Raw genomic sequence first — 57,671 nt, forward strand, 5'->3', positions numbered from 1 at the left:
ATGAACATTGAGATGCGAAGCCGTACACGTCATTCCTTAGAAGTGACGGCTTCGTATTTGCGCTTCGGCGCAAATGGAGCGAGTGGAGGGAATCGAACCCTCGTAACTGCCTTGGCAAGGCAGGGCATTACCACTATGCTACACTCGCTTTTTAAATCGAATAATTCCAGACCGCGAAACGCAATATATTAAGAAAAGACGCCTCGTTTGTCAATCAACCCGCCGGAACGCTCAATCTGGGCCAGGCTGAGCAACTCTTGCCGCAACAACCACTTATACGCTCGGGAGCCAGCCGAGTCAAATGCGGCTCCCGACGCGATCTTCTTTGCATCGCGACGGGACCGTACTCGACTGACCGAGTCGAGTGCGGCGAGAGGGACTTGAACCCCCACTCCTTTCGGAACAGGATCCTAAGTCCTGCGCGTCTGCCAGTTTCGCCACCGCCGCATGAATGGGTAAACAATACGGCCATCGTACGGGATCTTCCTTGCATCCCGGCGATGCCGCATTCAACCACCAGGCTGAATACGGCCATGCAACTGTTCGCAGCCGCATCGATCCATCAAAAAATATGCGCCCTGAAGGACTTGAACCTTCGACCCACTGATTAAGAGTCAGTTGCTCTACCAACTGAGCTAAGGGCGCGTAAATATTAAGGCATTTCCAAAATAACGGTGATGCTCTACCCCGCTCGGCCAAGGCCTCGGGGACGGCTCGCTTTGCTCGACCGCCAACTGAGCTAAGGGCGCGTAAATATTAAGGCATTTCCAAAATAACGGTGATGCTCTATCCCGCTCCGGCCTTGCGGCCTCCGGGGACGGCTCGCTTCGCTCGACCGCCAACTGAGCTAAGGGCGCGTAAAGACTTACATCACTTTATTTTTTCCGTGTGGCAAGTTTGCGGTCACGGATATAAACAGATGAGTTCAAGAAACACGCATTCTAGCGGAGATGCCCTTTCTTGACAAGGCTTTAGGCGCGCTTTTAGGAGGGTTTTTGCGGGGGAATCAGCCTTTATACATCTCGCGGATGCCTTTGGTCGTTTCCAGGAATTCTCCCCGGTCCACGTTAAAGGTCTTGCCGGTCAAAGGCAGCTTCTCGAAGGTCTGGTTCAGCTTTAAAAAACGTTCTTCGGTAATGGGATGGGTTTGGTAGTAATCAAAAAAATAAGGAAGCGCCTGCGGGTCCAGGCGGATGAATTTGTGCAGCAGGTCGATGTAGCCCTGCGGGTCGTAGCCGGCCGCCACCATGTAGCGCATGGCCAGTTCGTCCATTTTCTTCATCCGCTCATCCTCGCTGCCCGACTTATGCCCATCCGTTGCGGCGTGCAGGGCCACGACGCCCAGCACCGCCAGCATTCCGATCTGCCCGAACATCGGGCCGACCATGGCCACTCCGTTGGTGATGCCGTCGAAAGCTTTTTTCGAGCCGGAAACCCGCGGGTCCTGAAATTGCAGCAGGCTGATTTCCTGGGCCAGCACCGCGGCGAGTTCCGCCTCGTTGTCGAGAAGATTGATCAGGCCCGTCGTGACGTAGATGAAGCCGCCGGGAGCGGAGACCGCGTAAATGCGATCGTTGTACAGGATCGTGAATTGGTAGGGATTCTTGTCCGGGTCGCGGCCTTTTCCGAGAAGCGATTGCCCGATGTCATTGACATACGCGACGACGCGCGGGTCCGTGTAGAGGTAAAAAGAGGAAAGGACTTCGGAATTGATTTGTCGTCCGTTTTGGATTTCTTCTTTGCTGAAAGCCCGCACCGGAGGCGCGTCCGCCGCGGTTTCGGGACGCTTGGCGTGGCTGGCGCAGCCGGAAAAAAGGAGCGGCATCAGAAGCGCAAGACTGATGCCCGACCTTAAACTTTTCCGCACGCCGTCCTCCTTGGAAAGGATGCCGTATGATAGCACCTTTACCTTTCAGAAAAACGGTCATTTCCCGGAGGACTTGAGAAACTTCTAACTAACTGCGGAATAGAGGCTTAGGAAGGCTGCCGAAGCCCTTTGTTCAGGTCTTTGTCTTTGTAGTATTTCGTGCCCTTGGCCGTGAGCTCGAGAGCAAGGCCGTTGTCGGTCAGCTGGTACAGCCAGACTCCGGGAGAAACGGCAATGGCGCCCTGGTAAGCGCCGCCCACGTCTTTGATTTGCGCGGCGGCTGTCGCCTGCGCGCCGAGTGTCCAGCCGGAATTCACGAAGGAGTCAAAGGCGGTAAACGTGTCAAAGACCCAGATCAATCGGAATTGTTTGACGCCGATTCCGAGCCCCGCCTGAAGCTCAACCATTTTCATGAAGGTTTCGCGGCCGGTTTTGTTTTGAACGGCGATACCCGCGCCTTTGCCTCCGCCCGCGACGAGGATTTTCATGCCGAAGTTACTGAAGACCGCGTATCCCTGGGCGTTTTTGATGGCCTGCTGCGCACCCGGCTGCACCGCATAAAGCTCCGAAAGCGTTTTCTGGGCCATGGTGCGGATCTTCGTGCGCTGCTGATCATAAGGAGAGGCCCCGGCCTGCGCCACCCGCTGCCGGAGGTCGGACTCCGCGAAAGAAACGGGAACCCAGGAAATGCTGAGCATCGACACGATCAAGCCGAACAAAAAAATGCGCCTCATTTGCCCCCTCGCTTTTATTTAATAAAAAAATTTGCGAACACGGTTGATCCAACCGATGAAAACAGCCGCTTAAATCCCTGAGGTCAGATTACCCTGCGCTTTGCTTTCGGTAATGTCATCGATCGAAAGAAGGATGGAATCCTCCCCGTTGTCATCGGCTTCAATCTGACAGGCATTGAGAAGCATGGTCCTTCGTCCAATGCGCGGGAAATTGTGCTGGACCTCGTAATTGGAGATGACCTTTCTCTTGGGCAGGAGCTCTTCAAAAAATTTGCGCAGCGTGGGAATGTTCCATTGGCCGTTTCCCAAACTGAAAAGGAGACAATTAAGCGTGTCTTCCGGCTTGACCTGAAAGGTTTCATAAAAGGCTTTATTCGCGCTTTTGACTCTTAAGACAGCGTTGAGAATAAGCAAGGGATGGCGAACGGTTTGGAAAATGGTCTCGCGGTAATAGGCATACGTCTTGAGTCTGGTAATATCGGTAAACGTAACAATGGCCCCGTCGATTTTCTGGTCGCTCGTCTTGTAGGCGCGGATCTGAATTTTATACCACTGGGCTTTCTGGCTGCGGAGCTCCAGCTCTTTGACAGTATCGGCTCTCATCACTTCCAGCAGCATGGCCTCCAGGTCCTGCAGATCCATGTCCGACCTGATGTCGCTTAGGGGCCGTCCGATATCGTTGCGGATAAGCCTTAAAACCTTTTCCGCGGCGGGAGTAAACCGGCGAATCCTCAGATCGCGTCCCACCATAACGAGAGGCAGGCTGATGCTGTTCATGAGGTTGATATGGTCGTCATTCAGTTCCGTGAGCTGGAGGTTGCGGCTCTGGAGCTCGTCATTGAGCGTCGTGATCTCCTCGTTGGTCGCCTGAAGTTCTTCCTTGGCGGACTCCAGCTCCTCATTGGCGCTTTGGAATTCCTCATTCAGGCTCTGCAATTCTTCGTTGGTCGATAAAACTTCTTCGTTGGCCGCCTGCAATTCGTCGTACGCGGCTTCTTTATCATCAAGGAGGCCCTGCAAATGGAGCCTCGTCGATTCGAGTTCTTTTGCCAATTCTTTATCGGAAACGGGAGAGGCGGTTTCCGGTCCGCTCTGGGTTTCGGACTTAGGGAGCGCCGCTGAACCCGGTTGTTCAAAAACAATTAAAAAGAAGCGCTGGTTTTTTAGCGGGACTTTGAAGGGGCTTACCTTAATTGAGACATCGAGAGAGCCTTCGCTGTGGGAAGACATTCGTATGTTTTGAGTTTTACAGGAAGCGTTTGTCTCCGTGGCTTTCTGGATCGCATTGCGGATCTCGGCGGAAAGCCCTTCCTGGAGCATCTTGAAGAGATTGAGGCTTGCCGTCCCCGGTAAATGCTTGAGATAGCGGCTCGTGTCCCCGCGAAACTGGACGACTTCCATGGCTTCATTGATGACCACGCCGCAATGGTGAACCATTTTAAGCACCACGCGATCAGCCTCTTTTTGGATGTCCGCGATGCTCGGGGCGCCGCTCGGGACAGCGGGGCTCGCGGCGGCGGGAACTTCCTGCGACGAGGCTCGTGCCGGAAGCATCAGCGAGGGGGTTCTCAGAAACGATTTTTTTGAATAAATCTTGGCCTTCTTGTTGACGACGCTGAAGAGCTCCGGGAAAGCGACGATGTTTTCCGACTGCCCCAACAAAAGAAACCCGCCAGGATTCAAGGCATAATGAAGGATCGGCATGATCCTCTTTTGCACGGTCCCGTCTAAATAAATCAAAAGATTCCGGCAGCTGATGAGGTCGATTTTTGAAAAAGGCGGATCGGCGGTGATGTTATGTTTGGCGAAAACGCAAATTTCACGGAGCGATTTGTTGACTTGATAGCCCTTATCAATTTTCCTGAAAAACCTTTTAAGCCTTTCGGGCGAGACATCGTTAACAATGTTTTCCGGATAAATCCCAAGGCGTGCATGCTCGATGGAAGGGGCCATAATGTCCGTGGCAAAAATTTGAACCGGGGTGCTTGCTTTGTCTTCTTTTTCCAAAAACTCAAGCAGATTGATCGCAAGAGAATAGGCTTCCTCGCCCGTGGAACATCCCGTCGTCCATAGGCGGATGGGCTCGTTGGGAGACCGCGTTTTAATTAAAGAGGAGAACACATCGCGCCCCAGCGCTTCAAAGGTTTCGGGGTCCCTGAAAAACCGGGTGACGGTGATGAAAACTTCTTGCGACAGCGTCTGGATTTCTTTCGGGTGGTCCACGAGATAGCTGATATAACTTTTTAAACTATCGATCCGGTTCAGCATCATGCGCCGGAGAATGCGGCGCTTGAGGGTGGTGACTTTGTAATTCGTAAAATCAACTCCAGAAGCCTTGCGAAGCAGCATGAAAATTTGCCGGAGACTTTCCGCCTCGGGAATGAGTTCATCCGTTTTCGCTCCGGTATTGCTGTAAGGATGGCGGCTTATGTTGATAAGTTCCTGGGCCATCCTCTCCGGCGATAAAACGAAGTCCACGGCGCCCGTGGCAATGGCATTTTGGGGCATCTGATCGAATTTCGCAGTTTCGTCTTGCGCGAAAACGATCCCCCCATAGCCTTTGATCACCTTGATCCCGAGCGAGCCGTCGGAGGCCGTTCCCGAAAGAATAATGGCCATGGCCTTGTCCTTTTGGTATTCGGCGAGAGAACAGAGAAAAAAATCGATCGGCAGGTTTTGTTCATGCAATTCAGATTTCCTCTGCTGAAGGTGGAGGAATCCGTTTAGGATGCTCATGCACACGTTTGGAGGAATCACATAGACGCTGTTTGGAGCGACCTCCATTCCGTTGACGGCTTCCATGACGGGCATGGCACTTTTTTTGGAAAGGATGTCGCTCAACATGCTTTTATGCGTGGGAGACAAGTGCTGGACCAAAACAAAGGCCATTCCCGTATTCGCGGGCAGACTCTGCAAAAGCGCGGTGGCCGCCTCGAGCCCCCCGGCCGAAGCGCCGATGCCGACGATGGAAAAAGGAATTTTCGAAGCCTCTTCCTCGATGACGCCTGCTTGACTCATCACGTTTTGGGCTGCTGCGGGTTGCTTGGCTTTTGTTGAAGATTTAGGACTGGGGACTGAAAGGGCTGGGTCATTTCTACTTTTCATAAAATCTAAACATCGGTATAGCCTCAGGTCGCAGAAGGGATGGTTAGAAATTTCTGAAAGGACAAAAGTCTTTGCAGAAGGGACTAGCCATGGATCCAAGTTTTTCCATTATACTCCCCCCCCCATCTAAATGCGCCCTTTTCTCTAAAAAATTATTTTTCTTCGTCGGGGTTCGCCTGACAGAGCGGGCACCGCTCTTTTGTGCTCATTTCTGCTCCCTATTTCCCACTTACCTGCGAATCATGCTTGGCTCCAGGGCGCTCACCCCCTCTCGCGCCACCAAACGTGCGCTCCTTATTCGTCGCGCGGCGATTGCCCATGAGGGCGGCGCTCGCTCGCTTCGACCCCTGTAAAAAAAATTACGCCCGACAGGGGTCGGCCACTACGGCTCGCGGACGAGCCTGCGTCGCCTCCCCTCACTCACTGTCGCGCGGCCTTCGGCTAGCGCGCTCTTCCGGCCATAAGGCCGGCGTTCGTTCGCTTCAATTCTTGCCGGAAAATACGCCCGGCAGGAATTGAACCTGCAACCCTCAGTTCCGAAGACTGATGCTCTATCCAATTGAGCTACGGGCGCAAACAACCTTGCTTTTGATCAATCGAAGTTTGCGCTTCCCCGCGAGGCCTTCCTTGAGCCGAGACGGGGCCGTACCTGCGCAGCCGGCGCAGGTGCGGGCGCGCATCATTTCAACCGCTCGAACACCAGCGCCAGCGCACCGAGATCGCCGACGCTGCCTTTCAACTTCGAGCGCACGATCTTCACTTTTTTGACGGCTTCGGGCCAGGCGTGATGGCGGCAGCTCTGCATCATGATCTGCTCGAAGCGCCGCGGGGCCGAAGCCCAGACGCCGCCGCCCAGGATGACTTTTTCCGGATTGATGATGTTGAGGAGGTTCGCGATGCCGATGCCCAGGTAATAGCCGGCCTTCTCGAAGGATTTCACGGCCACGCTGTCTCTCTTCGTCGCGGCCTCGCCCACGTCGCGCCCCGTGAGAAAGCCCTGTTTGTCCATGCGCGCCGCGAGGATCGTCCTCTTGCCTTTGCGCACCTGCGATTCCGCGTGACGCGCAATGGCCGTCCCCGAGCTGTAAGCCTCGAGGCAGCCTTCGTTGCCGCAGCTGCACAGGTTGCCGTCCGGCACGATGATCATGTGGCCGATTTCCCCCGCCACGTAATTGGCACCTTCGAGCAGCTTGCCGAAGGTGTAGATGCCTCCGCCGATGCCTGTACTAACCGTCATATAAATGAAGTGCTGGCAGCCTTTGGCCTGCCCGAAAATCTTCTCCGCGACCGCGGCGGCGTTGGCGTCGTTGGCCATGAGGACCGGAAGTGAGAATTCTTTTTCGAGCAGGCGCGCGAGAGGAAGTCCCTTCCAGCCTTTCAGGTGCGGGGACCGCGGCACGATGCCGGTCCTGGAATCCACGGCGCCGGGAGCTCCGATGCCGATGCCCAGGACCTTATATTTTTTGGCCTTGGCCGTGTGAAGGATTTCGCGGATGGCTGCTTTCAACTCGGCGATGCAGGCCTTGGTTTCGGCTCCGGTGCGCGTGGGAATTCTGCGGTGCACGAGGATTTTCCCGGAGGGAGTTCCGAGAACCATGGAAATTTTGGTGCCGCCAATGTCGATGCCGATTGCGGTTTTCATTTGCCTAGGTCTCAGGGGGTTTGAATCATAATGTGGGCAGGGACGGAATTGAACCGCCGACACAGGGATTTTCAGTCCCTTGCTCTACCGACTGAGCTACCTGCCCTCATTATAAACTTTTGAAGCGAGGAGGATTCCTCACTCGCTGATAGGTAGGAAACCTTGTGAAATTATAGGGATGCGGGGATGAAAGTCAATGACTCAAACAGGCGGGTCAGGAGGGGCAGGACGCCCTGCCCCTCCCGTGTGTTTACATTTTGACTTCAACGAGCGGGCCCCCGCGGTCGGAGGCCAGTTCGAGCATTTCCGAGACTCTCAGCTTGAACAAGGCGCGCAAAATTTTGTTGCCGTTTTCGCGGCCGAGAAGAAGCGTGATCATCCGGATCTTCTGCGCATGGAATTCTTTATTCTCGTCCACTTTGATCTTGTAGTTGTTGATTTCCCCGTTCGGGAGGACTTCAAGGACGGTTTCGACGACCTTTCCGGCATCGTCGATGAGCCGGACCCCGATTTTAAGGGGCCCCGTTCCGCCCGCATTGTCCAGCAGGCTGCCGCCGAGGGCAAGCCCGACGGAACCGTCCGCTCCCGCGGAGATGAAACCATTGGGATCCGGACTGCCGAGCACGATCGTCCCCAGGGCCTTCGCGCTGCTCCGCAAATCAAAGCGGACGTCGAGCTCCTTGTTGCCCTGCGCGTCCTGCACTCGCGAAGGAGTCAGAAACGCGTTGTTGGAACGCTGCATGGAAACCGAAAGACGATTCAGGACCTGGACCGCGGTGCTTGAGGCCTTGCTGTTGCCGACGATGACCGGCGCCTGCAGGCGCGAACCGCCCAGCATGTATTTGATCGCGCCTTTGTTGTCCGCGGTCTTGTTGAGATTCCTGTCCATGTTGAATCCCCAGGCCACGATGGCCGAGGCGTCGAATCCCTCTTCCCCGTTTTTGCCCACGTTCAAGACGAAATTCTGCAGGTCGGTCCCGAGCTTCAGGACCTGCTTGCTCATCCTGCCGTTTTTATCTTGGAACCAAACTTCCATGAAAGAGCCGTTTCCGGCCGCGATCACGAAATCACGGTTGGAGAAATTCTGCGGTGCGGTGAATTTGAACATGGCGCCGACTTTCGCGCCGCCCGACGCCAGGTGGAAACGCATGGTGTCGTTTTCGAGCGTCACAAAGCCGGAATTCACGCCGAAAGATTCCTGCTTCATGTCGCCCAGGCTCGTCAATGCGGCGCTGTTATAAGCGCTGCCGTACGTGTAGGGATCCGCCGCGGCAAGAGCGGAAATCTGCGGCTTGATCCCGAACTGAATCGTGCATTGCCCGCGTTTGGCCGCGCCGTCTTTGTTCTTATGGCGAAAGACGATCGAGGTCACGGCGCTGATGTCGAAGCCGGGAATGCTGAATCCGCCGAGAGGAAGGTCGGTGAATTCCGCGCCCATGGCCACGCCGTTGACGGTGTACTCATGGCCGTCTTTGTCTTTCAAAATCAGGGTCACGTTTTTGAGCTCGCCTTTGTACTGGATGTTGTGCGGCTGGCTCAAATCCAGCGACTGCCCGGCGGGCATATCGATCTTCACGTCCGAATACGCGTTCGTCGCGGAAAGATCGGAAATGAAGGTGATCACGCGCTTGTTGTCTGAGGTGATGACGTCCTGGGTGATCCTGCCGTAGCCGATGGCTTTGCCCGCGTCGGACGACGTGCTGGAACCCGTGAAAGAAATTTCCGCGCCCGACGGCAAGCTCACCGGATCAGCCGGCACGTTGCGGTCGTACGGATTTTTCGGGAAGGGCGAGCCGATGTCGATTTGGACGTCGGCGCCTTTTCCGCTGAGCGTCACGATCGCGGAGGCCTGCATCACGGCTCCGTTGTCGGCGGAATACGTAAGCGCCAGGACATATTTTCCGGCAGTCCCGGCCGCGGTGCTCGGAACAAATTGAATGCTGAGGATCTTGATGTTCGGCGCCTTGAAAAAGCTGATGCCCGCATCCGCGGCCGCTTTCTCATAGGCCGCGAGGAGCTTGTCCTGCAGCAGATTGGGCACGTTGTGCAGCGCCATCCGGAACAGATCCCCGGACACTCTGCCGTCCCTCACCACGAAATCGCGGTGGGCCTTCACGAAATTGATGACAATGCCGCGTATGTCGCGGAGAGACGGCCCCATGGCGAGCATGTAATTGACGAACTGGAAGACGTTCATCAAATAATTGCCTTCGCCCGGATGGAATTCGCCGACCGTTTTGGCATCCAGTCCCGCGAGGACAAGATAACCTTCCGGCGGCAGCCATCTGCCGGAGCCCATTCTTTCCATTTCCGACATGAGGACGGCGGCAAGGTCTTTTACGGACACAACAAGCGTGGCGTCCGCTCCGGTTTCGATGCGCACCGACGACTGCATGATCTGCGTGTAGAGCGCGGTGAGCCGGCTCATCACGTCATGTTCCAGCGCAAGCCCCTGGTCCGAACCCGGGCCCTGGAACGGGAAAACAACGAGCCCGCCGTGTTCCGGCGTACGCGGCTGAAGGGCCTGGATTTTCGCGCGCAATTCTTCCAGGATCGCCCTTGCCTTGGCGGACAGGTCTTCGAGCAGCTTGTCCAGGGAATCAAACTGGCTTTCGGAAATCACGTCGCCGACCTGGACGGACTTGAAAAGGTCCTCGATCTGCTGACGGCTTGCGGCCAAAGCCTCGCGGATCTGAATTTCCGGATCCGGAGCGGCCTTGTCCTCCATGTTCGTGATCGAAGTATTGGGAGCCAAATTGACGATTCTCAATTTATAGCCCTGCGGCACCTCGATGACCGTTCCCGGTTCGAGCGTCGCCATGTCGACGTCCACGCTGTAGAGATCAATGGACATTCCGCCGTCAGGCGTAGGCGCGGACGGCGTCACGCGCACGGTGAACTGCCCCATCATCACGGGACGCGTGCAGCTCATGTTGGGTTCTTTCCAGCCGAAGCAGCCGTCTTCGACAAAGCTCACCAGGACATCTCCTGCGCCTTTCGCGTCGAACTCGTAATCGCGGCTGTCGTTCCTTACGTCCGCGTGATTGAAACGCAGCAGTTCGCTGCCCGCGAACGCCGCCCTTTCCTGATCCGTCGGATAGGAAACAACGGGAGGCTCGACGTTCCTGTCGACGGAAGCAAGGATGATCAAAGCATCCTGCACGTCGAAGACGCCGTCCTGATTCACGTCAAAATTCATCTTTAAAATTCCGGCGGCCGGATCCGCCGAAAGCAGGTGCTCTTTGAAAGGTTCTCCGTCGTTCAGCGTCGCGTCTTCGGCTGCGGCCCCGTCATCGATAATCAGCTCGGCTCCGGACACGGCCGCGTTTTCCGTGTTGGGAATAAACGGCAGCGTCCACCAGAGCATCTTGTTGTAAAGCCCCGACAGGGCCTGATTCAGATCCGCCTTGCTTACCACGCCGTCGTTGTCGAGATCCGAATTTGCGATGAGAACATCCGTCAGCGCATCCACGGAAAATTCGGCGTCAAAGGACGTGGTGACGTTTTCGCTGAAAGGCGCGGACGTCGAATAAGCCAGGAATTTAACGGCTCCCTGCTTGTCCGTTTTCACGCCGATGAGAGATTCGAAGCCGTCGAAGGTAATGGCCAAACCGCCGTTGGTGGTCTTTCCGAAAGCATCCATGGCGATGAAATACTGCCCGTCGCCGATGCGGCCTTCCTTGATCGCCAGGCGGACCGCGTCCAGCATGGCCTGATGCCGGGGATTCAAAACCCCGTTGCGGAATTCCAGCATCATGGATTCGCCGTTCGAGAGCTTCACTTCATAAAGATGGGTCTTCACGTACATCAGCTGCCGGAAAGCCGGAAGCGCGTCGCCGTGCCCCACAAACTCCGGATAAAGGCCTTCCTGGAAATCGATGGATTCCTTGGCTTCGCCGTGCTCGAGCACCAGGTCGCCGTAGCCGGCAAGAATCCCGGCTTCCGCCGCGGCCCATTCTTCGTCACGGGCTTTGATCTTGGCTTCGAGATCCGAGATCAGCCCCGGAAGTTCGTCATGGCGTTTCACGGCCGCGGCAATAAGATCCCGCAGCGCCTGTTCCATGTCACCCACGCCTCCGATCGCGTCTCCAGCCTTGTCCGCAAGAGCCTTTGCATCGTCGAGATTGCCCGCGTCCAGCGCCTTTTTCAGCGCTCCCGCGATCTCGTCGAGCCGGGCGATCAGCATTTCATAAGCCGGCATGGACTCGGGCCTCATGAGAAGCATTTCGGGATCCATCTTCCCATTCAAAATCTGGTTGAGCTTCTTGAGTCTCTCTTCGAGTTCCTTGTTCATGCCCCTGGACTTGATGAATTCCTCGCCCAGGCCGCGGAGCTCGGCGATGGCGGAATCAAGCGCCGCCACGATTTCCTTATAATTAGGATCTTCCGGCTTGATGTTCTCAAGCTTCGCCGCCTGCGCGAACAGGTCTTCCAGAGTGTGGAAAAGAATTTTCCGCTCCGTGCCGTCCGAGAGGTGGATCACCGCGATGCTGCCGCGCGAGAGCGTGACGTCCAGGCTGTCGATGACGCCGTCCTGATTGAGATCCGAAACCGCGGAGCTCGGGACCGGGATCGCTCCACGAATCGTCAGCGTTGAGAGTTCGCCATGCGCGCCGGTCCTGTTGATTTTCACGATCACGCCGCTGTTGGCGTCGGAATATTCAAACTTGTTGATGACCTGCAGGACGTTCTCTTCGCCCTTACCGTCTCCTTGGGTGTATTCATAAACTACGTCGATATTGCCGGGCGTGCCGCCGGCGTATTGGACATAGCGCATCGTGATGCCCTTTTCCGCGAGAGGATAGCGGATAAGGGGCCGCGAACCGCGGGGCGCGGGAGGATAAATCATGGTGTGCATGGTCGCGCACATGCCGTCCGCGTCGAAAGAGCATTGATAGTAGTCCATGCCGTTGTAATCGATTTCCTTGAAGACCTGGTCCGCGGCAAAACAGGCCGCGCCCTTGGGGCAATAGCGGCTGAACATGCTGACCCTGTCCACGGTGTTGTTGTTCCACATGTTCTGGTCGTAAGAAACCGAAATGTGGACGAGGTTGTGCGACTCACCCGTGATTTCCTGAATCGTGACCGGGCCCTCATAGAAAAGCTCCGCGGAAACGAGCATCAGGTGCTTCGGCTGGCGGCCAAAATACATCAGAGGAATCGCGTCGTCCTTCATTTCCACTTGTTCGCCGTCGGCCTGCGCCGTTTCGAACATGAGCGCGTCGGCTTCGTCAGACGGCGCCAGGGTGCTCATGCGCAGCTCCGAGCCCGGTTCGGCGGCGATCATGTCTTCCGATAAATCCACCGTGACCGGATCAAGCATGATGGGCATGAGACGTTTCGGTTCGACCGGATTCTCCTGGAACGTGAATTCCATGTCCGAGGGAATGACGAATTCGCCCAGTGGATCGATTTCCGCGGGCTGGATGTGCGTGCCTACCGCTTCACCGCTGAAATGGATGGACGCAATGCCTGCATCCATGTCGATCTTGATCGTCATGAGTCCTTTTTCGATCCAGGACTGAACTCTGTCGTTACCCAGGCCGTACGTGCTTCCCAGATCGGCCAGGACCGCTTCACGCACCGCGGTTTCCGGAATTTCCGTATCTTCGATAGGCTGGACGTCGTTGACTTCGTAGAAGAGGCCCATCATTTCGCTCATGTGGTTCAGAGAGCCGGTCGCCTTGTAGCGCTTGCCGTCGGCGTTGAACTCGATGTTGTACGTGACAAGCGAAGCGCAGAATTTGCCGGCTTCGCAGGGCGACATCGTGGAGACGCCGTCTTCGAACTTCTCGATCTTGATGTTCTTGAAGTCCACGTTCAGATTGAGAGCGAGCTCCGTGCGGAAATGATCCTGCAGCGAAAGCGGCGAGAAATTCCAATCCGCGAACTGCCGCATCACCGCGGTCTGCATGTCGTCCTGTGGGTGGAATTCGAAAGCCACGATGACTTCCTGGCCGGGAATGACTTCGCGCGCCTGGATGCCTTCGGCCTTGTCCGCGTTGAGGAGCAGCGGGCCGGGGGCCTGGATGTAACGCAGATTCGGATTCACGGTCACCGAAGCCAGGAAATGCCCGTTGAAATCCTGATAAATCGGATAAGGCCCCATGTTCGGGTCTTTGGGAAGCCCGTCTGAATTCTGAATCGCGACGGGAGGCAGGATCAAAGCGGCGCGCATCAGGTGGACATGCGCTTCTCCGGCAACAGCCTTGAAAACAAATTCCTTCACGTTGCCTTTAATCCTCATGCCCTGCAATTCCAAGGCATCGCCCACGGTGGCCTGGATCAAGTCGACCAGATCCTTGTCCATCTGACCGACGGGAATGAAATCCCTGTCCCTCACCAGACGGCCCGTGATGACGAAGGTCGTCGTGGTTTTCCAGCCTTCATTAATAGATACGGTGCTATAGGTCACGATGTCTTCGAAACCGTCTTCCAGAGGCACCCGGTCGGACGGCATGCCGTGGCAGGCGGCTTTCATCATGGGATTGGCCGGGCAGCTGAACTCGGAAATTTTAAGCGTGTCGATCTCGGTGAATTTTTTCACCGTGCCGTCCGCGCCCGTCCACACGGCCTCGAGCTTTTCCCAATTTACTTCGACGACATTGCCGTCTTTGTCTTTCTGGTAGATGAGGCGGCCTTTCTCGTCGAATTTGTTTGTGACGTCCTCATGCGTTTCCGGTTTCGCGGCAAGAGAAATCAAAAATTCCGCGAGTGGGTCTGTCGCCTGCGCGGCTTCCCCGCCCGCCGAGTCGAGATGGGCGTCGATGGCGCGGCGGTTGCCGTCGGCATCGAGATAAACGCCGGTCACGTTCGCGGCGGCGCCGTCATATTCAAAGGTCGCCCGCACGCGGTCATGATGGTCACGGCGCACGATGGAGACGCTCAGGCTTTTGATCGCGTTCGGCGCGTAGTAGGGATACCGGATCGGCATCTGCGCGCCTCCGGCCGCCGCTTTGTCCGCCAGGACCGAACTTCCGGCCATGGGCGCCGAGTCATACGCAACCATGGGATACAGAATGTAACCATTCGCATGATCGAACTCCACGCTGCGGGTGTCTTCGAGAACCAGCCCGCCGCCGGACGTGAGCACCCTGCGATGGACAGCCGCGAACTGCCCGAACGCGTCCACGGTAAAGCGGTCCATGATGCGGTAGCGCTTGGTGCCGTCAAAAATTTCCGAGGCAATGCTGATCAGGACGCCGGAATCATCGTACGTGTTATGCTGGCGCGCGGAGTAGACAATCTTTCCCGCCTTGTATTGATCTTCCGAATGGCTCAGGAGGCGCTTGGACGAAAAATTGGGGTACGGCCAAAACATGCGGTCCGCGGGAAGCGTCGTGACTCCCGTGGCGGTCATGGGAGACGATTTTGCCACCGCATTCGGCTGGGCGCCAGCCGCGCCATTCAGCAGGACCTTGTCGTAATAATAGGGATAGTAATTGAGCGGGCCGGTGATGTCGTAAGAATCGGAAACACGCTGCGTCAGCTCGCCGTCTTCGGTGTAATTTTCCTGCTTCGTTTCCTGGAAATTAGGTTCGCCCTTGTCGTCCAGGCGGTAATGGTCGGTCGTCACGGAAGCCATCATGGCCTCGGCGGGATCCTTGGACGCGAAATAGCTGATGTATTCGCGTTCGACCAGGCCCTTGATCCCCGCGCGGTAATGCGGGTCCCAGCGGACCACGTCGTAGACCGCGAGCGGATAAATATTGCCCGGTCCGGAATCCTGCATCGGGTTCGAAGGCGAATACTTGGGGTCATACCGTTCGGTCCATTCGTTCAAGAGGACGTTGTCCGGGCCGTAATCGCTGCCGCGGATGAGAAGCAGATTGCCGGTGTCGGCGTCATACCGGAAAGACTGGACGTTCCGGCCCTGGACCGTCAGGGGCTGATCGCCGTATCCCGAAAAAGTCCGCGTCGCGGCTTTGATCACCTGCCCTTTGGCGTTGAAGGCCTTGCTCGTTTCGTAGCGGTAGGTTTCTTTGCCGTCATCGAAATTGAAGCTGCTGTTGGCGGAGACGCTGGTCTTCATGCTGCCGTCGTCGCGGTACGTGATGTTCAGTTCGTTTCTCCATGTCACCTTGCCCTGATAAAGCGATTCGGTCACTTCGCTGACCAGCTTGTCGGTAATGACGCCCGCGGCATCCGTCAGGAACGTGCGCGTGGTCGTGGTCTCGCTCGAGACCGCCCCATTCGAGCTGTACGTGACGTGCTTGGAGACTTCGTTGCCCGCGGCATCGTATTTCGACTGCTCGAGCGTCTCGTTGGAATAGGAATAGTTCGGTCCGGTGCTGGTAGAAACGGTCTTCTTCTCGAGTACGCGGCCCGCTTCATCCCGGGTGTAAGTCGTTTCGGTCTTGCTCGAGCTCTGCCAGCTTCCGGTATTTTCGTAGATGTCGATTTCGCGGAGCAGATTGCCCGCGGCATCATATTCGAAGGTCTGCTCGGACGTGGAAGCGCTGCTCTGCCCCTGCGGGTATTGGTAATCGCTTTTCGAGACCGCGCTGAGAAGCTTGCCGGCGTCGTTGCGCGTCTCGATGCGGGAAGAAGTGCCGTGCCCCTGGTCCTGGCCGTCCAGGAAGCTCTGCCACGACTGCTCCTGCTTGAGAAGATTCCCGTTCGCATCATAGGATTCCTGGGTCGTGCTCTTCGACTCGGAAGTCTTCGGGATGCCGTCGGCATCCGTGTAAAAGCTCATGGAAGACGACACGACTGTCTTATCATTTCCGTTGTACGTCGTCATCGTCATCGAGGTCCACGTCTTTTCCATTTCGCCCGTCTTGGCATTCAGGCCGAGGCTTTCGGAAGCTTCCTCGGTAACACGGTCTTTGTCGTCGAAAGTCCGGATAACGGAGTACTGAGACGTGAGGCCTTTGTCATCGTAGGAAAATGATTTGTAAGAGAGCTGCTGACCCGAAGCGGACTTTTCTTCCGTGGAAGAAAGGAGAAGACGGCCCGCATCAATGCTGACCGTGTAGGACGCCTGAGAACCATCCTCGTTTTTGTGGATGAAAATGATCTGTCCGTCCTGCGAAGAAGGCACTTGAGGATTGGACAAATTCGCGAGCGCTTCGTTGCCCGACGCCGCAAAAGGATGGCGGAATTCCGACTGGTCGAGGACGTAAGACTCCTCGAGATTCAGCTGTTTGTAAATGATCGCGCGCGCCTGTTCGGCAACATCTTTTTCCGAACGCATCCGCTTCGCCAGCTCCTCCTTGGAAAGAAGCCCCTCTTCTTCCTCGGTCACGATTTCTCCGCCCAAAGTACGGATCTTGTCATCGGCCTGATTTTCGACCTTTTCTTCCTTGGGGGATTCCGCGTCGGTCGTCAGCACACCCTCGTTGCTCATCATGAAGATCTCGGAAGTCGAAGCGTCTTCCTCTTCCGGCGCCGCCTCCGGCTTTTTCTCGTCCGCCTTGATCTCTTTTTGGGGAGTGGACACACCGGTGGCGTTGAAGTCATCAGCTTCCTGGGACCAGCCGAGCGGAACGATCTGGGTCAAAGTCATCGTGACGGACACGAGCAGACACATGAACTTCTGGAGTTGGCTGGTTTTCATTTACTGCCCCCTTGAAGAGAATTTTTGAATGTATTTGCTTATTATTGCTATATTTCTAATTACATCTCGGGCAACTATATTAATCTCTTTAAAAGCCTACCTTATAAACTAGCCCAAATCAACGCTGCATGTAACATCTTTTAAAGTACACTTAAAAACTATATCAGAACGGCAAATCTATCTATCAAAAAGTGACATCCGGTCAAAAAGGAACGCTGAGCGGTCATTTCAGGCTGGCAAATGCAGGCGGGGTTCTCGCTAAGACTAACATTCCTAACTCGCTGGGCATAAAAAAAGCGGGAATGTTCTTCCCGCTTTTTTTGAAATACCAGATTAGATTTTCACGTCAACGTCATCGGAGGACGCCCGGCGCGCGGCCAAACGTCTTTCTTCGATCATTCTTTTGATCTTCTCGCGGCGGCGCGTTTCTTTCATCCGGTCCATCATACTGTCCAGCCATCCCGTCTCTTTTGAATCTTTATGCCGGACATCCGCATCCATCCGCTTCTGCACATTTTCCGGAGAAGGCTTAGGGGGCATGAGCGGATCCAGCTTTGTTTCTTGCTGGGTCAATATTTTGTCTTCCGGACCGGCTGCCATGGAGTTTTCGTCCGCGATATCATTCGCGGGCAATTCGGGAATTCCAACGATCCGGCTTTCTTTGCCCGGCTCCGGAGAGAACATAAAAGGCTTTAAGCGCCCCTGGGGAGCGTCTTCATCTTCGTTTTCATCAGTCTTGGCTTTGTCCTCTTTGTCTTTGCGTTTTTCCTTTTCGTCTTTATGTTCAGGCTGGTCCTCGTCGATCTTCACCGTGCGAAAGCCGACCGGCCGAACCACCAGATGCACGACAGCGCCTTCGACGATATCGCCGCTGCCTTGATAGTCCTGAGAATTTCCCGCCCCCATGTTGCTCTTGAACGTAAAGACATAGGAAGCGTTCGAAGAAAGCATGGCGGAAGCGGACGCATCCGCCGCTCCTTCGGTGCCCGCGGCCGGATTCGGCTCAATTTTCAATTTGCTGATTTGTCCCAGCTCTTCCTTCATCTCCAAAGCCCGCCGTATAAGCTGGCGATGGACGTTCAGCATTTTCTGAGACTTCAGCGTGGCGGTGTTCGCGGTTTTAATATCTACGCCGGTTCCCTCCTGGGAAACCGTCGGATGAATTTCCTCAACAGTCGCGGAAGAATCTCCCTGACCCGCAATTTCTTCCTTGGGTTCCACGGAAGAAACGGGGGCGTCCTGGACAACGGGTTCCTTGATCGTTTCTCCGGAAGAAACCGCGGGCTCTTCAAGGATGGGCTTAAGCGGTTCTTCAACAGGCGTGTCTTCGATCGTGCCTTCATGAATTACCTGATCCCCCGCCGTTTCCGTGGCAGCTATTCCGCTCCCCTCTACCGCGAGCGTCCTTCCCTGCTCATCGACCGAAGAAGATTCCGCGGGCACCTCTTCATGACTGACGGCCGTCTCACCGGATACAATGCCGCCTTCGCGGCCCTCCACGGGGACCTCGCTTCCGTCTGTCACAGTCTCTTGCGCGCTCACCGCCTCACCTTCTCCCGCCGGCTGCGCGGTGTCCTGATGAATCTCTTCTCCGGATGCCGGGTTCTGCGGCTCCTCGGCATTCATGATGTCGGATGCAGAGGCGCCGGAATTCTGGCCGGTGCTTTCCTCGGTGATAATGGCGGCGTGTCCGGGCATTTCGATGGGATCTGCGTCACGATGCTCCGCCTGGATATCGCCGCTCGCCGCAACCTCTCCCGCAGGCTCTTCTGCCGGCTGGCTGGAATCTTCGTGGATCTCTTCCGCGGCGGCGTGCTCTTCAGAGGCAAGAGTTCCCGAGAAGATGGGCAGTCCATTCACCATCGTGCCGTCGAATCCCAAAACAACGTCCGTTTGCTTTTCTTTGAATTCCGCCATGTAACGGCGGATGGGTTCCGTAAGCCGCACGGCGAATTTGCCGCTCGACTCCAGGCTTTTCAGGCCGACGAGAATGGCCGAATCCGGCTCCAGATTCGGAATAATCCCCGCGAAGTGTCCGGTGATATCGAAGCTCCGGCCGACCTCATCCACGATTTTTCCATTCCCCATTTCGACATTTGCGATATGGAGGCTCAGCTGCCTGTGCGGCCCTTCGCCGGTTCCGTTATTTTCTTCCATCAAATAAACCACTTTGTGGGCGCAATCTTCTCCCGTGCATTCTTTTTTAGGGAAATTGGTCAGAACCATGACCCGCGCGCCGCTATCGTGATGAAACCCAGCAAGCATGTCCTCGACGTCTCTTTTGACGGACGGCTGCGCGGGAGTTTCCGGATGCTGCGGGTGTTCCGGGTGCTCGGGGTGTTCCGGATGCTCAGGATGCTCCGGATGTTCGGGATGCTCTTGGGCATTCTGCTCGACATGTTCCTCAGCCGGATTCGCGGCATGTTCTTCGACCGGCTTGTCCCTATGCTCCTCAGCCGGCTTATCGATATGCTCTTCAATCTGTTCGTCGGCGTGCTCTTCGGCGGGTTTCTCCACATGCTCGGCCGCATGCTCCTCGACCGGCTTCTCGACATGCTCTTCAGCCGGCTTGTCGGCATGTTCCTCAGCGTGTCCGAGAGCTTCGTGCAATTTGGCTTGGATTTCTTTTGCCTCATCCAAAGCCTTCGCCACCTCATCGACGATCTTACCGTTCGCCTTGGTCCAGGCTACGGTATCGCCCATTTCCTTTTGGATGTCGGCGACCGTTGTGGGAACCGTGTTTGATTCTACGGTTTTCACATCGGCGTCATCGACCTGTCCATCCTCGTTTTTATCAAAAACCTCAACCGCCCGATGGTTAATCCGGCTTAGTTTTTCCACTCCAAGATTGAGATCATCGATGTTGTGCGCCGTCAGGCTTTGAAGGCCCGCCGCCAAATCGACATTGGCCCCCTCAAGCTGGGACTGAAGTTCCCCTTCCGTTTGAGAAAATTCCTGCGCGATCTTTTTGAGTTCGTTCAGCTGGTAAACCTGGGCCGAGACATTCTTGAGAAACACAATCCTTCTTTCCATGAGATCCCGGCTGTTGAGCTCCGGCTTCGGCTCCCGTTCCGCTTTCGGTTCGGGCTTATGATCTTGGACGGGAGTTAATTTGATCTCGACATGGAAAGGTTCTCCCTGTCCGGGCTCACTTCTGCGGACGCTGGCGATGCCCGTAAAACGGCGGCCTTCGGGATTTTCGATTTTGACTTCAAACACCGCTTTGTCTGAGGTCGGCTCCAGTTCGTAGCGGCCTTTGTCGCCGAATTTTTTCGTCAGGCGCTGGATCACCATGTCTTTAAACGACACCGCATTGTCGGAACCGCCGAGGCTTCCCGGAAGAAGGGCCGGCGCCTTGTCATGCTCGCGGCGCTCTTTGGCTTCGCGGATTTTTTCTTCAAGCGGGAGGCTGCCAATGTGGACGGCTCTGCCCGACTTGACGTCGAAGATTTCCGTTTTGCGGTCCGTTATTTTACTTTCTGCTTCTTTGGCGTAATCCGCGTAAGGAGGAAGGCCGCTGTGCTCTTCTTGTTCTTTCCGGCGCTCGATGGCTTTGTCGATTTGGCCTACGCCGATAACGGGCGTGATCCCATTATCGGTCTTTTGGATTTCGGCCTGCTCTTCCGCGAATCCCAGCGGACCTCCCTGCGTTAATACCATGGCGAAAGAAATCGCCACCGCCAAAGATTTCAGGCCGATGTTGGAGCGGATGATCATAGATTCCCCCTCAAAAAGATTTTTCCAAGAATGAAGACTTTTGCTAGTCGCCGTACTATAGATATCGGTGTTCACTCAAAAGGTTACTTCATGATAAAAAACTTTTCAAGCGCCTTTAAAAACTACATATAAACCAAGGCATCATGTGAGGTTACGCGGGTTTAAGGCGCTTTAAAAAGTAGGATAAGTCTGGCGGGTGGGGTTACCAGCTGCCCAAAGAGGCTTTCAGCTGGCGCGCATAACGCCGTGAAAGCGGTATTTTGGAAGCCAGGGGAGGCTTCAGGAGAATCTCGAAATTCCCGCTGAACATCGGAGAAACTTTTTCGACTTTGTCGAGATTGACGATATACGCCTTGTGGGTCTGCGCGAATCGCGAAGCATCCAGATTCTCCAGCAGGTCTTTGAGCGTGGAATTGACGATCAGTTCTTTGCCCTGGAGCACCGCGATGACTTCGGTGTATTTGGCGTAGAAATAATAAACTTCCTCGGGATTGATCACGACGCGGTCCTTCGCATTCCGGGCATGCCCCATCCATTTTTTGAGCATTCCTTTTTTTGCCAGATGTTCTTCGAGGGCCATGAGCCGTTCCTTGGCCGCACCTTTCATCTGCACCAGTTCCTCGGCGTGTTCGAACGTTTTCCGGAGGCGCGCCGGATCATAAGGCTTGAGAATGTAATCGATGGCCTTGGCCTCAAAGGCCTCGATCGCGTATTGATGATAAGCCGTGGCAAAAACGACCAGCGGCGGCGAAGGCCAGTCCGCCAGCTTTGCCGCGACTTCGAGCCCGGAGATGCCCGGCATTTCGATGTCGAGAAAAACCACGTCGATATCCGGCTGGGCTTTCAGCTTTTTCAGGGCTTCTTCGCCGGTCGAGGCGGTTTCCGCGACCTGGAACGCCGCGTTGGCACTGACGAAGCGCGACATCTCGTCCCGCGCCAAAGGTTCGTCATCGACGATCATGACTTTGATGGCCATTATTTTTCCCCTTGAGATACAGGCAGCCTCACCGTGACGGAAAGCCCCTGCCCAGCCTTGCCCGAAAATTTCAACCGATGCGCCTTCCCGTAAAGCCGCACGAGCCGCTGGTTGATGTTCTGAAGGCCGATGCCGAATTCTCCGGAAGCATACTCCCGGCTCAGGATCTTTTCCATGGTGTCTGCATCGGCTCCCGCGCCGTCATCCTTCACTTCCACTTCCAGGCATTTGCCGCTTTCCGAGATCCGGATCGTGAGCCTGCCGCCCTCTTCTTTTTTGCTGATGCCGTGCTTGATCGCGTTTTCGACAAGCGGCTGCAGGACGAGGAATGGGATCTTCGCGTTCCAAAGCGCTTCGGGGATTTCGATGACTTTCTCGACCCGGAGCCTTTCCTGGAAACGCGCCTTTTCCAGCTCCAGGTAGGAATCGATATAGCCCAGCTCCTCGCGCAGCGTGATTTTGTCGTCCACGCGCTTGATGGCCCGCCGGAAGAAATCCGCGAGGTTCAAGACGAGCTTGCGGGCTTCGTGCGCGTTCTCCCGGTGGCAGATGGCCGAAATGGTATTGAGCGCGTTGAACAGGAAATGCGGGCTGATCTGCGCCTGAAGGAACAAGAGTTTGGTCTGGAGAAGTTCCGTTTCCATTTCACGCCGGTGATCTTCGCGCAGAATTCCGGAAACAACGGCCAGAAAAACAAAAACCGCGCCGCCTTCCATCAAAGCGAGAAAAAGAATGCTCATCAGGGCGTAAGTCCAGGAGAGTTCCCGGGCCAGAGGGATGTAGACCAGCGCGCCGTGAAGCGTGCCGGCCGCGGCTCCGGTGAGCAGGCCGGCTTTGGCCGTATTGCGAAACGAGCGTATCGAGCGCGCGCCCAAACCGCCCAGCGTTCCCGCAGCAAGCGCGATCCAAAAATAAACGTGCAGCTCGGGATTCAGGACCCACCGGAACGCTCCCACCAGAAAGCCGGAAAGCACGCCCGGCCACAAGCCTCCCAGAAGGCCTCCGATGGCCAGGAGCACGACCTGGATGTCGAAGAAAGCCCATGCGGATTCGCCGTAACGGGACACGTCGAAAAATGAAAAAAAGAGCGCCGTGATCACGGTCATCATGGCCAGATACACCTTGCCCATGACCGAGATCCGGTCCGCGTGCAGCATGCGCCTGAAATACGGAACACGGATCAGGAGAAAAGCAAGGAGCGCGAGGATCGCGTATTTCTGAATGATTTCGCGGTAGATCTCCAGCCATTCCAGCCTGAAAGTTCTTTGAAGGTGTTCGGGGCGCTGCGAGTTGATGAGCGCGAGGTCTTCCAGCGCTTCTCCCAGGATCGTGTCCGCTTTCGAAAATTCGCCGTTCATCATGGCCTGAGAAGCCATCCGGATTTTGGGAAGGATGTGGAGGATGTCTTCTTCCCCGACGTTCAGCTCCCCGGCAAGGGCCACGGCCTTATCGTATTTGGCCACGACTTCTTTTTGAGACGGGTCTTCAGCGTGCGAAGGCGCGGAAGGGAAAAGAAAGAAGCAGAGGACAAAAAGAAAGAAAGCGGAAAAAAACCGCTTAGGAATGGAGCTTTTTCTCGAGGATTCTGCGGCGCTCTTCATTGATTTCCGAACGTTGATAGTGGATTCCGGGAGGCAGATAAGGTCCCAGATTTGCCGCGGCCAGGGCGATATGGGAGGCCACGTTCAGCCCGTCTTGTTTATATCGGGCGTCGGCGCGTTTTCCTTCATTCGCGGCCTTGCGGTAGAGCTGCTCGAGGACGCGGTAAGCCTCGGCCTTTTCCTGCTCGGTCATGCGCTTGTTCATCAGAATGCTCAGCCAGGGATGGATCTGGTCGAGCGACTGGAAACGCAGCAGCAATTCGGTCTGCCGCATCATTTCTTTTTCTTTGTCCTGCAGGTCGGAAAGCGCCTGCGCCTGGACAGCATGTTCGGTGCCCGGAGCCGGCATGATAAGCGACGGCACGGGGCGTGAAGAGGCCAGAATGCGCTGCCGCGCGGCCTTCAACTTGAGCACCTTGATAAGCAGCCGTTTCTTGCGCGCCCGCTCCGGAAGGTAAACGCGGCGCATCCTCTCCGCGGTTTGCGCGAGCGCTTCGTCCACGCTGCGGAAAAATTGGTTCAAGAGGCGGTCGATCTGCCCGTCGAGCTCCCGGTCTTCCTGTTTCTTCCCTTCCTGTTTTTGGGAATTTTCCTGCAAATATTCCGTGAGCATCTGGAAAATTTCGTCGTAATGCTTTTGGCGTATCTGCCTGGCCTCTTCGGAATTGGCGCGCACGATTTCCACGGGCGCTTCCTCCTCGCGGACTTCCGGCTTATCGGAAGCGACTTCTTCCTTTCTTTCCTCGATCGGAGCGGCGATAGGCACCCGGGCTGCCGGAACATTTTCCAGAGGACCGGAAGTGACTTCGACGGATTCGATCTTGAGGGAAACGGTTTCCTTGTCTTCCGCCGCGGGCTGCTCTTGCGAAGGCGCGCCGGGAACCGCCTGCTGGTAAGCGGCCGAAGCCTTGGAGAGAAAATCATTCGCGTCTTCGTTGAGGGGTTCAATCGGAATAATTTCAGGGGATTTTTCCGGTTCCGGCGCCTTTTTTTCTTCTTCGGGCGGCGCGCTTGCTTCGGCCGTCATCATGCTGTACACCGCGGCTTTGAAGGCCGCAAAGAAAATGACTTCATTGCGGACACCGTTTTCGTCCTCTTCATTCGCCGTGATGCCGTCTAAGACATTATTGATTTTTTCTCCGGCGCGCTTTTTCTGATCCGCGTTCAGCCGGCTGCCCTCGGGCTCTTTTTTGACTTCTTCCTGGGGCTGATCTTCTTCAGCAATGGGCGAAAGCGGATCTCCATCCAGAAATTTTTCCCAGCTCGGTCCCTGGGAAGCGTCGGCCTCAGGGATGGCGCGTTTGGCTTTGTTATATTCGATGGCCGGCGCGGAAGACTCCGTCAGCGAGGCTTCTTGATCCTGATAAGATCCGGATCCGGCGAAAGCGGCAGGGAGCGCCTGCGAGAAAGCTAAAGAAAGACAGATCGCAAGTGACAGGACACGTGTTGGAAGATCGGTTTTTCGGTTCATGCGGAATACTTTTTCGGGAAAGTCCCGATTCCTTCCGATAAAAACTTTATACCGCTATTTATAAAGTACTCAAGGATGCTTTTCAGAACAAGTCATAAGGGCACCCATCATGTAGCAAAATCAATCAGGAAAGATCAGGCTTGAGAGGATTCGTCTTTGCGGACAAGCCAGTTGTGAAGACTGAAGGGATGACCGGAGGTAAAAAAGAATTTAAAACCGATGAGGGCATTGGTGAGATCAACGATCGCCATTTGGCGCGTGGTGAGCTGCGGTCCGTACTGGCCGAAGCAGCCGCAGGAACCTCCGGCCGTGCCCCAGAATGACGGGCTCGACACCAGGACCGCGACGAGACTGGCCGACAGAATTCCAAGCACAAGCGAGCTCAGCCGCGGCGCGTATCCCAGAATGACAAAAACGCCTACGATCCACTCCACCCACGGCAATCCGCGGGACAGCGGGTCGAGCAGGAAAGGCGGGATGATTTCGTAGTGGCTGAGGACCCCGCGGAAATTTTCGTGAGGCTCCATCAGTTTCAGGAATCCCGCATAAGCATAGATGCCGCCGAGGAAAAAGCGCATCGTAAGGTAAAGGGCGGTCTCGAGTGTTTTCTTCATGCTCAGCTTGCCGCGGGTGCGGGGGTTGAAGGCGTGGGCGTGGGCATTGCCACGGGGACCGATGCTGGCGCAGCCTCGGGTGCCGATGCCGGCGCGGCCTCGGGTGCCGATGCCGGCGCGGCCTCCGGCTCCTGCGCTTTTTCGGCGGGAAGCTTCAGCGTCCTGTGAATAATTTCTTCCGCTTTGGTTTTCAATTCCAGATGCCCGACAGCCCGTTCTTTGTTGATAAAAAACGTGGGCGTGGAACGCACCTGCAGCCTGTCTCCTCCCTGGCGCTCCTGCTTGATCTTTTCCTGAATGCCGGTATCGGCCAGGCACGTGGCGAAAGCATCCACATCGAGGGAAAGGATCTGCGCGTCCTTAAGAAAAAGCTGGGTCGGATTTTGAGGGCCGGACCAGACCGCCTGTTCCTGGAACAGAAGGTCGTGGTATTCCCAGAATTTTCCCTGCACGGCCGCGCACTCGGCCGCCTGATGCGCGATGGAAGACCACTGGTGCCCGGCGAGCGGGAAATGATGGAAGACCACGCGGATTTTGCCCGGATACTTTTCGAGAAGCGCCTTCAGTACCGGCTGCGCGCGCTGGCACGCGGGACATTGGAAATCGCTGTACTCCTGGATCTCGATGGGGGCGTCGGCAGGGCCTTTGACTTTCGGCTCGGAAGCATACGCCTGCGGCAATTCTCCCAGATGCACGAAATTACGCCGGACGACCAGGACCCCGGAGACCAGAAACACGGTGAGAAAAAATCCGGTCAGCATGTATCGAGCATTCATAAGACCTACCTCTTTTGTTAAGGCTGCTACGCCGGCTTCTTCTTGTTGACGATGTCCTGCAAATCGCCGGCCGCAAGCACCCGGAACGCGTAAATCGTATTGTTCCCCGCTTTTTCGGCTCTGTCCAGCGCCCTTTCCGCGAGATCGAGCAGATTGGCTTCGGCTTTGACGCCGTCTTCGGGAAAACTCGCGACGCCGAGACTCATGTTCAGCCGCATTCCGGACGGAAGGCCGAAGTCATGGCGGCCGGCCGCTTCCAGAAAACGCCGCGCGTAAACCAACGCGCCTTTTTTCCCGGTGTCCGGCAGCATCACCAGGAACCGTTCCTTCCCGCAATCGGTGACTATATCATTCCTGCGGCTAAAACTCAGCAAGAAATCCGAAAAACGGCGCAGCGGGATGCCTGCTTCATCCCACGCGGAGAATGCCTTTTCGCCGTCGAGGAGCTGCGGCCGGATCATGACGACCGAAAGAGAAAAAAAATACCGGACCGCCCGCTGGAATTCCGCGCCAAGCCTTTCCTTTAAATACTGGTCATTGTAAAGGCCGGTGATGGGGTTTTTCAAGTCCCCGCCGCAGGTCTGGCGCTCCAGGCGCGCCACGGTCTCGCTCAATTCGCGGATGCGCAGGATCTGACGGGCAAGGCATTTGATGGAATCGGCATTGAGCGGCTTGGAGACCATGGCGAAAACGTTTTCGCCCAAGGCATCGGCGTCGAATTCGCGGTCCGGTTTGTCGGAAACAACGACAAGAGGAACCGCCGGGAAAGACTGGTTCAAGGCGCGGAAGGAATCTTTGGAAGTTTCTTCCAGGAGGACGGCCTCCATGAAAACGGCGTCGAAGGACTGGCGCGAGAGTTCTTTTTCGGCTTCTTGAATGCCGGACACGCGGCGCACGGCATGTCCCGGCGCGGGAAAAACGGCGCTGAGAAAGCGGGATAAATCCTGGTCTCGTTCCACTACGAGAAACAAAACGCTCATAAATCTCCGGAAACCGGAGCCGACTGCCGGTTGCTTTTCCGTGAGTACTTTAAGCATGTCCGCCGAAAGGCCGAAAGTTAGATTCTGACCGTTTTCTTGTTAATTTCAAGAATTTGTTTGTTGATGCCTTCCAGCGCCTGAAGCGCCTCCAGGGACACAGGGCTGCGAAAGCTCCAGTTCCCGTCATTGACCGTGCCGGGAAAATTGATTCTCGCATGCCAGGGATCGGCGTCGAAATAGTCGCCCAGCGAAAGCCAGTCGTGGATCAGCTGGATGCAGAAAACGGCGCGGCTTTCTGAGGCTTTTTCAAGGGACTTTCTCACGAACTCCCGCACGGGCGGCGTTTCCCGGCAGCCCAGATAGCCCAGGAATTGTTCCTTTTCGTGGAACGAAAGCCGGTGGAGGTCCAAAAAGGCGCGGATGTGATCGTGCGGGCGCTCCAGCGCATATGCCAGCGCGTCCGGACTGGAAATTTCCTTTTTCCAGCGCAGCCTGCCGTAGACCGGCGGCTCGAACAGTTTTTGCTTCATGGCCGCGGGATCCATGTGATGCGTGCGGCACATATTATCGAAGAGCCCCTCGTCCGCGGTGCCGACTTCGTAGTTCCACCAGCCGAGGAAGATTGACATGTCATGCGTGGACATGAGCGCCAGCGAGTTTTTCCGGTACTCGGACGGCGCTTTGAATTCCCCCTGTGACTCCCAATGCCGCGTCCAGCGCTGCACGTCCATTCCGGGCATCGCATACTCCCGCAGGGTTTTGTACGAGCACTCCGGGACAACGCCCAGGTCCTCGGCGCAAGGAAGCATGTCCGTGTTGGAGACCATCACATCGATGATTTTTTTTCCGTGCTCTTCCCAAAGCGCCTCGTTCTGAGGATCGAAGACCCCGTATTTGCCCGCGTTCTGAAGCGGTTCGTGGACGGCGATGGTCCAGAGGCGGAAAAGCCCCACGACGTGGTCGATGCGGAACAGGTCGTAAAAATTCTGCGCGTAGCGGACTTTCTGGATGGTGTACTCATGGCCGTGCGCCGCGATCTCTTCCCAGTTGTAAGGAGGCATGCCCCAGCGCTGCCCTTCGGCAATGTAAAGATCGGGCGGCGCGCCGGAAACGCGGTCCAGCTTGAAATAGTTCTGCCGCGCCCACACGTCCGCGCTGTCGCGCGAAACAAGGAGCGGCAGGTCGCCCAGGATCAGCACGCCTTTGCCGAGAGCGTGGGCCTTGGCCTTGCGGAATTGCTCGCAGCACTGCCACTGCAGCCATTCGTAAAAGCGCAGACCTTCCTTTTCTTCGCCGCGCAGACGGGCCAAAACGCCTTCATGCCTTTGCCGGTATTCTTCGGGCCAGCTTTCCCAGGACCCGGGATGCTTGTCCTTGATCACGCGGAAAAGCGCGTAATCCTCGAGCCAATAGCGCTGGGACTCTGCGAACTTGCCGAAGGCTTCCGGAAATTTTCCGCCGCAAGCGTCGAACATGGCGCGCAGAAGCGCGAGTTTGGCGCGCTTGATCCCGTAATCGACGCGCGGCCGGCTCAGCGGAAAGTTTTTCCGCAGCTCTTCGATCTTCGCGCGGTAAGGCTTCGGATCCACGCCTTCGATCTGTTCCACATTCAGATAAAGCGGCTCGAGGGCAAAGCTGCTTTGGCCGTCGTAGGGACGAAAGTCAAAGCCCACGTCGTTCAAAGGAAGAAGCTGGATCAGGCTCAGGCCCGTCTGCGCGCACCAGTCCGCCAGCCTTGTGAGGTCCGGGTATTCGCCGACTCCGAGGCTCTGGGCGGAGTGCAGCGAAAAAAGAGGAACGCACACGCCCGCGCGCCGGCGGGTTCCTGTTTTCTGCCATTGCCGGGACAGGGGCGAGGACAGGAACTCTTCATATTCCTTCGTCGACGTATGAGGCTCGGCTGCGTTCATAAGGCTCCTAATTTTTCGAGCGGAACGGATAAATGAATTCTGTTTTTTTGGGAATGCGCAGGCGCTTGGAAAGGCTTTCCGCGAAAGCCATTTCCATCTCGTCCCAAAGTTCAGGCGCGATGTCGTCTCCGAGTTTGAAACTGCCGCCCGCGATCGGGCCGTGCCCGCCCGCCTCGCCGCGGTTGGCGAAAATGTCCCGGAGGATCCTCCCCGCTTCCACGCCCGGCACGGCCGTTCTCAGGGACACGTGGAGATTGCCCCGGAATCGCCCCGTGCAGCACGAATAACGGACTCCCTTGCACGTGAGCAGGAAGTCTGCCGTCTGCGAAACAACGTCAGGATTTTCCACGGAACCGAGGTGAGAAACTATCAGGCCCCTTCTGACCATGGCGCGCTGGATTCCCTTGGCCAGCGTACCGAAAAAGCGGCGGGAGCGCGTCGGGTTTTGGATGCGGGCAAGCGCGCGAAGGTCGCAAAATGGGATGATGTCGCGGTAAGTATCGATCACCTGCCCCTGCGGCGCGCGGTAAAGATTCAAGGTGTCCGTCAGAATTCCGTACGCAAGCGCCGCCGCGAGGCGGGACGGAATCACGCCTTTTTTCAAAAGGAGAACAGCCCGGGCGAGAATCACGCACGTCGCGCCGCAGTCAGGATCCACGATCGTGAGGTCCGCCGAAGGTTTGCCGAGTGAGGCATGCTGGTCGATGATCATCGTCGCCTTCCGGTTTTTGGGAAAGGAGTTGTTTTCGAATTCGGGCTGCGTGTCCAGAAGCGCGGTGTATTGATAGCGCTTCAAGTCCGAATGCTTCAGCTTGTGAACGGGAAGCTTCAGGATCTGCACCATGCCCCGGTTTTCGTTGCGCCCGAGAATGCCGCCGTAGACCACGCGGGAAACAATGCCGAAATGTTCGGCAATGTACTGGAGCGCCACGGCACTTGCCAGCGAATCAGGGTCAGGATAATCGTGGGTCAGGATGAGAAGCGGCGAGATGCTTTCGCGCCGCGCTTCCAGGAACCGCAGGATGCGGCGCGCATTGCGGACGACGTTGAAACGGCGGGGGTCTTTATTCACGCCCGCCCCCCTTGTTGTTTTTCCGGTACTCCTCGAGCAGCCGCTTCAAGTCCGAATCCGCGGACCGCAGCATCTGGGAGCCGACGAAAACAAGGATGGAAAACTGCCAGCAGTCTTCCGGGCCCAGCACCAGGCCGGCCGTCATGTTTTCTTCTTTTTGGAGCAGGGCGAGATAATGATCGGCCGCCTGTTTCAACCGGCCATCGTAAACAGAAAGGGAATCCGTGAGGTTGTTGTATTTGAACGAAGGGAATTGAACGCCGCGGATCAGCAGGAAGTTCATGAAAAGGTCGGCCTCGCGTTTTTTCTCGGCATTCCAGTCGAAGCCTTCCCATTGCGGGCTGTTCGGCGGCAAAAGAAGCGAAGGCTTTTCCACCACGACTTTGCCTTTGCGCACGAACGTGTCGCGGGCGCCATGGTACTCCGACAAAAAAATGTAGGACAGGGGCGTTTCCTCGAACGTAGACAGAGGCTGGATGCGCGGACGGAGGATTTCGGTATGACGCAGCGCTTTTTCCCAGCTTTTCTCGAGGTCCATGAGTGAGTTCCTCTTTTTTAGAAACGCAGGATCTTCTTCAAAGCCGCGGGCAGAAACTCCAGAAGGTCGGACGCCACGAGTCCCGACCTTCCTTTTTGGGCGGCGGCAAGGTCTCCCGCAAATCCATGCGCATAAACGCCGAAGCGCGCCGCGTCCCAGGCCGTCAGGCCGCGCCCCAGCAGCGCGGCCACGATGCCCGTCAGCACGTCCCCGGTTCCTCCCGAGGCCATGCCCGCATTGCCCGTGGAATTGACGAACGTTTTCCCGGCGGGCGAAGCCACCACCGTGCCCCGGCCCTTCAACACCACGATCACGCGGTATTTTTCCGCGGCTTCCGTAGCGCGCTTCACCCGTTCCCGCGGCAAGCCCGGCGTCCTGCCGCCGAAGAGCCGGACAAATTCTCCGGGATGCGGCGTCACGATGGTCGCGCCGGGCAAATCCTTCAAAAGTTCCGGCCGTCCGCGGAAGGCATTGATCCCGTCCGCATCGATCACCTTCGGAAGCCCGGCCTTGAGCACCACGGCTCTTGCCAGACGCTGCGTTTCCGGCACCTGCGAAAGGCCCGGGCCGATCGCGAGCACGTCCTGGGTTTCCAGAAATTTCAGCACCGGCTTTGCCGCGCGAAAAGCCAGGCTTCCCTGCCGTGTCGAGGGAAAAGGACGGACCATCACTTCCGCCTCGCGCCGCGCCGCCACGGCATAAATTTTTTCCGGCACGCCTACGGTGACCAGTCCGGCGCCCGCGCGCATCGCGCCCATGCCGGCCAAGTGCGCGGCCCCGGTATAACCGATCGCGCCCGCGGCAATAAAGATCCGGCCGAAATCACCTTTGTGCGCTTCCGGCCGCCGCCCGAGCTTGGAGCGCATTTCTTTTTCGAGCGCGGCTTTCCTCATCACGCACGCCGCATGGCGTTTTTCATTTCCCGCACGGCCTGCCGCATCCCCGTGAACATGGCACGCGCCACGATCGAATAGCCGATGTTCAATTCCTCGATCTCGGGAATCCGCGCGATGGGCCCGACATTTTCATAATCCAGTCCATGCCCCGCATGAACGGCGAGCCCCAGCGCATGCGCGAGCCGCGCCGCTTGGGCGATCCGCTTAATTTCCCTGCGCCTGCGCGCCCCGGAGACTTCCGCATATGTCCCGGTATGAATTTCGATGGCATTGGCGCCGAGCTTCGCGGCCATGCGGATCTGCGGTTCGAGCGGATCGATAAAAAGGCTCACCGCGATTTTTTGGGCCCGGAGCTTCGGGATGAAAACCTTCAAACGCGCCGCGTGCGCCACGGCATCCAGGCCGCCTTCGGTGGTCAGCTCGCGCCTTTTTTCCGGGACAATGCAAACCTTCTCGGGCCGGTACCGCAGGGCAATGGACAAAATGCCGGGGTCGAGCGCCATTTCGAGATTCACGGGCACGCGGCCCTTTTGTTTCACTTCCGGCAAGTCGCCGTCCTGGATGTGCCGGCGGTCTTCACGCAAATGCAGCGTGATCTGATCCGCGCCGCCCTTCACCGCTTCCACGGCCGCGAGCGCGGGACTCGGCACCTTGCCGCGGCGCGCCTGGCGCAGCGTGGCCACATGGTCGATGTTCACTCCGAGCGAAAGCTTCCTGCGCTTCATGTTATTTCCGTTTCAGCATGGCTTTGACCTTGACGGTGGAGTCGTCCTTCAGGCTCACGCCTTCGGGAAGCACGATCTCGGCGGAAACTTCCTGCGAATCCTTTTCCATCTTGGCCGTGTCCACGTAGGCCAGCATCTTGCCGCTTTCCAGTTTTTCCAAAAGGCGCTTGGAGCCTTTGAGCACGAACGAAATCTGCTCCGGTTCCAGCTGCACCGTGCGCTCTTCCCCGGCGGGCTTCAGGACGCGGACGGGAACGTTCTCGAATTTCTTCTCGTCGAATTCTTCCTCGATCGGGATGAAGGCGTCGATGAATACTTCGCTGAGCGCCTTCACGTTGGAGGGCAGGTCGAGCTTCACGGTCTTGCGGAAGGAACGCGTGCGCCCGACAAGATCGATCGGTTCGGTCGGAATGCCGGTCAGCGATTCAAGTTGTTCTTTCGGGCCTTCGAGAAGAATGGCGTTGGGGTTGAGCTGGATTTCATCGGTCTTGATTTTGTAGCCGAAGGCCGGCTCGCCCAGGAAGTTGGGTTTCACCTCGAGCTTCTGGATGATGACTTCGTTCAGCGTGACCTGCACCACCTCAGGCTCGATTTTCAGGACGCGGATGTACGGCGACTGCAGCTTGATTTCGCGCGGCTCGAGCCGGAAGCTGTAGTCGCCGGACGTCTTCACTTCCGATCCGACTTCGTGAAAGGCCTTGATCTGTTCGGAAGTAAAACTGGAAAGCATGGCGCGCGGCACGCCGAGCGTGACTTCCACCTTGGGCGTGGACACCTTCAGGATGCTGAGCTGCTTATTGGAAAGCTGGATCTCGATCGGAATCGCGCGTTTAATTTCGACTTCCTCTTCCCCCACCGCGTAATACCAAAGCCCGATGGCCAGGATGAGCGAAATCACTTTGGCGCCCCAATCGCGCGTCAGCCACCGGATCATGAGGCGTTCCTTTCTTTGAAAAGGGTCCAGTTGGCCTTGAGAAAATCGGCGAGGCTTTTCTTCGACTGCGTTTCCGCGGAGCGGAACAGGCTGAGCAGCACACGCTTCAGGCCTTCGGGGTCCAGATCCCGCGTCAATTTGCCGTGCACGGAAACGGAAATGGCGCCGGTTTCTTCCGAGACGATGACGCAGACCGCATCACTCTCTTCCGTGAGGCCGATCGCGGCGCGGTGCCGCGTGCCGAGCGAGCGCGAGAGGTTCATGTTCTGGCTGAGCGGGAAAAGGCAGCCGCAGGACGCGATCCGGTTGCCGACGACCACGACGCCGCCGTCGTGAATGGGCGTGACCGGCATGAAGATCGTAATGAGAAGCTCCGCGCTGATCTTCGCATCCAGCACGATGCCGCTTTCGATGTAATTTTTAAGACCGGTATCGCGCTCGATCGCGAACAGCGCGCCCACGCGGTTGCGCGACATGTGCTCGCAGGCCTGCACGACTTCGTCCACGGTGCCGCCTTTTTTAAGGAAGGCTCCGCTGAAAGTGTTTTGGCCGATCCTGGCCAGGATGCGGCGCAGCTCGGGCTGGAAAATGACGAGGATCGCCAAAACGCCGACCGCGAAGAGTTTCGTGAGCACCCAGATCACGGTATGCAGCTCGAGCCATTTGGCGAGGTTGAACACCGCGGCCAGCATCATGAGCCCGGTCAGCACCTGCAGCGCGCGCGTGCCCTGAAAAAAACGGATGATGTTGTAGACGAGCGCCCAGATGAAAAGGATTTCCAGGATGGGACGCCAGAGCAGGATCAGAGTTTCCACCGTTCACCGTTTCCCGAAAAAGGAAAAGATCAGCGTCAGCGCGGCGCTGGCGAGCAGGCAGGTCATGAGCGGAAAATAAAAAACAAAGCTGCCTTTGCGGATGTAAATGTCGCCCGGAAAACGTCCGAGGCCCGTTTTACCGAAAAAAGTCAGCAGGAGGCCGGCGCCGATCAGAATGAACCCGAAAAAGAAAAGCGTCTTCGCCAGGTCGGTCATGCTTCATCCCATGCAGTTGAGGGCGGTTAGGACGTTTTAAGAGCCCTTACTATAACATAGCCGCTGCGGGACGGGCAACGGGCTTTAGCTCTAGAGAAGTTCGGCCTGGTGGGCGGGCGGCTTGGCCTTGAAGTGGTCGTAAGTGCGGCGGGTCAGCACGCGGCCGGAAGAGGTCCTTTTCAAAAAACCCCGCTGGATAAGGTACGGCTCGTAAATTTCCTCGATGGTTTCCGCGGATTCCCCGACTCCGACAGCCAGGCTGTTGACGCCTACGGGGCCGCCGTCACATTGGCGCAGGATGTATTCCAGGATGCGTTTGTCCATGGGATCGAGCCCCTCGCAGTCGACGTCCAGCATCTCGAGCGCCTTGTCCGCGACCGGCGCCGTGATCTTGCCGTCGGCCTTCACCTGCGCGAAATCGCGCACGCGGCGGAGCAGGCGGTTCGCGATGCGCGGCGTGCCGCGCGAACGCCGGGCGATTTCGCCGGTCCCCTGCGGGTCGATCTCGATCTTGAGGATCTGGCTGGACCGCTTGATGATTTTGCCGAGGTCATCGTTCTCGTAATAATTGAGCCGCTCCACGATGCCAAAGCGCGCGCGCATGGGCGCGGTGAGAAGGCCGCTGCGCGTCGTGGCCCCGATCAGCGTAAACGGCGGGATATTGATTTTCACCGAGCGCGCGTTCGGGCCTTTGTCGATCATGATATCGATGCAATAATCTTCCATGGCCGGATAAATATATTCTTCCACGACGTGCGAGATGCGGTGGATCTCGTCGATGAAGAGCACGTCGCCTTCTTCCAGATTGGTCAGCACGCCCGCGAGATCGCCCGGCCGTTCGAGGACGGGCCCGGAAGTCGTGTGGATGTTTGCGCCCATTTCTTTCGCCACGATGTTGGCGAGCGTCGTCTTTCCCAGTCCCGGCGGGCCGAAAAGAAGCAGGTGGTCGAGCGGTTCCTTGCGCAGCTTCGCGGCTTCGACGAAGACTTTCAGGTTCGTCTTCATTTTCTCCTGGCCTACGAACGCGTCAAAGCTCGAAGGCCGGAGCGTGAGGTCCGCCTCGGCGTCTTCAGGTCTCGCGTCCTGGCTGAGCATGCGGTCGGTCATGCCTTTTTCTCCACGGCGGCGCGCTCCACTTTCCGTGTCACGGTCTCTTCATGATCGAAAAGATCCTGCGACTCGCGGCTCTTGAAGCGCTCGCGCAGGAATGTGTCGAGAATGACCTGGTCGACTTCGTTGATTTCGACGAAAGACACCGACATGTAAGAAAGGCCGTGCGGCGCGTCTTCGACCCGGGTGATGCGGCCGAAAGCGGCAATCGTTTTCTCGATCGGCGGCAGAAGCAGCTGAAGTCGAACCATCTCTCCCGGGGCAATGCGCTCGGAGACGATGAGGCGCACGCCGGTCGCGCTGATGTCTTTGGTATTCGCGGTCCTGATCTCGGATTCGACCCCGCCGTGAATGACCATGTAGCGGGCGAGATAAGAGGCCTTCATCCGGATGGCACGCCGCGAATTGGAAGCCCGGTATTTGGGAGCGAAGAGATCCTTGAATTTCGACATGAGGTTCATGGCCTTCTCCTTTGTCCCGCGCCGCGGAACGAGGTTCCGTTAAGAGAACCTAGATATTTTTAAGCGACATGCGGATCAGGTCTTCCACCGAGAAATCCGCGCCCGGTCTTTCCTTCAAAGTTTTTTCCACCGCGTTTTTCGCGTCGCTCTTGCGGTAACCCAGCGACACGAGCGCCTGCAGGGAATCTTCGATGATCTGACCCTGTCCCGGCCGCCCCGCCGTAACCGGGGATTTTCCCAGCACCTTGGCCGCGACCAGTTTTTCCTTCAATTCCACGATGAGGCGTTCGGCCGTCTTTTTTCCGATGCCCGGAATCGCGGTGAGGACGTTCAAGTCGCCGGAGGCAATCGCCTGCTTCAATTCATCGATCGGAATGCCCGAGAGGACCGTCATGGCCGACTTGGGGCCGATGCCGCTCACCGCGATCAGCATGCGGAAAAGTTCCCGCTCGTCTTCGGTAAGAAAGCCGTAAATCTGGTGCGCGTCTTCGCGGATCACCAAATGCGCCAGCAGCCGCACCTGCGCGCCCAGCGCGGGAAGGCCGGAATAAGTCGAGACCGGCACCTGCACGAGATAGCCCACGCCGTTCACGTCGATCACCGCGGCGACAGGCGACTTCTCCACCAGGGTTCCCTGCAGGTATTGGTACATGCTAACGCCTTACCAGCGCCAGAAGCGCCGCATTTTTCTTATTAACGGCCTTGCGCCCGTTTTCGGAAAGGCCTTCGAGCAATTTTTCTTTGACCGATTTCCGGGAATGCATATGGCAAAGGGCCACGGCCAGCGCGTCGGCGCCGTCGGGCGGGGGAAGTTCTTTCATGCTGAGCAGCCTCTGGATCATGTGCTGCACCTGCTCCTTCGTGGCCTTTCCGCTGCCGGTCGTGGCCTGTTTGATGCGGGCCGGAGGGTATTCTACCACCGGCACATTTTTTTCGGAAGCGGCCAGCATGGCGCAGGCGCGCGCCTCGCCGATACGGATCATGGCGCGCAGGTCTTTGCAGTAAAAAATGTTTTCGAGGGCCATGACTTCCGGTGCGTAGTCACGGATGATGCCGCAGAGACCGGTGTAAATGCCGAGCAGGCGCGTTGAGAGTTCCGAGCCTTTGGGAAAGGAAATGACCTGGAAATGCAGGAGTTTCGCGCGATTGCCTTCGGAATCGATGATCCCTACACCCGTATTCCAGGTTCCGGGGTCGATTCCGAGGATTCTCACCCTGCGATCTCCTTCATGACTTCGTCCGGGATGTCGGCGTTCATGTAGACATTCTGCACGTCGTCGTGGTCTTCGAGCGATTCCATCAGTCCGATGACCGCGCGCGCGCTGTCGGCCGAAACCGGCGTTTCGTTTTTGGGAATCATCGTGACCTGCGCGGATTCGGCGGCGATCTTCGCTTTTTCCAGCGCCTGCTTCACGTTTTCGAAATCGTGGGGTGAGGTCGTGATGTTGAAATTTTCGCCGGCCTGCGCCATGTCTTCGGCGCCCGCGCCGAGCGCGACTTCCATGAGCTGGTCTTCGGTCGCATTTTTCGCGGGAACGACGATGAGGCCTTTTTTCTCGAAAATCCACGCGACCGAACCGGCGCCGGCCATGGAGCCGTTGCCCTTGGTGAAAATGCTGCGGATCTCGGCGGCCGTACGGTTCTTGTTGTCGGTCAGGCAGTGGACGAGCATGGCCACGCCCTGCGGGCCGTAACCTTCGTAAACGATTTCTTCGTAGGTGACGCCTTCCAGTTCGCCGGTGCCTTTTTTGATGGCGCGGTCGATGTTGTCGGCGGGCATGTTGCCGTCTTTAGCGGCCTGAATGGCGGTGCGCAGGCGCGGATTGCTCGTGGGGTCGCCGCCGCCGGTCTTCGCGGCCACGGTGATTTCCTTGATGATCTTCGTGAAAAGCTTGCCGCGCTTGGAATCCGCGGCGGCTTTTTTGTGTTTAATACTTGCCCACTTATTATGTCCTGACATGTTTCACTCCTTGTATGGCTTCCACGATTTTGACGACATCGCCCATCTTGCCCGCGTCGTGAACGCGGAGGACCTGGACGCCTTTGATGACGGCCACGGCGCAGACGGCGGCGGTTCCAAATTCCCTTTCCATGACTTCACGGCCCGTGATCTTGCCGATGAAGGATTTCCGCGAAGGCCCCGCGAGGACCGGAAGGCGGAGTTCCTGAAAACGTTCCAACGATTGCAAAATTTCGAGGTTCTGCTCGGTGGTCTTGGCAAAACCAAGGCCCGGGTCGATGACGAGCTGATCCCGGGAAATTCCGCGGTCCAGAGCGAAGGCAATGTCCTCTTCAAGCTCGGCCATGACTTCTTTCACCACGTCACCGTAGGCCGCGAGAGACTGCATGGTCTGCGGATTCCCCCGCCGGTGCATCAGCACAAGCCCCGCTCCGGTTTCCCGGACGAGATCGGCCATGGCCGCGCCTGAATCCCGCAGCCCGCTGACGTCATTGATAATATCGGCGCCGAGGGCCAAACACTGGCGCGCCACTTCGGGCTTTGTCGTGTCCACGGAAACGGGAATGTTCGTAAACTTCCGGATTTCTTCCAGAACGGGCAGGACCCTGGCTAACTCTTCCATTTCCGTAACGGTTTCAGCCCCGGGCCGGGTGGATTCGGCGCCGAGATCGAGGATATCCGCGCCTTCGTGAATCAGCGTGCGCGCCTTTTCGGCGGCTGCGGCGGGAGAGAGATACCGGCCGCCGTCGGAAAACGAATCAGGCGTCAGGTTCAGCACCCCCATGAGCCGGGTACGCTCCAGGGAAATGAATCGTTTGCGGATGTGCCAGTTCACGATAAAGGTTTAATGAAACGGATCGACCGGAGGCACCACGGGATTCGGAAGCGGCCGGTCCTCGGACGCGCCGGCCTTGCCGTTGAGTCCCGCGATCTGCCGGATCTCTTCCTCTTCAAGGACTTCTTTTTCCAAAAGGCGAAGCGACAGATTGTTCAGCTTGTCGCGATTCGTGGTCAGGATCGTGTGCGCTTCCTTGTAGGCTTCGTCGACAATGCGCCGGACTTCCTCGTCGATCATGATCGCCGTCTGCTCGGAATAGTCGCGCTCGTGCATCAGATCGCGGCCGAGGAACACCTGATGGTCGCGCTTGCCGAACGTGAGGTTCCCCATTTTTTTGCTCATGCCGAGTTCGCAGACCATCATGTGCGCGAACTGCGTGGCCTTTTGCAGGTCATCCTGCGCGCCGGAGGTGATTTCGCTGAAATAAATTTCTTCGGCGACGCGGCCGCCGAGGAGCACCGTGATGCGATGGCGCAATTCGCTTTTCGTGATCAGGCTCCGGTCTTCCAGCGGCATCTGCAGCGTGTAGCCGCCCACGCCGTAGCCGCGGGGAATGATCGAGATCTTGTGCACGGGATCGGAATTCGGCAGCATGAGCGCCACCAGCGCGTGCCCGGATTCGTGCACGGCCTTCACTTCCTTTTCGCGCTTGGAAATCACGCGGCTTTTTCTTTCCGGCCCCACCATCACGCGCTCGATCGATTCTTCGAGTTCCATCTGGCCCACGGCATCTTTTTTGCGCCGCGCGGCAAGAAGCGCCGCCTCATTGACGAGGTTCGCGAGATCGGCGCCGGAAAAACCCGCGGTCTGGCGCGCCAGCACGCCCAAATTCGCGTTCGTGTCCAGCTTGACATTGCGCACGTGGACTTTCAAAATTTCCTCTCGGCCTTTGATATCCGGCCTTTCGATCACAACCTGGCGGTCGAAGCGGCCGGGCCTGAGCAGCGCGGGATCCAGCACGTCGGGACGGTTGGTCGAAGCCAGGATGATGACGCCGCTGTGCGTGTCAAAACCGTCCATTTCCACGAGCAGCGCGTTCAGCGTCTGCTCGCGTTCGTCGTGTCCGCCGCCGATGCCCGCGAAACGCTGGCGGCCCACCGCGTCTATTTCGTCGATGAAGATGATCGCGCCGCGCCCGCTTTTCTTGGCGGCCTGCTTGCCCTGTTCGAAAAGATCGCGCACGCGCGCCGCGCCCACACCCACGAACATTTCCACGAAGTCCGAACCGCTGATGGAGTAAAACGGAACTTCAGCCTCGCCTGCGACGGCTTTCGCGAGCAGCGTCTTGCCGGTTCCCGGAGGCCCCATAAGCAGCACGCCTTTGGGAATGCGCCCGCCGAGCCGTTGGAATCGCTGGGGGTCTTTCAGGAATTCGATAATTTCACTGAGCTCTTCTTTGGCCTCCTCCACGCCTGCCACGTCCGCAAAGGTGATGCGCGCCTTTTCGGCGTTGGATAATTTTGCGCGTGACTTCCCGAATGAAAAAAGCCGCCCCCCTCCCTGCTGCACGCCCCGGTAGACGAAGAACCAGAAGAATCCGATCAGCAGAATGACCGGCGCCACGGAATAAACGAGGTTTCTCCAGAAGACCTGCGGCGGATTGACTACGAAGCTCGGCACGTTGGCACGCAGCATGGGGATGAGCTCAGGATCGTTGGCGGGAATGTGCACCTGAAAAAAGCTGCCGTTTTTCAGCTTGCCGCGCACGATGCCTTCGATCATTTCCGCGGACACGATCTCGCCGCTCTGCGGATTCTGGCGGAGCATGCTGAAGAATTCGGAATAGGACATTTGCTGGACGTCCATGTTCTGGACAAAGAGCTGCAGCACGAGGAAAAAGACAAGCGGGATGAAAAAAAGCGCGGCCAGACGCTTCCTTTCCGGATCCTTGCCCTTTTTGGGGGTGAGGTCGCCGGGTCTGGGATTCTCCGGAATTTTCTTAAATTCAGCCATGATCGATGGTTACCCCTTTAACTTCTTTAGGCCTACCAAAAGTCGTTTATCATATCACGGGCTTTAGGGGATGGCAAACCCCTTTACGAGCGGGGATTTTTCTTAAAAAGCGTGATGTGCCGGGGGGTTAGGGCAAAATCAATGTCCTTTTGGAGGGAGTGGCGGTAAGAGGGCCGTTCCAGATGCGGCTTCAAGCCTTCCCAGTTCTCAAAACTCAGGCCGCTGCGTCCATCAAGCTGTTTGAGAACACGGTCCAGGACGCGGAACTGCAGGGCCTCGGGCAGGCCGAGAAAAGGCACGCGGCGAAGATGAGCCTTTGCGCCCCGGACCTGGGCCACGATTTTCCCGTAGGCCTTTTCTTCCAGACGGCTCAGGATCTCCTGCTCCCTTTCCAGCGTGCGCGGCACGCGCGCCAGCACGGCGCGGATGCCGGGATGAAATTCTTTTTCGAGAAACGGAAGAAGCTTGTGCCGGATTTTGTTGCGCAGAAATTTCGTCGAGCGGTTGGTTTTGTCGCGGACATACGCGAATTTGTTTTCCTTCAGGTAACCGAGGATTTCCGGCTTTGAGAAATCAAGCAGCGGCCGCACGAGCCGGACTTTGCCGAGGTCCATGGATTCGCGCACGCCGGCCAGGCCGCGGAGTCCGGTACCTTGAATCAGCCGCATCAAAACCGTCTCGGCCTGGTCGTCCCGCGTGTGCGCGAGCGCGATTTTGGAAACGCCCCGGCGCCCGGCCTCGCGGAAAAAAGCATGCCTGGCTTGCCGCGCGGCTTCTTCGAGGGAAAGCCGTTCACGCCGGGCGAGCGCTTTGACATTCACGCGCTTGACGAGGACGGGGACCTTGTATTTCCGGCCGAGCGCGCGGACGAACTTTTCGTCACGGAGCGCCTCGCGGCGCAGGCCGTGGTTGACGTGCAAAAGCCCCAGCTTCAGCCCCCCTTTCTCACGCAGGGCGCAGAGCAAATGGAAAAGCGCCGTAGAGTCCGGGCCTCCGGAGCAGGCGATGTAGACCTTTTCGCCGGGCAGAATAAGTTTTCGGAGCTTTAGATGCTGCTGGAATCGAATCTGAAAGTCGGTCTGGAGTTTTTTCATAGGCGGATGACTTTTAAAAAGGAATCAGCGGAGGATGGACGGGCCCACTTGCCACTCCGGGCAGGACATGCTAAGATGCTGGCCCTTCACGCAGTTCCTGACTCATCTTTCATGGCGGGGTAGCTCAGTTGGTAGAGCAGAGGACTCATAAGCCTCGTGTCGGCGGTTCGATCCCGCCCTCCGCCAGCCTTTTTTATCCTGCCATCAGAACGTAACCGCTCCCTTGGAAGAAGAGGAAACCGAGCGCGCGTATTTGGCCATGACGCCGCCGGTGTAGCGCGGCTTCGGGGCTTTCCATTTTTTCAGGCGCGCCTTGATTTCCTTCTGCGGAATCAAAACGTCCAGGCGCCGGTTCGGAATGTCGAAACGGATGCGGTCACCGTTTTTGATCGCGGCGATCGGGCCGCCGGCCGCGGCTTCGGGCGCCACATGGCCGACCATGAGTCCCTTGGTCGCGCCGGAAAAACGGCCGTCCGTCAAAAGCCCCACGGATTTTCCGAGGCCTTCGCCGACCAGCGCGGCCGTCACCGCGAGCATCTCGCGCATGCCGGGGCCGCCTTTCGGGCCTTCGTAACGGATGACGACGACATCGCCCTCTTTGATCTTCCGCGCCTTCACGGCTTCGAAAGCGTCTTCCTCGCAGTTGAAAACTTTCGCCGGGCCTTCGAAGGTCTGGCGGTCTTCGCCCGCGACTTTCAGCACGCAGCCTTCCGGCGCGAGATTCCCTTTCAAGATCACGAGGCCGCCTGTCGGTTTCAGCGGATTGGAAAGCGGACGCAGCACTTCCTGGCCCTTGATCTCCATCGCGTCCAGCGCTTCTTCGCCGATCGTGCGGCCGGTGACAGTGAGGCAATCCTTGTGAAGAAGCTTCGCATCGAGCAGGCGCTTGGCAAGAAGCCGGTAGCCGCCCGCTTCGTAAAGATCGCTGGCCACGAAACGGCCGCCCGGCTTCAGGTCGCCGCACAGCGGCGTTTTGGAGCTGATGCGGTCGAAGTCTTCGATCGCAAGCTTCATTCCCATCTCGTGCGCGAGCGCAAGAAGATGAAGCACCGCGTTCGTGGAACCGCCGGTCATGGCCACCGCCGCGATCGCGTTCTCGATGGATTTTTTCGTGATGATCTGCGACGGCTTCAGGTCTTTTTTCAAAACCTCCATCACAAGCCTGCCCGTCTCGACGCAGGCTTCGTCTTTTTTCGGATCCATGGCCGGGATCTCGTTCATCCACACCGGCGAAATGCCGAGGATGGCGAACGCCGAGGCCATGGTGTTGGCCGTGAATTGTCCGCCGCAGGCGCCCGCGTTCGGGCACGCCACGTCTTCGAGCTGGCAGAGCTGCGTCTGCGTCATGTGGCCGGCCGCATGTTTGCCGACCGCTTCGAAAACGTCCTGGATGGTCACGTCCTTCTTTTCGTAATGGCCGGGAGCGATGGAGCCGCCGTAAATCATGAGCGAAGGAATGTCCAGACGCGCGAGCGCCATGACCGTTCCGGGAATCGTCTTGTCGCAGCCCGAGATCGCCACGACCGCGTCGAAATAATGGCCGCGCGCTACAAGTTCGATCGAGTCCGCCACGATCTCGCGGCTGATCAGCGAGGTCTTCATGCCTTCCGTGCCCATGGTGATGCCGTCGGAAATCGCGATGGTGTTGTATTCGATCGGAGTACCGCCCGCGAGGCGCACGCCTTCTTTCACTTTTTCGGAAAGCCGGCGCAGGTGAAAATTGCACGGCATGGTCTCGATCCAGGTGTTGGCGATGCCGATCATGGGCTTGGCAATGTCTTCATCGGTGAGCCCCATGGCCTTGAGCATGGCGCGGGCCGGAGCGCGGGACGGACCTTCGGTGATGACGGCGCTGCGTTTATTCAGTTTCATGAGCCCCTCGGAAGTTGGAATAGGATTGCGAAAGAAAGGGATTATACCCGATCTTGGCGGGACCGTGAAGCCTGCTTTATTCTTTACAGCGCATTTAAAGGCCGCTACACTAGTTTTCCATGAAAACCGCCAAGCCCGCGTCCCAGAATAAGATAAAATCAGTCAAGTCCCCGTCTTCGCGCGCCTCGAAAAACTCTTTTGGAGCCGTTATTTTCGACATCGACAACGTGCTCATCGACACGCGGTCCTCTTACCTGGACACGATCCGCTGGACGGTCGAGATCTTCCTGACCCATGGGCGCATCCCGCTTTTCACGCCCGCGCCCAAAAAGATGCGCCCGGCGCTTTTATCACTCGCCGATGTCCACCAGTTCAAGCTGCTCGGCGGTTTCAATGACGACTGGGACTGCTGCTACGGCCTTCTGGTCTACATCCTGAGCCTTTCCGTTTCCCCGCGAACGATCCTCGATCTCAAGAAAGCGCTCCATCTCAAGCAGTTTTCCGCGCGCGTGGCGCATCGCCCCCTGCGCGTGGACGGCATCGTGAAGATGCTCGGGCGGCCGTCGTTCGTCACGATCGAAAAAATCTCGCGCATTTTCCAGGAGATCTATCTCGGCAAGGAACTTTTCCCGAAGCTCGAGAAAAAACACATGGCTTACTGGACGAAGAAAGGGCTGATTCGCAACGAGAAGCTCATCATCAAGGCGCCGGTGCTGGAAAAACTCAAGGCCAAGGGCATCAAGCTGGGCATCGCGACGGGCCGGCCTCGCTTCGAAGCGCTTTATTCGCTGAAACACTTCGGGATCCTGGATTACTTCGACGCGATGACGACGATCGACGAAGTGAAGAAAGAGGAAAAAGTGCAGCGCAAATCCCTTCGCAAGCCGCATCCTTATTCCCTGCTTGAAACCGCGTCCCGGCTGGGCGCGGAAGGAAAGACTCTCTACGTGGGCGATTTGCCCGACGACATCTACGCGGCCAATCAGGCCAAGGCCTCGCGGGACATGGCGTCCGCGGCCTTTCTGGCGATTGCCGACGACTGCAAGGAAACGCTCGACGAAATCAAAAAAGCCGCCCCGGATTTCATCTTCAAAGAACCCGCCGACATCCTCAAAATCGTTTAGCCCGAGCACGGGGACACGCCTAAAGGCATGTCCCCAGGTTTGCGGTCAGGCGTTGATGGACTTCTTGATGAGTTTAAATCCCACGATCGTGAGTCCGATGTTGGGAAGCCAAAGCGCGGCATAGGCGGGAAGCACGCCGCGGATAGCGAGGCTCTTGGCGCCCACAAACAGGATGTAATAAATGCAGGCGGCCGCCATGGAAATCGCAAAACTCACCACGACTTCTCCGCGGCGCACCAGGATCGCGATGGGCACGCCTAAAATCACGAAGATCAGGCTGCCGAAGGAAAACGCGATCCTGTTGTGAAAGGCCGTCCAGAAGCGCGTCGTGTCGCCCGGCGAGATTTCGTTCCGCTGGTACTGCACCCACAGGTCCGCGAGATTGTGGTCGTAGATCTTCTTTTTCATCTTCCGGATATCTTCCTGCCCGAAGCTTGGAAATTCGTATGTTTCGAACTGAATGGACTGCACGCCTTCGGACTTCGCGTCCGAGATGCTGCCGTTATAAAGACGGACCTGCATGGCCGACTGCTCCGGAAGCGACAGGATTTCGCCGCTCTCGGCGATGATGGTACGCACGGGCTCTTCCGTGGGCCCGACTTCGTAAGCCACGATGTCCTTCATCTTGTCGTCCTTCATCTCCTTGGCAAAAAAAGTGACCTGGTCGTTCAGCTTCACGAAACGGCCGGGCTCGATCAGCGCCTTGGGATGCGCGATCAGAAGCTGCTTGGTGGTGCGCCGCAGCTGAAAGCCGGCCTCGGTGCTGACCTGGTCGTTGAAGACGAACATGAAAAAGCTGAGCATGAGCCCCGCGAGAAAGGCGGGCAGCATGACCTGGTAAGGATGGATGCCTGACGCCTTGAACGCGCGGATTTCGTTGCCCTGGGAAAGGTTGCCGAACACGATCATGACCGCGGTGAGCAGGCTCATGGGCGCGGTGTAGCCGAGCATATCGGGCATGGCGAGCGCGAGGACGTAGAGCGTCTCGGTGAGAGGCACGCCGCGGCCGATGATGAAATTCGCTGCGCGGACGAGGTAACCGGCCATGAAAATGAAATTCAGCGTGAGCAGGCAAACCAGAAAAGGCAGCCAGAGTTCCCGCAGAATGTACTTTTGGATGATCTTCATCGCGTGTATCTTTCCAGAGATTTGCGTAGGCGTCAATAATTACGCGCTAGTCCGTTAAGCATTTTGCGCGCAAGCGCTCGCATGCTCGCAACAGGCTTTACGCATTCAGACCATGGGGACAGGTCTAAAGACCTGTCCCCGTCCATGCGGCCGTTGGGCTTACCCCGTATTGCGCAGGCCCTGGGCAATGCCGTTGATGGACAGGAAGAGCGCGCGCTCAAGCTCTTCCTGCTCGCGCGGCGGGGCGGATTTTTCCCGCAGCCGTTCCATAAGGATAACCTGCGCGTAGCTGAGCGGGTCCACGTAAGGATTTCTCAGGCGGATCGAATGCTGGAGCACGCCGCTCGTGTCCAGGACTTCCTTTTCTCCGGTGATGGAGAGAATCGCCTTGGTCGTCGCCTCGAATTCGCGCACGATCTGGTTGAAAAAGCCCTGCCCCAAAACCTGGTCTTCGGCCAGCGCCGCGTAATGGCGGGCAATGCGCATATCGGCCTTTTGCGTGCTCATTTCCAGAAGGTCCACGACCACGCGGAAAAAAGGCCATTCTTCGTACATTTCTTTCAGGCGCGCCAGCGCGTGCGGCTTCGCATTGACGAACGCGTTGAAAGCCGAGCCGAAGCCGTACCATCCCGGCAGCGTCTGGCGCGACTGCGTCCAGCTGAAAACCCAGGGAATGGCGCGCAGGTCCTCGATGCGGTCCGATTGCCCGCGCTTGGCCGGGCGCGAGCCGATGTTCAGCCGCGACACGATGCCGATCGGCGTCGTTTGCGCGAAATAATCGCGGAACCCTTCGGTCTCGTAGACGAGATTGCGGTAAGCGTGATACGCGATGTCGGAAAGCTCCTGCATCACGGCCTCCCATTCCCCGTGCTTGGGCGACGGCGACGGCTCGATCAGCGTCGCGTGCAGCACCGCGGAAAGGACAAGCTCCATGTTGCGTTCCGCCATGATCTTGTTCGAATACTTCGAGGAAATGACTTCGCCCTGTTCGGTGATCTTGATCTGCCCGTCGACCGTGTCGCGCGGCTGCGCCAGAATGGCCTTGTTGACAGGCCCTCCCCCTCTTCCAATCGCGCCGCCGCGGCCGTGAAAAATCTTCAGCTTGATCCCGTGCGCCCTCGAAACCTCGGTCAGGTCTTTCTGCGCGCAGTAAAGCGACCAGTTCGAGGTAAGAAAGCCGCCGTCTTTATTCGAATCCGAATAGCCGAGCATGACTTCCTGGCGCAGGCCGAGTTTTTTCAGATGCCTGCGGTAAACCGGATCGGTATAAAGCGAGGCCATAATCCATTTGCAGTTCTTGAGGTCTTCGATCGTTTCGAAAAGCGGGACCATCATGAGGCCCTGCGCCTTGGTTTCCTGCGCGAGCCAAAGCGCCGCCAGCACGTCGCTCGAGGACTGGGTCATGCTCAGGATGTAATCTTCGATGGCATGGGGGTCGACGTCCGCGCGGATATCGCGGATCGTCTCGAACGTGGCCAGCATCTCGCGCGTCTTCTCGGAAAGCGAGGCCTTTTCCACGGCGCCGTGCGGGGCCTTGCGGATGAGCTTGCGCAGCAGCGCGGTCTTCCCTTCTTCGGGCAGCGTGTTCCACGGCGCCTTGAGCAGCCCGGTCTTGTGCAGGATCTCGGAAACCGCAGACTCGAGGCTTTCGCGGTTGTCGCGGATGTCCAGTTTCACGAACGAAAATCCAAAAACGTCGAGCGCGGCCGTCAGCCTTTTCACATGGGGCAGGAAGTAATCGGAGTTGTTCGCGTGAAGCGATTTCAGGATGATCTGGACGTCCGCCCTGAAATCCGCGGGCTTTTCGTAAAAGGCCTCGATGGTTTCGTCCGGCGCGGTCCGGCGTTCGGCCTTCGAGGCGTTGATACGGAGCGTGTTGATGAGCTTGCGCTGGATGAACGACCACTTCTTGCGGTAAGGCTCGTTCTGGCTTTTTTCCAGCCAGGCCTTGGCAAAAAGCGGGAGCTTGCGGCTGTCGGCCTCGATCGATTCGAGAAGTTCAGACGACGCCCCGGCCAGGTGCACGGACTGGCTGAATTCTTCCATGAGCCGGCCTGCGGCCTTGATGTATTTGCGGAGCACGATGTCTTTCTGGCGGCGCACGGCTTCGCGCGTGACGTCATGCGTGACGTTCGGGTTCGCGTCGCGGTCACCGCCGATCCAGGAGCCGAATCTGAGGCTGGGATGGAAGCCGACGTCGCGGCCGTAGATCTGGCCGAGCTGCTCGTAAAAGCGCTGGAGCGCCGCGGGCAGCACCTTGAAAAGAACCTTGTCGAGGTAAAAAAGGCCGTTGTCCACTTCGTCGAGCACCGTCTGCTTGCGGTGGCGCAATTCGTCCGTCTGCCAGATCAGCATCATGGTGCGAAGGATCTCGTCGTCGATTTCCTTGATCTCGCGCGGCGTCAGGATTTTGTATTCGCGGTCGTAGAGCAGCCGGTCCATGGCCGTAATCTTTTCCAGGATCGAGCGCCTCTGCGCCTCGGTCGGATGCGCGGTCAGGACGAGTTCGATGGAAAGCTGCGGCAGGATCTTCTTGAGCTCGCGGAAAGGGATCTTCTGTTTTTTGATGCGCTCGACGATGTCCTCGACCGAGCCCGGCTGCATCTTCCCCGCGGTCTCGTAAGCGCGCTTGCGGCGGATGCGGTGCTTGTCTTCGGCCAGGTTCACGATCTGGAAATACACGGTGAACGCGCGGATCACCTGCGTGAGCTCGTAGAGATCGAGCGATTTCAGTTTTTTGATCAGGCGCGCCTCGAGCTTCGCGTTGGGATGGCGCCGAAGCTGAATCGACGTCTTGCGGATCCATTCCACGAGGTTGTAGAACTTCTTTCCCTCCTGGTTGATCAGGACTTGGCCCAGGCATTTTCCGAGCCGGCGCACGTCGTCCCTGAGCGGCGCGAGTTTTTCCAGAATGTGGGCTTTGTCCATAAGAGATCTTGGTTGGAAGGTTAAACCGAGAAGGATTCTCCGCAGCCGCAGGTCTTGTTGGCCTTGGGATTGATGAACTTGAAGCCGCGGCCTTCGAGCTGGTCCGCGTAATCGAGCGTCGTGCCTTCGAGATAAAGGTAGCTCTTGGGGTCCACGAAGACCTTCAGGCCTTCGAACGTGTATTCGTTGTCGCCCTGCTTTTTCTTGTCGAAATTCATGCCGTAGGAAAGGCCGGAACAGCCGCCGCCTTTGACGAGCAGGCGCAGGCCCACGATCTCTTTTTCCTTTTCTCTTTCCAGCATGCGTTTGATTTCGGATACCGCGGTCGGGGTCAGTGTAATCATGGGATTCTCCTCACTTCAATTATATCTCAGTCACTGGGATGATGCCATCCGCGTATCGCCTTCCGCGGAATAAAACGGGGACAGCGCGCGGAGCGACTCCACGGCCTTCGTGACGTGTTCCAGAACAAAGTCGATTTCTTCTTCGGTGGTAAAACGTCCGAGCCCGAACCGGACCGAGCCGTGAACGTATTGCCGCGGCACGGCGAGCGCTTTCAAAACATGCGACGGCTCATTGCGGCCGGACGTGCAGGCTGAGCTCGTCGAGACCGCGATCTCGCGGCTGATTTTCATAAGCAGCGCTTCCGCGTCGATGCCCGCGAAACTGATATTCAGGTTTCCGGCAAGGCGCGCGGCGGCGCAGCCGTTCACGCGCGTCTGCGGCAGGCGCCTGAGCCCGGCTTCCAGCCTGTCGCGCAGCGCGGCCACGCGGCGCGATTCGCTTCCCATTTCATTGTGCGCGATCCCGCAGGCCGCGCCTAGCCCCACGATGCCCGGCACATTCAGCGTGCCCGAACGCAGGCCCTGTTCCTGTTCGCCGCCGTGGATCAGGGGCGCGAGCCTCACCCGCGGATTTTTTCTCCGCGCATACAAAGCGCCCGCGCCTTTGGGCCCATAGACCTTATGCGCGGTCAGCGACAGAAGGTCGAGCCCCAAAGCCTCGACGTTCACGGGAATTTTTCCCACGGCCTGCGCGCCGTCCGCGTGAAAGAAAACCTGCCGGGCCTTGGCGATCTTACCGATCTCGGCCGCGGGCTGCAGCGTGCCGATCTCGTTGTTGGCCAGCATGACAGAAATCAAAATCGTCCCGGGCGTCACGGCCTTTTCCACGTCCGAGGGCCGGACGCGGCCTTCTTCGTCGACCGGAAGATAAGTGACCTGAGCGCCCTGCTTTTCCAGGAAGCGGCAGGTTTCGAGCACCGACTTGTGCTCGGTCTGCTGCGTGATGATGTGTTTGCCCTGGTCCTTGTAAACTTCCCACACGCCTTTGATCGCGAGATTGTTGGATTCCGTGGCGCCGCCGGTAAAAATAATTTCTTCCGCCGAAGCGCCGATGAGATGGGCAACCTGCGCCCTCGCCTCTTCCACTTTTTTCTCCGCGTCCATGCCGAACGCGTGCGTCTTGCTCGCGGCATTGCCGAAGGCCTGGTCGAAATAAGGCAGCAGGGCTTCCTTCACCCGGGGGTCCACGGGCGTGGTCGCATGACAATCCATGTAAATGGGCAGTTTCACGATCATCCTTCTAAGCCTAGAAAAAAGAGAGAGTTACGGCGAAAAAACCAAGCAAGACGGAGGGGGCCCGGCTTCCGGCCTCCCGTAACATACCATTAACGAGACCTTCTGTCACTTCTGGAGGATGATCGGTGGACGGTCAAAAAAGACTGGTGGGAAAGGCATCCGCCTTGGCGGTCTGGGACTTTTGGATGATTTCTTCGGTTTCCGCTTTCCAATTCACAGGGATTTCGTAGGTCTTGTAGTCCCAGCTGGAAGTAAAAAGGATTTTCCCTTCGCGGCAGCCGTATTCGTAAACGTCTTTGGTGAGCCTCACGTCGTCCTGGCAGTAACGCTTGAGTTCGTCCATGCGGCCTTCCTTGTACATGACGAGCGCTTCGGCGCCGTGGCCGGATTTGTGCTGCTTGAGCGTGGGGCCCGCGATGCTGTCGAGGCTCGCTCGGTGGCCGCGCTCTTTTTCGATGACGTCGAGAAGGTCGAGCACGGGAAGCTGCTCAATGGAACGGAAAAGATACGGCTCGAGCACCGGAAGGTCAAAGCGGCGGACGTTGAAACCGATGACCAGCGGCGATTCCTGCAGGCGCTTGTCGAGGGCCATGGTTTCTTTTTCTTCGTAGGCCACGTACGAGCCGGTCAGATAATCGTAAATGCAGACGACCGACACTTTCAGTTTGTGGAGATTCGCCCGGCCCACGTCCTTGAAAGACTTCTGGGTCTCGAGGTCGAGCACAAGAATGTTTTGTCCCTGCTGCATGAAGGCCTCGGAAAAAGGAGATTGGGAATTACGCGCCCATGATCCTGTAGCCGCAGTCGACGTACAGGATTTCGCCCGTGATGCCGCCGGAAAGCGGGCTCGCGAGGAAAAGGCCGGCGTTGCCGACTTCTTCCAGCTCGACGTTCCGCTTCAGCGCCGCGCGGTTGCGGTGGCTTTCAAGCATCGTGGTAAAACCCGCGATGCCGCGCGCGGCCAGCGTGTTGACCGGCCCGGCCGAGATGCCGTTGACGCGGATTTTCTTCGGGCCCAGGTCCGCGGCGAGATAACGGATCGCGGATTCCAGGCTGGCCTTGGCAAGGCCCATGACGTTGTAGTTGGGGACGACTTTTTCGGAGCCCAGGTACGTGAGCGCTACGATGCTGCCGCCGTTCTTTTCGAGCAGCGGTTCCGCGGCCTTGGACAGGGCCAGCAGAGAGAAAGCGCTGATGTCCTGCGCGAGGTGGAAGCCTTCGCGGGAAGTCTCCACCGTGCGGCCGGCCAGTTCTTCCTTCTTGGCGAACGCGATGCAGTGGATCATGAAATCGAGCGAACCGAAATCCGAAGCCAGCTTGTCGAAGACACTCTTGATTTCTTCGTCTTTTGAGACGTCGCAGCCGTAAAGCGGCGAAGTCCCGGGAAGGGTGTCCGCGAGCTCTTTCACGCTTTCCTGCAGGCGTTCGCCCTGGTACGTGAACGCAAGCTGCGCGCCGTTGGCGGAAAGCGCCTTGGCAATGCCCCATGCGATGCTGCGCTTATTGGCGACGCCCAGCACGAGGCCTTTTTTGCCTTTAAGAAGATTGGAAGTAAACGGTTCGTTTTCGGTCATGGTTTGCTCCGGCATAAGGACTCCTCAGAAATGATGGTGAAGTGGCCTCAGGTTATCGCAAGGCCTGGGTCGTGTCAAGATTAGATCATGCCCGCAAACGCTGACCTGCGCGCAGCAGACTTGAGCAATGCATCAGACCTGGTGCGGATACGGAAGCGTCTCGCTTCCGAGAGCCTGCCGAAACCATCTGGTTTCGGCGCCCCGTCCATGCTCACCGTTCAGAGAAGTTCCTTCAAATCGTGAATCACGGTGACGCCTTCGAAATGATGCGGCTCCGCGTGCTTCCTTTTCGCGCGGTCGATCAGCACCGCGTCCATGCCCGCACCTTTCGCGCCGCGCACGTCGTCTTCCAGGCTGTCGCCGATGTGCACGGCCCGCGAGGGGTCCACGCCCCAGCGCCGCAGCGCTTCCCGGAAAATCTTCGGGCTGGGTTTCGACGCGCCGAAAACCGCCGAGATCAAAATGAACTCGAAATAAGAAGACAGCCCCAGCCCCTCGCAGAGATGCAGCAGGCGGCTGTCCCAGTTGGAAATGACGCAGAGTTTTTTCTTCCGGCCTTTTAGCTCTTGCAGGACATGCATCGTCTCGGGAAAAAGCTTCCAGCGCGAAGGCCCGGCGAATTCCACGTAAAGCTCCTCGAAAAAAGCGTCAAAGCCGTTCACGCCCGGAAAGTGCCGGAAGACTTCGGCAACGAGCGTGCGCCACCATTCCTTCTCGACTTTCTCGTCGGACAGGCTGACAAGGCCCGAGATGTCGCGTTTGTGCCACAGGGCGCGGAATTTTTCCTCGATGTGGAGCGGCTCCGCGCGGCATCCGTACTTGAGCGCGACCTCGCTGTAGATCTCGCCCACGGAAGGATGCGGCGTGAACAGCGTGCCGCCGGCGTCGAAACAGATGACTTCGTAAGAGTTCAGCATGGAAGGATCAATAATCTTCGTTTTGGGCGGACCGGGAGCCGCGGTTCAGGAATTGCTGGGCCAGCATCATGCCCAGATACGGAAGCGCCTGCTGACCCGCCGTGCTCTGATTCTGCGCCTGCGCCATCTGTCCGAAGCCCGAGTTCGCGAGCGGCGAATTCTGATAGCCCTGGCGCAAATTTTCGAGCGCCCGCATCGTCCCCTGCTGGTCGCTTCTCTGTTTGGCATTGCGCTCGTTGATTTCCAGGTCTTCCAGGGCGTCGCGGATGCCCGTGTTGTAATAGTCGATCTCGCGCGCTTCCTTATAAGTGTCGCGGGCCTCGTCGAAAAATCCCTGGATCTGGTAGATCTCCGCGATCTGCATGAGCGCCTGCAGCTTCAGCTGGCTGTCGCCGGTTTTCTCAGCCTGCGCGATGACGTCGCGGAAAATTTCCCGCGAGCGTTCGAATTCCCCGAGCCGTTTGAACGTGACGGCCAGGTTAAAACGCGCGGGCACGTAACCCGGATCCAGCATGAGCGTCTCCTCGAGCTCCTGCGTCACCCGCTGCAGCGCGGCATCGGCCCTGTCCTTGTCGCGCCCGGACTTGAAGCGGTCGTGCATGTCCGCGTAAAGGTTCGCCATCTCGAAATGGTACATGGGATTGTCGGGCTGCAATTCAACGGCCTGCTTCAAAAGCTGCTCGGCGGCATCGAGATTGCCCGAAGCGCGCATCTGCGCGGCCTGGTCAAAGGCGGCCTGGGCATCGGGATTGGGGGTAAGAGCGAAAACGGGCGAGGTGATCAACACCGGGATTAAAGCGAAGGCCAGGATGCGTGACATGAAAGTACCGGCGCCGGTTTCGGACCGGCGCCGGCCCTCCTTTTATGGGATTAAGCGCGCGCGCCCGATTTGAGCGAGTTGAGCGCCGCGTCGTAATTCGGATGCTGCGTGACTTCCGGGACGTATTCCACGTACTGGATCTTGTCGTCCGCGCCGACGATGAACACCGCGCGCGTGAGAAGATGCAGTTCCTTGATCAGCGCGCCGTAAGCCGTGCCGAACGAAGCGCCGCGCCAGTCGGAAAGCGTCTGGACTTTCGTCGCGCTGGAAGCGCCGCACCAGCGCTTCTGCGCGAACGGCAGGTCCATGCTGATGGTCAGCACCGCGACATTGGCGGGAAGCTTGGACGCTTCTTCATTGAAGCGCTTGGTCTGCAGGTCGCAAACCGGCGTGTCGAGCGACGGAACGACGCTGATGAGACGCGTCTTGCCCTTGGTGCTCGCAAGCGTGGCTTCGGTCAGGTCATTGGCCACAACCTTGAAATCCGGAGCCTTGTCGCCCACTTTGAGCTGGGGGCCGACCAGCGTCATGGGATTTCCTTTAAAAGTAATCGCGCCTTTTCTTTCCTGTGACATAAAGATCTCCTTGGTAACGGGGACAAGCCTAAAAGGCATGTCCCCGGATATTCATCTTGTTTGCGAGAAAAAGTCCGGAAGGCCGGCCGGCTCGCGACGGAGCAGCCTCCAAAAAAGAGGTTTAGTATAGCACAAGAGAGGCGGAAGAGGGCTAGGAGACCTTCTCGGGCGCGGAAGCCAGGAGGCGGCCGGGCCTGGCTCCGGCATGAAGCTCGCCTCGCTCGATGACGGGCACGCCGTTCACGAAAACCCATTGCATGCCCGAGCTGAACTCTTTGGGATGATCGTAAGTCGCGTTGTCGCGCAGCTTGCCGGGATCGGCCAGGACGAGATCCGCATAGCCGCCGGCCTGGATACGGCCGCGGTCTTTGAGCCCGAAATAATCCGCGCTCTCGGACGTGTTTTTGCGGATGAACGCCGCGGCTGACGCCTCCGTCCCCTGCATTTCATGCGCCAAGAGCCTCGAAAATGTGCCGAAGGCGCGCGGGTGCGGATAATCGCTGCCGTCGGCGATGCTGTCCGAGCCCACGGCCACGTAGGGCTGGGCCAGGACTTTGTCGATGACGTCGAGGCTCTGCGAAAATGAAAACGCGCTGATTTCAAAAGCCGAGCGCTCGAGAAGGCCCACGAGCGTTTCTTCCGGCGAAAGTCCCTGCTTGGCCGCCACTTCCTGAAGCGTCTTCCCGGAAAATTGCTGATCGGCTTCGTTCGCGACGGACGCAATCATCACCGCGTTCCAGTCGCGCGGATGCTCGCGGTAATAATCTTTCAGCTGCTTGATCAGCTCCGGGCGCTTGGTGTCGTCCATGAAAAGCTGCAGACGGTCTTCGCGCGTGAAAATCTCATCCGGCAGCACGACGCCCAGCTCCGCGGCGCTTCCTTGATAAGGATAAGCGTCCGCGCGCACGCGCAGCCCCTGCTTGCGCGCCTCGTCGATCAGCCTCAGCGCCTCGTCGATCTTGGGCCAATTGTTTTTGCCCGCGGCCTTGAGATGGGAAATCTGGATCTTCGCGCCGGCGGCTTCGCCGATGCGCAGCGTTTCCTCGATGGCTTCAATCAGGCGGCTGCCTTCATTTCGCATGTGAAAGGCGCAGATGCCGTCGAATTCGGCCGCGACCTTGCAGAGTTCGGTGAGCTCTTTCTCGTCCGCATAGATGCCGGGAAGATAAATAAGGCCGTACGAAATGCCGATGGCCCCATCGTTCATGGCGCGGCGCAGAAGGTCCTTCATGGCTTCCAGTTCTTCCGGCGTGGCGGGCCGCGCCTGCATGCCCATGACGGACGCGCGGATGTTGCCGTGCCCGGCAAGCGACGCGATGTTGGTCATGCCGCCGAGCTTTTCATACCACGCGCGGTAATCGGAAAATTCTTTCCATTCCACCGGGCCGGGCAGTTTCACGCCTTCGCGCGCCCAGATGGAAGGCATGAGCGCGGGCTGCTGCCCCTCGGCCGGAGCCGCGGACATGCCGCAATTGCCCACGATCTCGGTGGTGACGCCCTGAAACACCTTGTTCGCAAGGCCTGGATAAACCCACTCATTCATGTCCGAATGCGTGTGCGCGTCGATAAAGCCGGGCATGAGGAAGAGCCCTCGCCCGTCGATTACCTGGCGCGCGTCGGAGGCGGCCAGTTTTCCCACGGCCGCGATGCGCTCGCCTTTCACGGCCACGTCCGCCTGCCGGGCTTTCGAGGAAACGCCGTCAAAGACCGTTGCGCCCTGGATCAAAAAATCATACGCAGGCTCCTGGGCCTTGGCGGAAGCGGAAGTGAGAAGAATGGCGGCGAGCGTCATCCCGAAGAGCTTCATGAACCGCGGGATGGGGTTTTGCCGCTTTTGCGGTGGGAAGCGCGGACGACGGTATGGATGCCGCCGCGCACGAAAAAATCGCCCTCGATGTCCATGCGTCTCGGCCGGACGGCTTTGACGAGATCGTCGAGGATCTGGTTGGTCACCTTTTCGTGAAATGCCCCTTCGTTGCGGTAACTCCAGAGGTAGAGCTTCAGGCTCTTGAGTTCCACGCAAAGGCGGTCCGGAACGTAAACGATGCGGATCGTCGCGAAATCCGGCTGGCCGGTTTTCGGGCACACGCAGGTGAACTCCGGACACTCGAACCGGATTTCGTAATCGCGGCCCGGGTACGGGTTCGGAAAGGATTCCAAATGCTTCGACGGCTTCGTTGGCATGGCGAGGATTATATCATAGCCGCAAAACGGGCCGGTGCGGCCCTGGGGAGAATCGCATGATACGAGAGCCGGGTCTCTTTTTACGATAGCCCCATCGAAATTTTCCGCGTTTGCGCTTTCGCGGCCGGAGCCAGGGCGGTTATCTTCATGACAAGGGGAATACGCGACAGGAGAACCATCAACCATGAAACCACTCTGGGAGGACTTGGTGCAGGATTTTCTTGAGATCGGATGCAGGCTCAATAAAAACGAAACGGAATCGGCTTTAAACGCGCTGCGGGAGGAAGCCCCCGAAGGGGAAGAGATTTACATGCACCCGGCCTTTTCGGTCGGCGGCAAAATCATGGTCGTCGTGCGGCACAGCCATTTGAAGGAATGCTTCTTTTATTTCGCCGGCGAGGGAAAAACCGTCAAGCAGGCGCTGGACGCCGTTTACAAGTGATCGAAGTCGCTCAGGCACTGGTTGGAGAATGAGAAGACGTAAACCGCCAGCTTGTCGTCTTTGACCATGAGCTTGAGCTCGTGGAATTCCTTGTCTTCGCCCGCGATGATGTAATAAAGCCGGGGCTGGCTCACTTCGACGTAAGTGTCGCCTTTCTCGTCCACCTTGAGGTCCGTGCCGCGGTTGGCTTCCGGAACAGGCTCGTCGTCGCGCCGCACGTAGACCCGCGAGGTTTTTCCCTTCTCCATCTGGTCCATGACCGCGTAGAGCTCGCGGCCCAGATAAATGATGCCCATGTAGTCTTCGTAATCCGGCACCGTCTCCGCGTGTTCGAAATATTCTTCGCGGTTGCTCCAAAGCCCTTTCAGAAAAAATCCTCTTTCCAGGCGACGGCCCTGGTCTTCGAACTTAAGGGTCTGGTCCGGCTGCGCCCCGGGCAGGTTGGCGATTTCCACGCCCCACCATCCCGCGCGCTTATAGCCGACGTAGACTTCCGTGCTCATCTCCCCGCATTCCCATAGGTTGAACTTATCCTGCTCGGAGTGCACGACGCTCGGAGGCAGCGCGGCCTCGGGGTTCAGCTCCTGCAGGCCCTTGCGGATCGCTTCCTCGGCGGTGATGTAATTGCCTTCGCCGACCTGCGAATAAAGGATGCGGCCTTTCGAATCCACGAGATGCTTGGTGGGCCACGAGCCGTTGCCGTACTCCTGCCACACGGTGCCGTCGTTGTCGAGGTAGGTGGGGTAAGGCAGGTTCATCCTGTTCAACGCGGCCTCGACGTTGTCTTTATCGTGGCCGTACTCGAATTCCGGGGCATGCACGAGAATGATTTCGAAGCCGTAAGGATGGTAGGCCTTATACCAGTCGTTGAGGTATTTGATCTCGCGGATCACGTTGATCGTGCTGTAATCCCAGAAATAGACGAGCGTCAGCTTGTCCGCGAAGATTTTTTTCTTTTTGATC

Annotated in this window: 43 protein-coding genes and 6 tRNA genes (1 of these 49 running past the window's edge); 3 read left to right on the forward strand and 46 right to left on the reverse strand. The window is 57.7% G+C overall.

Annotated features, from left to right (window positions below; translation table 11 throughout):
• Positions 1–74: 74 nt before the first annotated feature.
• The 33 genes from VL688_00250 to tilS form a co-directional block, all read right to left on the reverse strand.
• Positions 75–148: transfer RNA gene (locus VL688_00250), tRNA-Gly, on the reverse strand.
• A gap of 217 nt (positions 149–365) precedes the next feature.
• Positions 366–447: transfer RNA gene (locus VL688_00255), tRNA-Leu, on the reverse strand.
• 125 nt (positions 448–572) lie between these two features.
• Positions 573–645, reverse strand: a tRNA-Lys gene (locus VL688_00260).
• Positions 646–1,006: 361 nt separating this feature from the next.
• Entirely contained in the window at positions 1,007–1,867 is an 861-nt protein-coding gene (locus VL688_00265) for a M48 family metalloprotease (GenBank protein ID HTL46479.1), read from the reverse strand.
• A gap of 107 nt (positions 1,868–1,974) precedes the next feature.
• Complete coding sequence (locus VL688_00270; GenBank protein HTL46480.1) at positions 1,975–2,601, reverse strand: YSC84-related protein; 627 nt, start codon at positions 2,599–2,601, stop codon at positions 1,975–1,977.
• Between the two features lie 69 nt (positions 2,602–2,670).
• Entirely contained in the window at positions 2,671–5,619 is a 2,949-nt protein-coding gene (locus VL688_00275) for a chemotaxis protein CheB (GenBank protein HTL46481.1), read from the reverse strand.
• A gap of 587 nt (positions 5,620–6,206) precedes the next feature.
• Positions 6,207–6,280: transfer RNA gene (locus VL688_00280), tRNA-Arg, on the reverse strand.
• A gap of 105 nt (positions 6,281–6,385) precedes the next feature.
• Positions 6,386–7,348, reverse strand: coding sequence for an ROK family protein (locus VL688_00285; GenBank protein ID HTL46482.1), 963 nt, complete (start codon positions 7,346–7,348; stop codon positions 6,386–6,388).
• Between the two features lie 33 nt (positions 7,349–7,381).
• Positions 7,382–7,454 (reverse strand) — tRNA-Phe (locus VL688_00290).
• Positions 7,455–7,598: 144 nt separating this feature from the next.
• Complete coding sequence (locus VL688_00295) at positions 7,599–16,907, reverse strand: hypothetical protein (GenBank protein ID HTL46483.1); 9,309 nt, start codon at positions 16,905–16,907, stop codon at positions 7,599–7,601.
• Between the two features lie 333 nt (positions 16,908–17,240).
• Positions 17,241–20,624, reverse strand: a complete 3,384-nt coding sequence (locus tag VL688_00300; GenBank protein HTL46484.1) for a hypothetical protein — start codon at positions 20,622–20,624, stop codon at positions 17,241–17,243.
• A 202-nt stretch (positions 20,625–20,826) separates the two neighbouring features.
• Positions 20,827–21,600, reverse strand: a complete 774-nt coding sequence (locus VL688_00305) for a LytTR family DNA-binding domain-containing protein (GenBank protein ID HTL46485.1) — start codon at positions 21,598–21,600, stop codon at positions 20,827–20,829.
• Complete coding sequence (locus tag VL688_00310; GenBank protein ID HTL46486.1) at positions 21,600–23,063, reverse strand: histidine kinase; 1,464 nt, start codon at positions 23,061–23,063, stop codon at positions 21,600–21,602. Before VL688_00310 ends, VL688_00305 begins: the two co-directional genes overlap by 1 nt.
• A 94-nt stretch (positions 23,064–23,157) precedes the next feature.
• The gene (locus VL688_00315; GenBank protein ID HTL46487.1) at positions 23,158–24,672 is read right to left on the reverse strand and encodes a hypothetical protein; all 1,515 of its coding nucleotides are present in this window, start codon (positions 24,670–24,672) and stop codon (positions 23,158–23,160) included.
• A gap of 134 nt (positions 24,673–24,806) precedes the next feature.
• A complete protein-coding gene (locus VL688_00320) occupies positions 24,807–25,286 on the reverse strand; it encodes a DoxX family protein (GenBank protein ID HTL46488.1) in 480 nt (159 codons plus the stop codon).
• A gap of 2 nt (positions 25,287–25,288) precedes the next feature.
• Complete coding sequence (locus VL688_00325) at positions 25,289–26,062, reverse strand: DsbA family protein (GenBank protein HTL46489.1); 774 nt, start codon at positions 26,060–26,062, stop codon at positions 25,289–25,291.
• Positions 26,063–26,088: 26 nt separating this feature from the next.
• Positions 26,089–27,042 (reverse strand): diguanylate cyclase, encoded by a 954-nt coding sequence (locus VL688_00330; protein HTL46490.1) that lies wholly within the window; start codon positions 27,040–27,042, stop codon positions 26,089–26,091.
• Between the two features lie 77 nt (positions 27,043–27,119).
• Positions 27,120–28,952, reverse strand: a complete 1,833-nt coding sequence (malQ, locus tag VL688_00335) for a 4-alpha-glucanotransferase (GenBank protein HTL46491.1) — start codon at positions 28,950–28,952, stop codon at positions 27,120–27,122.
• A 7-nt stretch (positions 28,953–28,959) separates the two neighbouring features.
• The gene (locus tag VL688_00340; GenBank protein ID HTL46492.1) at positions 28,960–30,024 is read right to left on the reverse strand and encodes a DHH family phosphoesterase; all 1,065 of its coding nucleotides are present in this window, start codon (positions 30,022–30,024) and stop codon (positions 28,960–28,962) included.
• Complete coding sequence (locus tag VL688_00345) at positions 30,017–30,562, reverse strand: hypothetical protein (GenBank protein ID HTL46493.1); 546 nt, start codon at positions 30,560–30,562, stop codon at positions 30,017–30,019. The genes VL688_00340 and VL688_00345 overlap by 8 nt, the downstream gene beginning before the upstream one ends.
• A gap of 17 nt (positions 30,563–30,579) precedes the next feature.
• A complete protein-coding gene (locus VL688_00350) occupies positions 30,580–31,455 on the reverse strand; it encodes an NAD(P)H-hydrate dehydratase (GenBank protein HTL46494.1) in 876 nt (291 codons plus the stop codon).
• A complete protein-coding gene (locus VL688_00355) occupies positions 31,455–32,183 on the reverse strand; it encodes a pyridoxine 5'-phosphate synthase (protein ID HTL46495.1) in 729 nt (242 codons plus the stop codon). Before VL688_00355 ends, VL688_00350 begins: the two co-directional genes overlap by 1 nt.
• A gap of 1 nt (position 32,184) precedes the next feature.
• Positions 32,185–33,117: a CdaR family protein gene (locus VL688_00360; protein ID HTL46496.1), complete on the reverse strand. Its 933-nt coding sequence runs from the start codon at positions 33,115–33,117 to the stop codon at positions 32,185–32,187.
• Complete coding sequence (cdaA, locus tag VL688_00365; protein HTL46497.1) at positions 33,114–33,932, reverse strand: diadenylate cyclase CdaA; 819 nt, start codon at positions 33,930–33,932, stop codon at positions 33,114–33,116. The genes VL688_00360 and cdaA overlap by 4 nt, the downstream gene beginning before the upstream one ends.
• 3 nt (positions 33,933–33,935) lie before the next feature.
• Positions 33,936–34,148 (reverse strand): DUF2905 domain-containing protein, encoded by a 213-nt coding sequence (locus tag VL688_00370; protein HTL46498.1) that lies wholly within the window; start codon positions 34,146–34,148, stop codon positions 33,936–33,938.
• Positions 34,149–34,238: 90 nt separating this feature from the next.
• On the reverse strand, positions 34,239–35,255 hold the full coding sequence (gene ruvB, locus VL688_00375; protein HTL46499.1) for a Holliday junction branch migration DNA helicase RuvB: 1,017 nt from the start codon (positions 35,253–35,255) through the stop codon (positions 34,239–34,241).
• On the reverse strand, positions 35,252–35,719 hold the full coding sequence (locus VL688_00380; protein HTL46500.1) for a PilZ domain-containing protein: 468 nt from the start codon (positions 35,717–35,719) through the stop codon (positions 35,252–35,254). Before VL688_00380 ends, ruvB begins: the two co-directional genes overlap by 4 nt.
• Before the next feature lie 49 nt (positions 35,720–35,768).
• The gene (gene ruvA / locus VL688_00385) at positions 35,769–36,371 is read right to left on the reverse strand and encodes a Holliday junction branch migration protein RuvA (GenBank protein ID HTL46501.1); all 603 of its coding nucleotides are present in this window, start codon (positions 36,369–36,371) and stop codon (positions 35,769–35,771) included.
• Between the two features lies 1 nt (position 36,372).
• Positions 36,373–36,933, reverse strand: coding sequence for a crossover junction endodeoxyribonuclease RuvC (gene ruvC / locus VL688_00390; GenBank protein ID HTL46502.1), 561 nt, complete (start codon positions 36,931–36,933; stop codon positions 36,373–36,375).
• Complete coding sequence (locus tag VL688_00395; protein ID HTL46503.1) at positions 36,930–37,679, reverse strand: YebC/PmpR family DNA-binding transcriptional regulator; 750 nt, start codon at positions 37,677–37,679, stop codon at positions 36,930–36,932. Before VL688_00395 ends, ruvC begins: the two co-directional genes overlap by 4 nt.
• Positions 37,666–38,514, reverse strand: a complete 849-nt coding sequence (gene folP, locus VL688_00400; GenBank protein HTL46504.1) for a dihydropteroate synthase — start codon at positions 38,512–38,514, stop codon at positions 37,666–37,668. The genes VL688_00395 and folP overlap by 14 nt, the downstream gene beginning before the upstream one ends.
• A 9-nt stretch (positions 38,515–38,523) precedes the next feature.
• Positions 38,524–40,470 (reverse strand): ATP-dependent zinc metalloprotease FtsH, encoded by a 1,947-nt coding sequence (gene ftsH / locus VL688_00405; GenBank protein HTL46505.1) that lies wholly within the window; start codon positions 40,468–40,470, stop codon positions 38,524–38,526.
• Between the two features lie 83 nt (positions 40,471–40,553).
• Entirely contained in the window at positions 40,554–41,564 is a 1,011-nt protein-coding gene (gene tilS / locus VL688_00410) for a tRNA lysidine(34) synthetase TilS (protein HTL46506.1), read from the reverse strand.
• A 113-nt stretch (positions 41,565–41,677) separates the two neighbouring features.
• Here tilS and VL688_00415 point away from each other — a divergent pair.
• Positions 41,678–41,750: transfer RNA gene (locus VL688_00415), tRNA-Met, on the forward strand.
• A gap of 18 nt (positions 41,751–41,768) precedes the next feature.
• On the opposite strand, the gene ilvD is transcribed toward VL688_00415, so the two are convergent.
• The gene (gene ilvD / locus VL688_00420; protein HTL46507.1) at positions 41,769–43,436 is read right to left on the reverse strand and encodes a dihydroxy-acid dehydratase; all 1,668 of its coding nucleotides are present in this window, start codon (positions 43,434–43,436) and stop codon (positions 41,769–41,771) included.
• 119 nt (positions 43,437–43,555) lie between these two features.
• Here ilvD and VL688_00425 point away from each other — a divergent pair, with 119 nt between their 5' ends.
• A complete protein-coding gene (locus VL688_00425; GenBank protein ID HTL46508.1) occupies positions 43,556–44,560 on the forward strand; it encodes an HAD family hydrolase in 1,005 nt (334 codons plus the stop codon).
• Positions 44,561–44,605: 45 nt separating this feature from the next.
• On the opposite strand, the gene VL688_00430 is transcribed toward VL688_00425, so the two are convergent.
• The 11 genes from VL688_00430 to queF all read right to left on the reverse strand — a co-directional run bounded on the left by VL688_00430 (position 44,606) and on the right by queF (position 56,266).
• A complete protein-coding gene (locus VL688_00430; GenBank protein ID HTL46509.1) occupies positions 44,606–45,688 on the reverse strand; it encodes an LptF/LptG family permease in 1,083 nt (360 codons plus the stop codon).
• A gap of 159 nt (positions 45,689–45,847) precedes the next feature.
• Complete coding sequence (gene ppc / locus VL688_00435; GenBank protein ID HTL46510.1) at positions 45,848–48,616, reverse strand: phosphoenolpyruvate carboxylase; 2,769 nt, start codon at positions 48,614–48,616, stop codon at positions 45,848–45,850.
• A 20-nt stretch (positions 48,617–48,636) separates the two neighbouring features.
• A complete protein-coding gene (locus VL688_00440; GenBank protein HTL46511.1) occupies positions 48,637–48,960 on the reverse strand; it encodes an iron-sulfur cluster assembly accessory protein in 324 nt (107 codons plus the stop codon).
• Between the two features lie 30 nt (positions 48,961–48,990).
• Positions 48,991–50,196 (reverse strand): IscS subfamily cysteine desulfurase, encoded by a 1,206-nt coding sequence (locus tag VL688_00445; protein HTL46512.1) that lies wholly within the window; start codon positions 50,194–50,196, stop codon positions 48,991–48,993.
• Positions 50,197–50,329: 133 nt separating this feature from the next.
• Positions 50,330–50,944 (reverse strand): ribonuclease H-like domain-containing protein, encoded by a 615-nt coding sequence (locus VL688_00450; protein HTL46513.1) that lies wholly within the window; start codon positions 50,942–50,944, stop codon positions 50,330–50,332.
• A gap of 28 nt (positions 50,945–50,972) precedes the next feature.
• The gene (locus VL688_00455) at positions 50,973–51,785 is read right to left on the reverse strand and encodes an enoyl-ACP reductase (GenBank protein HTL46514.1); all 813 of its coding nucleotides are present in this window, start codon (positions 51,783–51,785) and stop codon (positions 50,973–50,975) included.
• A gap of 203 nt (positions 51,786–51,988) precedes the next feature.
• A complete protein-coding gene (locus tag VL688_00460) occupies positions 51,989–52,687 on the reverse strand; it encodes an HAD-IA family hydrolase (GenBank protein ID HTL46515.1) in 699 nt (232 codons plus the stop codon).
• A gap of 7 nt (positions 52,688–52,694) precedes the next feature.
• On the reverse strand, positions 52,695–53,507 hold the full coding sequence (locus tag VL688_00465; GenBank protein ID HTL46516.1) for a tetratricopeptide repeat protein: 813 nt from the start codon (positions 53,505–53,507) through the stop codon (positions 52,695–52,697).
• A gap of 50 nt (positions 53,508–53,557) precedes the next feature.
• Positions 53,558–54,082 carry a thiol peroxidase gene (gene tpx / locus VL688_00470; GenBank protein HTL46517.1) on the reverse strand — a complete coding sequence of 175 codons (525 nt, stop codon included), beginning with the start codon at positions 54,080–54,082 and terminating at the stop codon, positions 53,558–53,560.
• A 151-nt stretch (positions 54,083–54,233) separates the two neighbouring features.
• Positions 54,234–55,889 carry a D-aminoacylase gene (locus tag VL688_00475; protein HTL46518.1) on the reverse strand — a complete coding sequence of 552 codons (1,656 nt, stop codon included), beginning with the start codon at positions 55,887–55,889 and terminating at the stop codon, positions 54,234–54,236.
• Complete coding sequence (gene queF, locus VL688_00480; protein HTL46519.1) at positions 55,886–56,266, reverse strand: preQ(1) synthase; 381 nt, start codon at positions 56,264–56,266, stop codon at positions 55,886–55,888. The genes VL688_00475 and queF overlap by 4 nt, the downstream gene beginning before the upstream one ends.
• A gap of 184 nt (positions 56,267–56,450) precedes the next feature.
• Here queF and VL688_00485 point away from each other — a divergent pair, with 184 nt between their 5' ends.
• Positions 56,451–56,708 carry a hypothetical protein gene (locus VL688_00485; GenBank protein ID HTL46520.1) on the forward strand — a complete coding sequence of 86 codons (258 nt, stop codon included), beginning with the start codon at positions 56,451–56,453 and terminating at the stop codon, positions 56,706–56,708.
• On the opposite strand, the gene VL688_00490 is transcribed toward VL688_00485, so the two are convergent.
• On the reverse strand, positions 56,699–57,671 hold the 3' portion of the coding sequence (locus VL688_00490) for a redoxin domain-containing protein (GenBank protein ID HTL46521.1). The gene runs 170 nt beyond the window's last position; 973 of the gene's 1,143 nt are visible here — the last part of the coding sequence; its start codon lies off the right edge, out of view; its stop codon occupies positions 56,699–56,701. The two genes, VL688_00485 and VL688_00490, sit on opposite strands and share 10 nt — an antisense overlap.

It is taken from the genome of Verrucomicrobiia bacterium, assembly GCA_035495615.1.
Lineage (GTDB): Bacteria > Omnitrophota > Omnitrophia > Omnitrophales > Aquincolibacteriaceae > DATJFP01.

Bases quoted from the DNA above. Each gene is read 5' to 3' on its own strand.
- VL688_00270 (HTL46480.1), bottom strand. From the start codon at position 2,601: ATGAGGCGCATTTTTTTGTTCGGCTTGATCGTGTCGATGCTCAGCATT.
- VL688_00275 (HTL46481.1), bottom strand. From the start codon at position 5,619: ATGAGTCAAGCAGGCGTCATCGAGGAAGAGGCTTCGAAAATTCCTTTT.
- VL688_00285 (HTL46482.1), bottom strand. From the start codon at position 7,348: ATGAAAACCGCAATCGGCATCGACATTGGCGGCACCAAAATTTCCATG.
- VL688_00295 (HTL46483.1), bottom strand. From the start codon at position 16,907: ATGAAAACCAGCCAACTCCAGAAGTTCATGTGTCTGCTCGTGTCCGTC.
- VL688_00300 (HTL46484.1), bottom strand. From the start codon at position 20,624: ATGATCATCCGCTCCAACATCGGCCTGAAATCTTTGGCGGTGGCGATT.
- VL688_00305 (HTL46485.1), bottom strand. From the start codon at position 21,600: ATGGCCATCAAAGTCATGATCGTCGATGACGAACCTTTGGCGCGGGAC.
- VL688_00315 (HTL46487.1), bottom strand. From the start codon at position 24,672: ATGAACCGAAAAACCGATCTTCCAACACGTGTCCTGTCACTTGCGATC.
- VL688_00320 (HTL46488.1), bottom strand. From the start codon at position 25,286: ATGAAGAAAACACTCGAGACCGCCCTTTACCTTACGATGCGCTTTTTC.
- VL688_00325 (HTL46489.1), bottom strand. From the start codon at position 26,062: ATGAATGCTCGATACATGCTGACCGGATTTTTTCTCACCGTGTTTCTG.
- VL688_00330 (HTL46490.1), bottom strand. From the start codon at position 27,042: ATGAGCGTTTTGTTTCTCGTAGTGGAACGAGACCAGGATTTATCCCGC.
- malQ (HTL46491.1), bottom strand. From the start codon at position 28,952: ATGAACGCAGCCGAGCCTCATACGTCGACGAAGGAATATGAAGAGTTC.
- VL688_00345 (HTL46493.1), bottom strand. From the start codon at position 30,562: ATGGACCTCGAGAAAAGCTGGGAAAAAGCGCTGCGTCATACCGAAATC.
- VL688_00350 (HTL46494.1), bottom strand. From the start codon at position 31,455: ATGAGGAAAGCCGCGCTCGAAAAAGAAATGCGCTCCAAGCTCGGGCGG.
- VL688_00355 (HTL46495.1), bottom strand. From the start codon at position 32,183: ATGAAGCGCAGGAAGCTTTCGCTCGGAGTGAACATCGACCATGTGGCC.
- VL688_00360 (HTL46496.1), bottom strand. From the start codon at position 33,117: ATGATCCGGTGGCTGACGCGCGATTGGGGCGCCAAAGTGATTTCGCTC.
- VL688_00370 (HTL46498.1), bottom strand. From the start codon at position 34,148: ATGACCGACCTGGCGAAGACGCTTTTCTTTTTCGGGTTCATTCTGATC.
- ruvB (HTL46499.1), bottom strand. From the start codon at position 35,255: ATGACCGACCGCATGCTCAGCCAGGACGCGAGACCTGAAGACGCCGAG.
- VL688_00380 (HTL46500.1), bottom strand. From the start codon at position 35,719: ATGAACCTCATGTCGAAATTCAAGGATCTCTTCGCTCCCAAATACCGG.
- ruvA (HTL46501.1), bottom strand. From the start codon at position 36,371: ATGTACCAATACCTGCAGGGAACCCTGGTGGAGAAGTCGCCTGTCGCC.
- VL688_00395 (HTL46503.1), bottom strand. From the start codon at position 37,679: ATGTCAGGACATAATAAGTGGGCAAGTATTAAACACAAAAAAGCCGCC.
- ftsH (HTL46505.1), bottom strand. From the start codon at position 40,470: ATGGCTGAATTTAAGAAAATTCCGGAGAATCCCAGACCCGGCGACCTC.
- tilS (HTL46506.1), bottom strand. From the start codon at position 41,564: ATGAAAAAACTCCAGACCGACTTTCAGATTCGATTCCAGCAGCATCTA.
- ilvD (HTL46507.1), bottom strand. From the start codon at position 43,436: ATGAAACTGAATAAACGCAGCGCCGTCATCACCGAAGGTCCGTCCCGC.
- VL688_00425 (HTL46508.1), top strand. From the start codon at position 43,556: ATGAAAACCGCCAAGCCCGCGTCCCAGAATAAGATAAAATCAGTCAAG.
- VL688_00430 (HTL46509.1), bottom strand. From the start codon at position 45,688: ATGAAGATCATCCAAAAGTACATTCTGCGGGAACTCTGGCTGCCTTTT.
- ppc (HTL46510.1), bottom strand. From the start codon at position 48,616: ATGGACAAAGCCCACATTCTGGAAAAACTCGCGCCGCTCAGGGACGAC.
- VL688_00440 (HTL46511.1), bottom strand. From the start codon at position 48,960: ATGATTACACTGACCCCGACCGCGGTATCCGAAATCAAACGCATGCTG.
- VL688_00445 (HTL46512.1), bottom strand. From the start codon at position 50,196: ATGATCGTGAAACTGCCCATTTACATGGATTGTCATGCGACCACGCCC.
- VL688_00450 (HTL46513.1), bottom strand. From the start codon at position 50,944: ATGCAGCAGGGACAAAACATTCTTGTGCTCGACCTCGAGACCCAGAAG.
- VL688_00455 (HTL46514.1), bottom strand. From the start codon at position 51,785: ATGCCGGAGCAAACCATGACCGAAAACGAACCGTTTACTTCCAATCTT.
- VL688_00460 (HTL46515.1), bottom strand. From the start codon at position 52,687: ATGCTGAACTCTTACGAAGTCATCTGTTTCGACGCCGGCGGCACGCTG.
- VL688_00465 (HTL46516.1), bottom strand. From the start codon at position 53,507: ATGTCACGCATCCTGGCCTTCGCTTTAATCCCGGTGTTGATCACCTCG.
- tpx (HTL46517.1), bottom strand. From the start codon at position 54,082: ATGTCACAGGAAAGAAAAGGCGCGATTACTTTTAAAGGAAATCCCATG.
- VL688_00475 (HTL46518.1), bottom strand. From the start codon at position 55,889: ATGAAGCTCTTCGGGATGACGCTCGCCGCCATTCTTCTCACTTCCGCT.
- queF (HTL46519.1), bottom strand. From the start codon at position 56,266: ATGCCAACGAAGCCGTCGAAGCATTTGGAATCCTTTCCGAACCCGTAC.
- VL688_00485 (HTL46520.1), top strand. From the start codon at position 56,451: ATGAAACCACTCTGGGAGGACTTGGTGCAGGATTTTCTTGAGATCGGA.